This is a genomic window from Streptomyces sp. TRM49041, from assembly GCF_008271805.1.
Classification (GTDB): domain Bacteria; phylum Actinomycetota; class Actinomycetes; order Streptomycetales; family Streptomycetaceae; genus Streptomyces.
In genome coordinates this window covers 1-57,671 of the sequence record NZ_VSRY01000158.1, presented here as the reverse complement: position 1 = coordinate 57,671, position 57,671 = coordinate 1, and the positions used below count along the sequence as shown (strand labels likewise).

The window sequence follows — 57,671 nt, the reverse complement described above, 5'->3', positions numbered from 1 at the left end:
CTCACCGCGCCGTCCGCGCCGCCCAGCGGAGCCGGGACCCGCACAGCAGATCGGATCCGACACCTCGACGCCGCAGAGGCGAATGCGCGGCTTCCGGTCCTCGCCCGCGACGGTTTGCCCCCCATGCGACAGGGCGATACGGGCGCGACGAATCCCCGGCACCCGGATGTCATGCGTGTGCCGACGCACACAGAACCCGCAGCGTCACCCCGGGACGACAGCGGCCCGCACGCGACAGAGACCTCGGCTCCCTTCGGAGAACCGCACGGGTTTTGGCGTGAAGTGTTGACCGCTCACCGTCACGACCCTACGTTGTCCGCTACTTGAGAGCGCTCTCAGGAAGGGTGTGTATGAGATCCCGCAGATATGTGGCCTCGCTGTGCACAGCGGTCCTGGCCGCCACGACGCTGACCGCGACCGTCGGTACCGGTGTCGCCTCCGCCGCCACCATCGAGGTGGGCAAGGGGAGTTACAGCGACGTCCGTCCCCCCGGCAGACAAGGCCCGTCGAACAGCGGCGGCCAGGCGGTCAGGCCGAAGGTCACACCGGCCATGGCGGACAAGCCCGTGCCGACCAACGACTGGTGGTCCTCGCTGGTCTTCCAGCGGTTCGCCGGCAACCCGTGGTCGGAGAACATGTACGGGCACCCGCTCACCTACAAGGCGGTGTCCGGTGGCCTGGAGGTCGGCTACCCGACCTCCCATCAGATCGTGGGCGGCGGACGCCAGTACGAGTTCCCGCACAAGGCCGACCTGACCCTCGGCCTCGCGGGCCTCAACTCCCCCGACGCCAAGGCGGACGGGTGGAGCGACTGGACCGTAACCCCGTACTGGAAGGACGGTGCGCGCACCCTGCGCGCCACCATCGGCCACGGCCTTCCGTACGTGTACGCGGAAGGCACCGGCGGCGCGGCGCGGATCAGCGCGGCGTCCCCGCCGAAGGTCTTCGCCGACCAGGGAAACGTCCTGGGTGTCACCATCTCGGGCCACCATTACGCGCTGTTCGCCCCGAGCAGCAGCGACTGGACCGTATCCGGCAGCGAGATCCGGGCGGACCTGGGCTCCGACGACTACTTCTCCCTGGCGGTCCTTCCCGGCAAGGAAGCGCTCGCCGACTACAAGAAGTACGCCTTCAGCTTCGTGACCGGCTCCACGGTGGAGTGGGACTACCGGGAGGGCGACGGGGAGGTCAAGGCGACCTACTCGCTGACCACCGAGGCGAAGGAGGGCACCGAGACCGGCACCCTCCAGGCGCTCTACCGCCACCAGTGGCTGCACACCTCCGACCCGCTGACCGACTACCGCTACGTCTCGTCGCGCGGTGAGATGAAGGTCCGCGAGGGCCTCTCGTTCACCACCACGCAGAAGGTGAACGGCGTCCTGCCGGGCCTGCCGAGCGCCCCGGGCGTCGACAAGGCCAGGCTCAAGGCGTACATCGACGACGTACTCACGCAGGGTGACCCGTTCAGCGGCGCCATCGACACCTACTGGACCGGCAAGGCCCTGGGCAAGCTCGCCCAGCTCGTCCCGATCGCCGACCAGATCGGCGAGACGGCCGACCGCGACAAGCTCATCCGGCTCATCAAGGACCGGATGGAGGAGTGGTTCACCGCCGGCGGTCCGTCGGAGTTCTCCTACGACAAGGACTGGCGCACCCTCATCGGCTACCCCGCCTCGTACGGCAGCGACCAGGAGCTCAACGACCACCACTTCCACTACTCGTACTACGTGATGGCCGCCGCCGTCGTGGCGCAGTACGACCCGCGGTGGGCAGCCGACTCCGAGTGGGGCGGCATGGTCAAGGAGCTCGTCAAGGACGCCGCCAACCCGGCCAGGGACGACAACAAGTACCCGTTCCTGCGCGGTTTCGACGTCTACGCCGGTCACAGCTGGGCCGCAGGCCACTCCGCGTTCGCCGCGGGCAACAACCAGGAGTCGTCCTCGGAGTCGATCAACCTCAGCGCCGGCCTGATCATGTGGGGCTCGGCCATGGGTGACAAGGCGCTGCGCGACCAGGGCGTCTACATGATGACGACCGAGTCGGAGTCGATCGCGCAGTACTGGTTCGACGCCGACCAGCAGGTCTACCCCGATGACTTCGCCCACGACATCGTGGGCATGGTCTGGAGCAGCGGCGGTGCCTACGCCACCTGGTGGACCGCCAACCCCGAGGAGATCCACGGCATCAACTTCCTGCCCGTCACGGGTGGTTCGCTGCACCTGGCCCGGGAGAAGGACATGCTCCGCCGCAGCGTCGCCGAGATGGAGAAGGAGAACGGCGGCCCGGCCGTCGAGTGGCGGGACATCTTCTGGGAGGTCCAGGCGCTGTACGACCCGGCCGGGGCCATGCGGTTCTGGGATCAGTGGAACGGCGGCTACGTCCCCGAGGCCGGCGAGACCAAGGCCCACACCTACCACTGGGTCGCCACGATGAACTCCATCGGTGCCCCGGACATGACCGTCGCGGCCAACATGCCGACGGCCGTCGCCTTCGACAAGAACGGCACCAGGACGTACGCCGCGCACAACTACGGAACCGAGGAGTGCTCGGTCGTCTTCTCCGACGGCGGCGTGCTGAACGTCCCGGCGAAGTCCACCGCGTCCGGAGCGGGCGACGACGCGCGGCTCGCGACCCTCTGCGGCGCGCCGGGCGGTGGCGGCGGCGAGGAACCGCCGCCGGCCGACGAGAAGCCCGGCGCGCCCGGCACCCCGGTCGCCGGCGACGTCACCGACACCTCCGTCGAGCTGACCTGGGACGCCGCGACCGATGACAAGGGCGTCAAGAACTACGACGTCTTCCGCGGCGGCACCAAGGTCGCGACCGTCATCGGCACCACGCACACCGACACCGGCCTGACGCCCGGCACCGAGTACACCTACAGCGTCAAGGCCCGTGACACCGCCGACCAGGTCGGCCCGGCCGGCGGTACCGTGAGCGTCACCACCACCGGCACCCCGCCCCCGCCGTACGTCGAGGCCGACACCTTCTACCCGCAGCCGGGAGGTGGGCTCGCCACCACGGCGTCCTCGGCCTCCTCGGCCGACACCATCCCCTCCGCCGACGGCGCCAACCACGACGGCACCCCGCACCAGCCGCTGGTCTACGAGGTGAGGAACGTCAAGGGCACCCTGAAGCCGGGCTCCGCCACGGCTTTCACCTTCGCCGTGGACGCCGGGCCGTCCGTCGGACACGGCCAGCAGGCCCGGGTGTCGTACGACCTGACCGGCGACGGTACGTTCGACCGCGTCGAGACGTTCCGCTACTTCGCCACCGACCCGATCCCAGGCTGGGAGGAGTACTCCTCGGCCCGCCAGGGGCCGCACTCCGCCTCGGGCACCCTGGGCGACCTGAACGGCGGCACCGTCCGGGTCGAGGTCTGGAGCGCGATCGGCAACGGCCCGTCCGCCCTCCAGGTCGGCTCCGGCTCCGTCCTGACCGTCCCGTTCGCCTGATCAAGAGCTCGGCACCGGCCCCGGCCACGACGCGCCGCCGGACGGATCGACCGCTCAGCGACCTTCGACAACCGATGACCGGTGACTTCGGGCCCCGGGCCGGGAGGTCCCCTCTCCGGCACCGGGGCCCGCCATGTGGATTCGAGCCCCCACACACCTACCGTCCGGCCCCGAGACGGAGCCGGACGGTCCCTGCCGCCGGTCCGGCTGTCACGATGGGATGGAGAGGAGGCCGCCCCAGTGGACGCCGCACGGACCGAGGTGCGCCATGAACCACACCGCAGCACGGCTGCGCCGCCTGACCGCGGCGGTCGTGACCACTCGCCTCGAACCGGTACTCCTGGTCGTCACGGTGGCGGCCCTGACCGGCGGCGGTATCGCCTGGCTGGCCGGTGCCCGCGGCCTCGCGGACCTGTTCTGGGCTCTGGGCACGGTCTCCGCTGTCGTCCCCGCGGTGGGGTGGGTGCTGGCCGCGCTGCGGCGCGGGCAGGCGGGTGTGGATCTGATCGCCGTACTCGCGCTCGGCGGAACCCTGGCCGTGGGCGAGTACCTGGCCGGCGCCCTGATCGCCCTGATGCTCGCCACCGGCCGCACCCTGGAAGCGGCCGCCCGGCGGCGGGCCTCTCACGACCTTCGTGCCCTGCTGGAACACGCGCCGCGCTCGGCGCGCCTCCGCACGGACGCCGGGGTGGCCACGGTGCCCCTGGGCGAGGTCACCGTGGGCGACCTGCTCGTCGTCGGCTCCGGCGAGGTCGTTCCCGTCGACGGCCGTGTGGAGAGCGCCGCCGCCGTCCTGGACGAGTCGGTACTCACCGGTAAACCCTGCAGGTCGAACGGCCCCGGGGCGAGACGGTACGCAGCGGCGTGGTCAACGCCGGTGGCGCCTTCGAACTGCGCGCCACCGCCACCGAGCAGGACAGCACATACGCCGGGATCGTACGGCTGGCCCAGCAGGCCGGGGGCGAGTCCGCGCCTGTGGTGCGGCTGGCCGACCGGTACGCGGCCTGGTTCCTCCCGCTGTCCCTCCTGGTGGCGGGTCTGGCCTGGCTGATCAGCGGCAGCGCGGTACGCGCGGTCGCCGTCCTGGTCGTCGCCACGCCCTGCCCTCTGCTGCTGGCCGCACCGGTCGCCATCGTCTCCGGCCTGTCCCGGGCCTCCCGCCTCGGCGTGGTCATCCGCGACGGCGGTGCTCTGGAGAACCTCGGTCACGCCCGCACCCTCCTGCTCGACAAGACCGGCACCCTCACCCGCGGCCGCCCCCGTGTCCTCGACGTCACCGCCGCCCCCGACGTCAAACCGTCAGAGGTGCTCCGCCTGGCCGCCTCGTTGGACCAGTACTCGCCGCACGTCCTGGCCCGGGCCATCGTCGACACGGCCCGGGAACGCAACCTGGATCTCTCCGTCCCGACGGACGTCACCGAGGAACCCGGACGGGGCGCCACCGGCACCGTGGACGGGCACCGGGTCTCCATCGGCCGCCTCGGTCCCGACAGCGCACGGCCCGCGTGGGCCAAGGCGGTCGACAACCGAGCGCTCCTCGACGGCGCCGCCGTCGCCTGGCTCACCGTCGACGGACACCTCGCCGGTGCGATCCTGTTGCGCGACCCCCTGCGTCACGACGCCCCGCGCACCCTGCGCCACCTGCGCGCGGCAGGTTTCCGACGGCTGCTGATGCTCACCGGCGACCGCGCCGCACCCGCGCACGAAGTCGCCGCCGTCCTCGGTCTCGACGACGTACGCGCCGAGCTGAGCCCGGCCGACAAGGTCACCGCCGTGCGCGCCGAGCGCGAGCGCGCGGTCACCGTCATGGTCGGCGACGGCGTCAACGACACCCCCGCCCTCGCCGCCGCGGACATCGGCGTCGCCATGGGCGCCCGCGGCTCCACCGCGTCCTCGGAAGCTGCCGACATCGTCCTGACCACCGACCGCGTGGACCGCCTCGCCGACGCCGTCACCATCGCCCAGCGCGCCCGCCGCATCGCCGTACAGAGCGCGCTCGGGGGCATGCTCATGTCCCTGGCCGCCATGGCGGCGGCCGCCGTCGGCCTGCTCCCGCCCGCCGCCGGCGCACTGCTCCAGGAGGGCATCGACGTCGCCGTCATCCTCAACGCCCTTCGCGCCCTGCGCGTCGACCAGGCCGTAAGCCCGGCCCTCACGCCCGCCGCCGAAAGTCTCATCCACCGCTTCGCCGCCGAACACGACGACCTCCAGGACGTCCTCGACTCCGTACGCGACGCCGCCGACCGTCTCTCCGACACCCCCGGCCCGGCGGCCCTGGCCGCCGTGGAAGAAACCCACAGGCTGCTGTCCCGCCCGGCATGTCGCGGCTACCGTCCAGGGCCACGTTCACCCCGAGGCCACCCGTAGGGGCGAGAGCGCCTGAGTCGACCGTGGCCCGTCAGCTCGGGAGCTGCGTCGGCATCTCTCCAGGTCACGGTCAGATGCCCAGGACCCGGCCACGCGACGACAGTGCCGGCGTACGCAACGCCCCTCAGGGGCGCCCGTGCCCGTCGTCAAGCTCCTCACCGATCCGCACCTGGCGAGCGGCGCGTTGCCGGCCGCGACGCGGGTACTGCCCGGCGCCGTCGGCGACGCGCCGGCTCGCGCCGAGGCCGCGTACGCCGAGGCGGGCAGCCGGCTGCCGCCGGAGTACGAGGCGTTCGTACGGCTGGCGCAGAACCTCTCTCCCAGGACCCTGGCGGACGAAGCCTCGGTCGCAGCATGGCTGGACCTGTTCGAGATCGCCGCGCTCAGCGGAACCTCCGCCGCGCACCGCCCGTGCCCGCCTGCCCCGAACCGGCCCGCCGCGTACGCGCGGATCACCACGCACCCGCTGGTAGTGGGCTTCGCCGACGACGTGCCGGCCCCCGCCCACCTGGGCCGCGAGGTGGCTGCGGCGGTCCCCGGCGCCCACTGCACAGGCCGGCGGACACCGGCCACCTCGGTTTGGTCCCGTGTCCACTGAGTCCCTTGCCGAGGCCCCCGCCCCGGTCGAAGTGGTGTACGTCGGCCAGGAGCCGCCCGAGTCCTGGGACGCGTCCGTGTACCCGTGCGGGCCCACGAGCGGGCCGTCCCGCTGGTGGTGTGGCGCTCCGAGCCCTTCCAGAGGTGGTACGCCGCCCGCCGGGCGGCGGGCAGCCGGCTGCTGGACGCGCGCGTGGAGTGGTACGAGCGGGCCGCCGCCCCGGACGGAGTCCCTGCCTGGCTGCTGACCGTCACGGTCGCGCCGGGCGACGGGGCCGGTCCCTCCCTGTGCCGCCTGCTGTCTGCTCAGGGGCAGTGCATGCTCATGTAGAGCGCCTGCTCGCCCTCCGAGGCCGTCCCCTCGTAGAGGGCGGTGTCCAGCCCGCAGAAGGCGAAGCCCATCCGCCGGTACGCGTGGATCGCCGGCGCGTTGACGTTGGTGACCTCAAGCCAGATGTGCCCGGCACCCCGCTCTCGGGCGAACTCCACCGCGAGCCCCATCAGCGCGCGGCCGAGCCCCCGTCCCCGGTGCTCCGGGGCGATCTCGATGTCCTCGATGGTCAGCCGACGGTTCCAGCCGGAGTACGAGACAGCGACGAACCCGGCCAGGTCGCCTGCGATCCCGTGGGCGACGAAGGTACGGGAGTCAGGGTCGTCCCCGTCGTCCCCGTCGTCGCCGTCCGACTCGTCGTCGGGGAACACCTTGGTCAGGGGCGGGTCCACGGAGATCTCCCGCAGCGCGAACCCGTCCTCGCCGGCGGTCACCTGGAAGACGGTGTCGGTGGTGAAGGAACCGTCCAGGGCTTTGACGGCCTCGAAGTCCTCGGGAACGGCGGTGCGGTACCGGTAGGCCGTGTCGTCAACAGTGGTCATGGCACGACGCTACGACCGCTCCGACCACGGCAGGACGGCTTTCGGCCGACCACACCGCGCCCCGACCCCAGGCTCCAGGTCACGGGGCACGTCGGGTCCGCCGACGCCCGCGGGGCCAGTCGTCCTGCCCCAACGGCGTGGCCATTGGAGCGCCTGAGCAGCGACACATCGGGGCTGACACACCATCAGAACGAGCGTCAGGACATCGCCCGTGACACCCGCACCGGACATGATGCACAGGCACAAAACCGCAGGTCAGGAGCCCTTCGCGGCCGGTTCAAGGATGGCGACACACTCCACGTGATGCGTCATCGGGAAGGTGTGGACCTGGAGCGCTCGGGAGAATGTGCAGGTCAGGCCCTATTTCGAACACCCGACGACCGTGATCACGGGCACACGAGCGTTAAACGAGCGCCACGGTCAGGGTCGTGCGTCAGCGCCCCGACGCACGACCCAGCCGTGCTTCGTCAGCTGCGCTGGTCCTGGGTGGTCAGTCCCGGGAACAGCGCAGGTCAGCTCCTCCTCAGGTATTGCTGAGCGTGACCACGTCCCCCGCCGGTCCGCCTGCGCGGACGCCGATCCGGACACCCGTGTCCGGGTCGGTGAAAGTCTGGCCCGGCTCGAACGCCGCGAGGTCGAGCTGCGTGCAGCCGGCGGGCGGGCTCGCGGCCGGGTCGCCGTTCATAATCCGGACCGGGCCCTCGCCGGTCGGGGTCGCGGAGTCGATCCGGTAGATGAGGACACCGCTCGAACAGGCGGAGCCGTCGTTGCGCTCGGGGCGGCGGGACTCGGCGACGTACGCCGTGGTCTCACCGGTGCGCAGTACGGCGATCTTGGTGCCGCCGGGCCGTTCCACGGGAGTCAGGCGTACGGTGCGGTGTCCGGGCCCGGCGAGGCAGGTGACCTGGTGGTCGCGGGTCCAGCCCAGCTTCCACGAGTGCCAGCCGAGGAACTGCGGGGCGGCCCCCGCGATGTTGCCCATGATGTCCCAGCCGCCTGCGTACTGGTGGGTGGGGCCGGTGAAGGAGTAGAGGTCGGGCAGGCCGAAGGTGTGGCCGGTCTCGTGGGCGACGACCTTGTGGCCCCAGCGCCACATGTCCTGACCGAAGGTCACGGCCCACTTGAGGCGGGTGCCGTCGGCGGCCACACCGGGGGCGGCGGGATCGTAGAGGTAGGTCGGGGAGAACGGGATCGCGGCCGCCGTCCGGGTGGGGACGATGTAGACCATGTCGTAGCGGGAGAAGTCCGCGTACGGGTCGGCGGCGGCGACCGCGTCGCGCACGTACTGCTCGTGCGTCTCGAAGGTGAGGCCGCGCGCGAAACCGTACGAGGTCGAGTCCGCGGGCATGCGGACCCACCTGCGCAGGGAGTTGATGGAGAGGCGGAGGCGGCCGTAGCTGGCCGTGCGCATCCAGTCGGCGGCGGGGGCGAGATGGGCGGCGTACGGCTCGGTGGTGTCGGTGGCCGGCGCGTCGGGGAAGTCGACGAACAGGGTGAGGACACGGCGGGTTCCGGTGGCCGGCTGGAACTGGACGCGGTCGGTGTCGTGGCCTTCGTCGGTCCATCCGGTCCGGCCGGGCAGCGCGCAGTCGGCGGCCCGAGCGGCCCGAGTGGACGCATCGGACGGAGCGGACGGGCCGGCCGCGTGCGCCGCGGGGGTGGTGGCCAGGCAGGAGGTGAGTACAAGGGCGGCCGCGAGGGGGCGCAGGCGGGGCAGGGCAGTCATGTCTCTCCTGTCGGAGGCGGAGGGGAGGGGAGGGGGAGCGGGAGCGAGAGGTCACGCACGGCCCGCGGCCAGGTCCATCAGGCGGGCGAGGACGCGGCCGCCGGAAGTGGAGACGCCGTCGTGCTCCCACTCGTTGGTGACCCAGACGCGGGTGGCTCCGACCTCACGTGCCGTGCGCAGCGAGAGGCCGGCGTCGACGTACATGTCGTCGTGGTAGACGATCGCGGCGAGTGGAATCTCGTTGGCGGCGAGGCGGTGAGGGTCGTAGAGGGGCGGCCAGTCGGTGCGGGCGGCCAGAAGGTCCGCGGCGTCGGCGAAGGGGCGAAGGCCCGTGATTTCGCGGAACATCCAGGGGTAGATCATCTCGCCGGTGAGCAGCAGGGGGTCGGCGTCCGCAGCGAACTCGGGGAAGTCGGCGAGGGCTCGGGAGGCCGCCCAGCCGGTCGGGCCTGTGCCCTGCCCGTACAGGGTCTCCTGCAGGACGGCGAAGAGCGGGTTGTCGGTGAAGCCCGTCAGAGTCATGACCTGGTGGAGGAAGGTGTCGGTCGGTGCGTCGTCCGGGCCGAGGGCTTCGTCGAGCAGCCAGTGCAGGCGCTCGAATCCGTCGCCCATGCCGAGCATGAGGCCGAGTGTACGGAGGCGGTGCGGGGTGAGCCGGTCCCCGTTCGGCAGGCGGGCATCGCCGGTCGCGAGGAAGTCGGCGATCTTCCCCAGGCGGGAGGCGTCCTCGGGATAGCGGGCGTAGAAGTCGAGGACCCGGTCGCGGACGCGGGGGTAGGTGCGGGCGTAGACGTCGTCGGCGGTGGCCGCGAGGCCGGGCAGGCCGCCGGTGACGTAGCAGGCCCGCAGGCCCTCGGGGGCCTGCGAAAGGTAGGTGAGGGTGATGAAGCCGCCGTAGCTCTGGCCGAGGGTTTCCCACGGAGTGTCTCCGCAGAGTCGTCGGCGGATCAGTTCCGCGTCGGCGACGATCGCGTCGGCGCGGAAGTGGGACAGGTACGCGGCCAGCTGATCCGGGGAGGGGAATCCGGCGGCGGAGCGGGCGGTGACGGGGGTGGAGCGACCGGTGCCGCGCTGGTCGAGAAGCAGCACGCGGTGGGTCTTCAGTGCCTGGTCCAGCCAGCCGGGCGAACCGGCTGACGGGCGGGGCGACTTGCCGCCGGGGCCGCCCTGGAGATACAGCAGCCAGGGCAGTTTCTCGTTCACGCGGGCGGGGTCGACGACCTCGCGGGCGAAGAGTTCGATTGTGGAGCCGCCGGGGGCCCGGTGGTCCACGGGAACGGTGAAGGTGTGGTCGACGGTCGCGTAGGCGGGGTTCATGGATCCCTTTCACGGCCGACGGAGGCCGGCCAGTGATGTGTGACATTGCATGGCAGTGTGCGCCGCGCCGCCCTGGCACGAGGAGACCTCAGCCGCCCATAACCCCGTGCTATGCCTCAGCCGGTCGCTTGCCCTTGGCCCACAGGGAGCGGACATGGCCCAGGTGTCGGGCCATGCACGCCTCCGCGCCCTCGGCGTCGCCGGCGAGCATGACGTCGAGGAGTTCCAGGTGTTCCTCGGCCGACGGGATGAGTTCGCCTCGCTCGTCAAGGGCCGTGAGGCCGTACAGGCGGGTGCGCTTGCGCAGGTCGCTCACGGTCTCGACGAGCCGTTCGTTGCCCGCGAGGCCGAGGAGCGCGAGGTGAAAGCGCCGGTCGGCCTCCAGGTAGCCGATGAGGTCGTGGTCGCGGGCGGCGCGCACGATCTCCTCGGCGAGCGGCCGCAACGCCTCCAACTCGTCGCGGGTGGCGGTGCGCGTGACGCGGCCGGTGATCGGGATCTCGATGAGGGCGCGGATCTCGGTGTACTGGTCGAGGTCACGCTCGTCGACCTCGGTGACGCGGAACCCCTTGTTGCGGACGGGCTCGACCAGGCCCTCGCGAGCCAGGTCGAGCATCGCCTCGCGGACGGGGGTGGCGGAGATGCCGAAGTCCTCGGCCAGGGTCGGCGCCGAGTACACCGCTCCCGGCCTGAGCTCGCCCGAGATCAGGGCGGCGCGCAGGGCGTGGGCGACCTGGTCGCGCAGCCGCTCCCGGGAGGCGTTGAGGTCGCGGTGGGTCAGGTGCCCCATGGCGGTGGTGATCCTTCCGTCTGGTCCGGACCACCACCGTACAATGTCACGTTGCTCAGGTGGGCGACAGGGTATACGTCCGGCTGGAGGTGTAGAACTCCAGGGCGGCCCGGCCCTGTTCGCGCGGGCCGTGACTGGACGCCTTGGTGCCTCCGAACGGCAGATGGAAGTCGACGCCCGTGGTGGGGGCGTTGATCCGGATCATCCCGGTGTCGAGCCCGTCGAGAGCGCCCAGGGCCGTGCTCAGGTCAGCGGTGTGTACCGAGGTGACCAGGCCGTACGGTACGGAGTTGGCGATTCCCACCGCGTGGGCGAGGTCGTCGGCGGGCAGCAGGGCGGCCAGGGGACCGAAGACCTCCTCGCACAGCAGCCGGTGCCCCGGGGAGACCTTCTCGACCAGGGTGGGTGCCGCGTACCAGCCGGGGCCGGGCGGCACGGTGCCGCCGGCGAGTACGGACAGCCCCTGCCACGCCTCGGCGGCCTGGTCGCGGGCCCGCTCACCGATCAGTGGACCGCAGACGGTCGCCGGGTCGGACGGGTCGCCGACGGGCAGTGCCCGCAGCGCCTCGGCGAGCGCCTCCCGCAGGGGGGTGAGGGCGGCGCCGACGGCGATCACCCGGCTGGTGGCGGTGCATTTCTGCCCCGCGTAACCGGCGATGGCAGCGGCGATGTGGCCTGCCGCCTGCTCGATGTCGGCGTCCGGCAGGACGATCGCCGCGTTCAGGCCGCCCATCTCGGCCTGAACCGGGATGCCCCGGGCCGTCGCGGTTCGCGCGACGGCCTGCCCGACGGGGGTGGAGCCGGTGAAGGAGACCACGTCCGCGGCGGAGACCAGCGCGTTGCCCTCGGTCGCCCCACCGGGCAGGACGGTGAACACGCCTGTGGGGACGGCCTGGTGGACGATCTCAGCGAGGCGCTGGGCGCAGGCGGTGGCCTCGGGGGCGGGCTTGAGGACGACGGTGTTGCCGGCCGCGAGCGCGGGGGCCGCCTTCCAGCTCGGGATGGCGAAGGGGAAGTTCCAGGGCGTGATGAGCCCGGCCACGCCGTGCGGGCGGCGGCGCGTCAGGAGGAGCCCGCTGCCGGCCCCGGGCTCGTGCACGGCGCCGACGGCCTCGTAGGGGGCCTGGGCGTAGTAGCGCCAGATCGCGGCGGCGCGCGCGATCTCGGCTCGGGCTTCGGTGAGCGGCTTGCCGACTTCGCGGACGGCGAGCGCGGCCAGTTCGTCGGCCGCCTCGTCGAGGGCAGCGGCGACCGCGCCCAGGGCGGCCGAGCGGGCGACGGCACCGGCGTGCAGCCAGCCCGGCTGGGCGGCACGGGCCCGCTCGACGGCGTCGGCCGCCGCGAAGGCGCCGGGTGTCAGGATCCGCAGGAGCACGTCGGACGGGTCGGCAGGGTTGCTGGAGGTGAGGGTGGAAGAGGCGGTGGTCACAGGAGGAAGCCTCCAGGGAAGGGGTCGTCCGGGTCGAGGAAGTACTGGGCGGTGCCGGTGATCCAGGCGCGGCCGGTGACGGTCGGGACGACGGCGGGCAGGCCGCCGACTTCGGTCTCGGCGGTGAGCCGGCCGGTGAAGCGGGTGCCGATGAAGGACTCGTTGACGAAGTCGGTGTCGAGCGGCAGCTCACCCCGGGCATGGAGCTGGGCCATCCGGGCCGAGGTGCCGGTGCCGCACGGGGAGCGGTCGAACCAGCCGGGATGGATGGCCATGGCGTGCCGGGAGTGGCGTGCGTCGGAGCCGGGGGCGGCGAGGTAGACGTGCTTGACCCCGGCGATCTCCGGCTTCTCCGGGTGGACAGGCCGCCCGGGTGAGGCGTTGATCGCCTCCATGATCGCCAATCCGGCCGCGAGGAGGTCGTCCTTGCGGCCGCGGTCGAACGGCAGGCCGAGATCGTCGAGGTGGACGAAGGCGTAGAAGTTGCCGCCGAAGGCGAGGTCGTAGGTGACCGTGCCGAATCCGGGGACGGTCACCTTGCGGTCCAGGCCGACGGAGAAGGCCGGCACGTTGGTGAGCGTGACGGACTTCGCCGCACCGTCCTCCACCCGTACGTCGACGGCGACCAGCCCGGCCGGGGTGTCGAGCCGCACGGTGGTGACCGGTTCGGTCACCGGCACCATGCCGGTCTCCACGAGAACGGTGGCCACGCCGATCGTGCCGTGGCCGCACATCGGGAGCAGGCCGGAGACCTCGATGTAGAGCACGCCGTGGTCGGCGTCGGGCCGGGTGGGCGGCTGCAGGATCGCGCCGCTCATCGCGGCGTGCCCCCGCGGCTCGTACATCAGCAGCGTACGGAGGTGGTCCAGGTGCTCCGTGAAGTGCAGTCTGCGCTCGGCCATGGTGGCACCGGGGATCACCCCGACACCCCCGGTGATCACACGGGTGGGCATGCCCTCCGTGTGCGAGTCGACGGCGTGGAAGACATGACGGGTACGCATGGACTTCCTTTCGGGCGTTGGGCGAACAGGTCGGAGGACCGGGCCCAGGTCGGCCGTGGAGGCCGGCGCGGGTCCGCCGGTCGGGCGCGTCAGCGGCCGTCAGCGGTGGCCGTCGGCGACGGCCTTCTCGGTGGCGATCCGCACTCCGGCCTCCGTGGCGCCGGTGAGCGGGAGCCGGGGCGGGCGCGTGGGGCCCCCTCGGCGGCCGGCGATGTCCATGGAGAGCTTGATCGACTGCACGAACTCGGTCTTCGAGTCCCAGCGCAGCAGCGAGTGCAGGGACTTGTAAAGCGGCAGCGCGGTGGCGAGATCACCCGCGACCGCGGCGTGGTACAGCTCGGCGCAGCTCGCGGGGAAGGCGTTGGAGTAGCCGGCGATCCAGCCGACCGCGCCCGCCAGCGCCAGCTCCAGCAGGACGTCATCGGCACCGATCAGGAGGTCGAGTTCCGGGGCGAGCTCGGCGATCTCGTAGGCCCTGCGGACGTCGCCGCTGAACTCCTTCACGGCCACGATGCTGCCGTCGGCGTGCAGACGGGCCAGCAGACCGGGGGTGAGGTCGACCTTGGTGTCGATGGGGTTGTTGTACGCGACGACCGGGATGCCGGCCCCGGCGACCTCCGCGTAGTGCGCGCTTACAGCCTGCTCGTCGGCGCGGTAGGCGTTCGGCGGCAGGAGCAGGACCGAGCCGCAGCCGGCTTCGGCGGCCTGTTCGGCCCAGCGCCGGGACTCGGCGCTGCCGTAGGCGGCGACGCCCGGCATGACCCGCGCGCCGTCGCCCGCCGCCTCGACGGCGGTACGGACGACCTGGGCCCGCTCCTCGTCGGTGAGGGTCTGATACTCGCCGAGCGAGCCGTTGGGGACGACACCGTCGCAGCCGTTGGCGATCAGCCAGGCCACGTGCTCGGCATAGGCGTCGTAGTCGACGGACAAGTCCTCGCGGAAGGGGAGGGTGGTGGCGACCATGATGCCGCGCCAGGGGCGGGCGCTGTTCCAGCCGGTGGTGGTCATGTCAGGACCTTTCGATAGCGTGTGACATTTTACTTAGCCTCACGAGGGACCACTGCGGTCCTCGCCGGACTGTCGGCCCAAAGGGCTTCGGTCTACGGGCTTTCGGTTTACGGCGCTTTGCTCTGCGCGGTCCCCGGTGCCGTGGTCTCGTCGAGCGTGGCGAGCGTCGCCAGCGGAACCGGCACGGCGAACGGGCGGCGCTCGGCGGGGGGTTCGCCCTGGCCGTCGCGGGCTGCCAGGCAGGCGACGGCCGTCCCGCACATCCGCCCCTGGCACCAGCCCATGCCGGCCCGGGTGAGCAGCTTGACCGTCCGTGCGTCCCGCGCCCCGAGGTCTGCGACCGCCTCGCGGATCCGCCCCGCGGTGACCTCCTCGCAACGGCAGACGTCCGTGGTGTCGTCGAGCCATGCGGTCCAGCCGGGGCCGGGAGCGTGAGCGGCGGCCATGACGTCGGCGAAGGCGCGCATACGGTCCCGGCGGCGCCGGAGTTCGGCGATCCGCCGCGCACCGGCACCCCGCCCGCCGCGCAGTCGCGCGGCCACCGCTCGCCCGGCCAACTCTCCTTCGGTGCGGGCGAGTTCGGCTCCGCCCACGCCTCCGGTCTCCCCCGCCGCCCACAGGCCGCGGACGGAAGTCTCCTGGAGGTCGTCCAGAGCGAGGCCCAGCGTGCGGTCCGGCAGAACGCGGGTGGCGCAGCCGAGCGAGGTGGCCAGCTCGATCTGGGGAACGAGCCCGTGCCCGACGGCGAGCGCGTCGCAGACGATCCGGCGGCCCGTCCCCCGCGCGGGCCGCCAGTCTCGGTCGAGGCGCGTGACGGTGACGGCTTCGACACGCTCGGTGCCGTGCACCTCGGTGACGGCGCTGCGCAGCCGTACGCGTACCCGGTGGCGGAGCAGGGCGGCGCTGTGGACCAGGGCCTCGGCGGCCTTCTGCGGGTTGGTCAGGAGTACCCGGGGGTGGCGGGCGTACCGCGCGTATCCGGACGCCTCCACCACAGCCGGCACCCGCGCGCCGGCCGCTGCCAGCGACGAGGCGACGGCGAGCAGAAGGGGGCCGCTGCCCGCCACGACGACGCGTCGGCCGGGGAGCACGAGGCCGGACTTGAGCATGGCCTGGGCACCTCCGGCGCCCACGACGCCGGGCAGCGTCCAGCCGGGGAAGGGCAGCTGACGCTCGTACGCGCCGGTGGCGAGCAACAGCGCCCGGGCTCGTACCCGGACGGGTCGTTCCGCGGCGCCGTCGGCGCCGGTGACGGCGTGCACGGACCAGGAGCCGTCGGCCTCCCGCGCGACGGACCACACATGATGGCCGGCGAGGTGGGCGATGTCGCTCGCCGCCAGGCGGCGTCGCAGGTCGGAGAAGGCGGACCAGTCGTGGTGCAGCGCCTCGGGCCGCACCGCACCCAGGGCGGGTGCGGGATGCCGGTAGAACTGACCGCCGGGCTGAGGAGAGGAGTCCAGCAAGGCGACGGAGAGGCCGAGTTCACAAGCGGCGACAGCGCCGGCGAGTCCGGCGGGACCCGCTCCGATGACCGCGAGGTCGTAAGAGCCGGACGCTTCAGGCACCAAGTCGGTCATGGCCGTGCCCTTCCTGTGTCGTGATCACATCGCCGGGCCGCGCGGGGACCAGGCAGGCCCGGCGGCCCGGCACACCATTGACCGTGGCGAGGCAGTCGTAGCACTGCCCGATGCCGCAGAACGCGCCGCGCGGCCGGCCGCCGCCGCGGGTGGTGCGCCAGGCCAGGATGCCGGCGCCCCACAGGGCGGCGGCGACGGTCTGACCGGGCAGGACAACGACGGGGCGTCCGTCGAAGGTGATCTCGAACGGCGGATCGGACTGTGCCCCGACCAGGTCGGCGGGGGTGCGGGCCACGGGGCCTCCTCTCGGGTTGTACGTGCGACTCGTGACGTGAGACGGGCTCACGGCGCGGGCGGATCGAATCGCTCCGGTCTGAACGGCCTTATGTCGACGGGCGGTTCCCCGCCGGCCAGGCAGGCCGCGATGATCAGCCCGGTCGCCGGCGCCAGTCCGATCCCCGCCCCTTCGTGCCCACAGGCGTGCAGGAGTCCGGGGACCCGCGGGTCGGGTCCGATCGCCGGCAGATGATCCGGCAGGTACGGCCGGAAGCCTGCGTAGGTCCGCATCGCCCGTACGGTGGCCAGGACCGGGAACAGCGCGGTGGCCCCGGCGGCGAGGCGACGCACGACCTCGGTGGAGAGCGTCCGGTCGAAGCCGACCCGCTCCCGGCTCGCTCCGATCAGGACCGGACCCGCCGGGGTGCCCTCGACCACCGCCGAGGTCTGCAGCGCCGCCGACCCGCTGGCCACGTCCGCGACATAGTCGGCCGCGTACACCTTGTGACGCACCACACGCGGCAGCGGCTCGGTGACCAGGACGAAGCCCCGCCGGGGCAGCACGGGCAGCTCCACCCCCGCGAACCGCGCGAGTTGGCCGCCCCAGGTCCCGGCCGCGTTCACGACGTGCGGCGCGTGGATCTCCCCGGCCGTCGTACGCACCCCGGACACCTCCCCGGCAGAGCCGCTGAGCAGGCCGACGACCTCTTCACCGAGCCGGACGCGTACCCGCTCTCCAGCCGCGCGCAGCAGGTGGGCGGCGGCGAGCGCGGGCATGACCTGGGCGTCCTGGGGATAGAGGAAACCACCGGGCAGGCCGTGGGCCAGGCGGGGCTCCAGTTCACGGATACGGTCCGCCGACACCTCCTGGGCGGTGACGCCCGCCTCCTCCTGTCCGGCCGCGAAGTCGTGCAGGGCGCGCATCCCGGCCTCGCCGGAGGCGACGACGAGGCCGCCCTTGGGCTCGTACTCGATCTCCTCCGGCAGGAGTCCGGCGAGATCCCGCCACAACCTGGTGGAGAGCAGGGCGAGTTCGAGCTCGGGACCCGGCCCCTTGTCGGAGACCAGAAGATTGCCCTCCCCCGCACCGGTCGTACCGCCCGCGACGGAGCCGCGGTCGACGACGGTGACAGCGAGGCCGGCTCGGGCAGCATAGAAGGCGCAGGCCGCACCGATCACGCCGGCACCGATGACGATGACGTCCGAGGTGTTTCTCGTGAGCACGGCAGTAATATTTCACATTGCATAGCGCTTGCCAAGAGCTCCGGCCGGGACCACGCGGCCGGAGCTCTCACCGAGGCGCCACACGGACACGGATAGGTAACGGCGAACTCGGCACCTTGTGCAGTGCAATTTCACATTACTATGTTACAGGTCACATTCCAGCCACTCGGGTGGCTGTCCGACTGCTCTCGGAGTGACCCACTGATGGACAAGCGCACGTACACCACCCTCGCCACCGCCCTGGCAGCCACCCTCGCCCTCGGCGCCACCGCGTGCTCCGGCGGCGACAAGGCAAGCGGCGACCGGGCCGGCAAGAGCCCCGTGACCGCCAACAACGGCACGATGGTCGGCGGGACTCCGCAGAAGGGCGGCACGCTGACCGTGCTGTCCAACCAGGACTTCACCCATCTCGACCCGGCTCGCAACTGGGTCATGGGTGGCATGGACTTCGGCACCCGGCTGCTCTACCGGACCCTCGTCACCTACAAGGCCGAACCGGGCCCGAAGGGCGGCGAGCTGGTGCCCGACCTCGCCGAGGACCTCGGCACCGCCTCCAACGGGGCGAAGACCTGGACCTTCCGACTGAAGAAGGGTCTGAAGTACGAGGACGGCACGCCCATCACCGCCCAGGACGTCAAGTACAACGTCGAGCGGTCCTTCTCGCCCGACCTGCCCGGCGGCCCCGACTACGCCGCCCGCTACCTCGCCGGCGCCGAGGGCTACCAGGGTCCGGCCCAGGGCAAGCACCTGGACTCCATCAAGACCCCCGACGACCACACGATCGTCTTCGAGCTGCGCAAGCCCTTCGCCGAGTTCCCCTACGCCACGGTCCTGCCCACCTTCGCCCCGGTGCCCAAGGCCCAGGACAAGGGCCCGCAGTACGACAACCGCCCGTTCTCCTCGGGCCCGTACAAGATCGAGTCGTACGCCCGCGACAAGCAGCTCGTACTGGTGCGCAACACCCACTGGGACCCGGCGACGGACCAGGTCCGCAAGGCGTACCCGGACCGGATCGTCGTGACCATGGGGCTGAAGGCCAACCAGATCGACGACCGGCTCATCGCCAGTTCCGGCGCGGACGCGTCGGCCGTGTCCTGGGGCAAGCTGCGTCCCGAGTCCACCCCGAAGGTGCTCACCAAGCCCGACGTCAAGGCGCGGCTGCTCGCCGAGTCCAGCAACTGCACCGAGATGGTGCAGATGCACACGGGCCGCGCGCCTTTCGACAACGTCAAGGTCCGCCAGGCCGTGCAGTACGCGCTCGACCGGGAGGCGATCCTGACCGCCTCCGGCGGCCCGGCCCTCAACGACCCGGCCTCCGCCCTGATGCCCGGCTCCCTCTTCGACGGCGGCCAGCAGCCCGACACCCTCAAGATCCCGCTGACCGGTGACGTCGACAAGGCCGAGCAGCTCCTGAAGGAGGCCGGCAAGCCCGGCGGCTTCGCCACCAGCATCACCGTGTCCAACGGCGACAAGGGGGTCGCCGAGGCGATCCAGCAGTCGCTGGGCCGCGCCGGGATCAAGGTGACCATCGAGACGGTCGACCCCTCCGCCTTCTACGACACGATCGGCGACACCAAGAACCGCACCGACCTCGTCTACACGGGCTGGTGCCCCGACTACCCCTCCGGCTCCACCTTCCTGCCGTTCGTCTTCGACGGCCGCTACATCAAGGAGAAGGGCAACTCCGGCAACCACTCGCTCTTCCGCGACGATCCCACCATGAAGCGCATGGACGAGATCGCCGCCATGGCCGACGCGAAGGAGGCCGACAAGGCATGGCAGGAACTCGACGGCCAGATCCTCGCCAAGGCCCCGACCGCGCCCGCGGTGGTCGAGCGCATGCCGCTGCTGATCGGCACCAACATCGCCGGGGCCTTCGGCCACACCTCCTTCGGCGGGCAGATCGACTACGCGACGGTCGGACTCAAGAACCCTGCCGCGAGCGCGAACTGAGGGCCGGCCAGTCATGCCCACTGTTTCCCCGCCCCCGCGCGCGGGCAGCGGTCCCTGGCAGCTCGCCCGCGCGGAGCTTCACCGCCGACCCTCCGTGAAGATGTCCCTCGCCGTGATCACGCTCTTCGTGGTCATGGCCGTGGCCGCCCCGCTGCTCAGCGCGCTGGGCGGCTGGGGCCCCGACGAGTTCGACAAGACGGCCGTCGACCCCTACCTCGGCGGCCTCCCGATCGGCCCGCTCGGCGGGGTCAGCTCCGAGCACTGGCTCGGCGTCGAACCCGTCACCGGCCGCGACCTGTTCGCCCGGGTCGTGCACGGCGCCCAGGTGTCCCTGTTCATCGCCTTCGCCGCCACCGCGATCGCCGTGGTCGCCGGCGTGGCGGCCGGGATCGCGGCCGGCTACTTCGGCGGCCGCACCGACACCGTGCTCTCCCGCCTGATGGACCTGACCATGTCCTTCCCGTCCCTCATCTTCATGATCGCCATGATGTCGGTGGCCCGGGACGTCAACCGGATCGTGCTCATGACCCTGGTCATCGGCCTGTTCGGCTGGCCCGGCATCGCCCGCGTCGTCCGTGGCCAGACCCTGTCGCTCAAGCACCGCGAGTACGTCGACGCGGCCCGCGTCGGCGGATCGGGCGCTTGGCGCATCCTCACCCGGGACATCCTCCCGGGCGTCGCCGGGCCGGTCATCGCCTACACGACCCTGATCATCCCGGGGATGATCACCACCGAGGCCGCCCTCAGCTACCTCGGCGTCGGCGTCCGTCCCCCCACGCCGTCGTGGGGGCAGATGATCGCCGAGAGCGTCGCCTTCTACGACACGGACCCCATGTACTTCATCGTCCCGAGCCTCTGCCTCTTCCTCACCGTGCTCGCCTTCACCCTGCTCGGCGACGCGCTGCGCGACATCCTCGACCCGAGGGGAAGCCGCAAGTGATCCTCTACCTCGGCCGCCGGCTGCTCGGCGTCGTCGGCGTCCTCGTCGCCATCGCCGCGGTCACCTTCACCATCTTCTACGTCTTGCCCTCCGACCCGGCCGCCGCTGCCTGCGGCAAGTCGTGCAGCGCGGAGCGCCTGGAGGCGATCCGGACCCACATGGGCCTGGACCAGCCGCTGTGGCGGCAATTCGCCGACTTCGCCACCGGTATCTTCACCGGCCGCACCATGGGCAGCGGCCAGTACGCCCTGCACTGCGGCTTCCCCTGCCTCGGCTACTCGTACGAGAACAGCCAGGGCGTGTGGGACCTCCTCGTCGACCGGCTCCCGGTCTCCGCCTCGCTCGCCCTCGGCGCCGCCGCGATCTGGCTGCTCCTCGGACTCTCCGCGGGCGTCGCGGCGGCGCTGCGCAAGGACACCCTGACCGACCGCGTCCTCATGGTCGGGGCGGTCGCCGCCGCCTCCCTGCCGGTCTACTTCACCTCGGTCATGCTGATCAACGGCCTGATCCGGGTGGCCGGGCTGCTGCCCTATCCGCAGTACACGCCCTTCGGCTCCGACCCGCTCGGCTGGGCGTCGAACCTGCTGCTGCCCTGGCTGGCGCTGGCGATCCTGTACGCGGCCATGTACGCGCGGCAGAGCCGCAGTTCGATGATCGAGACCATGGCGGAGCCGTACATCCGCACCGCCCGCGCCAAGGGCCTGCCACGCCGCACCGTGGTCGTCAAGCACGGTCTGCGGGCCGGGATGACGCCGATCCTCACCATCTTCGGCATGGACCTCGGCGGCCTGCTCGCGGGCGCCGTCATCACCGAGTCCATCTTCGGACTGCCCGGCATCGGGCGGCTCTTCTACGGCGCGCTGTCCACCGGCGACCAGCCGGTCATCCTCGGCGTCACCCTGCTCGCCGCCACCTTCATCGTCGTCGCCAACCTGGCCGTCGACCTCCTGTACGCCGTCGTCGACCCGCGAGTGAGGTACTGATGACCGACACCCCACCGCTGCTCTCGGTGCGGGACCTCACCGTCACTTTCCCGACACCGCGCGGCCCCGTCCGGGCCGTGGACGCCCTCTCCTTCGACGTCTGGCACGGCCGGACCCTCGGCATCGTCGGCGAGTCCGGCTCCGGCAAGTCCGTCACCTCACTCGCCGTGCTCGGTCTGCACACCGGCGCCGAGGTCACCGGCTCCATCACCCTGGCCGGCCAGGAACTCGTCGGCCTGCCCGAGCGCGAGCTGAACCGGCTACGAGGCCGGAAGATGGCGATGATCTTCCAGGACCCGCTCTCCAGCCTGCACCCGTACTACACCGTCGGGGAGCAGATCGCCGAGCACCACCGGGTGCACTTCGGCAGCGGCCGCATGGCCGCACGGGAACGGGCCGTCGAGGCACTCGCCGAGGTCGGCATCCCCGAGCCGCGGCGCCGGGCCTGCGAATACCCGCACCAGTTCTCCGGCGGCATGCGCCAGCGCGTGATGATCGCGATGGCGCTCGCCTGCGAACCGGAACTCCTCATCGCCGACGAGCCGACCACGGCCCTCGACGTCACCGTCCAGGCCCAGATCCTGGAATTGATCGCCCGGATCCAGGAGGAGCGCGGGCTCGCCGTCGTGATGATCACGCACGATCTCGGGGTCATCGCCCGGGTGGCCCACGACGTCCTGGTGATGTACGGCGGCAGGGCCGCCGAACAGGCCCCGGTGGACGCCCTGTTCGCCACACCGGCCCACCCGTACACCCGAGGACTGCTCGACTCCCTGCCGCGCCTCGACGACCACGACGACGCCCCGCTGCGGGCGATCCCCGGCAGCCCGCCGTCCCTGCTCGCCCCCGCTCCCGGGTGCGCGTTCGCCCCTCGCTGTCCACGGGCCGCGGGGGCCCGGGACGACGAGCGCTCCCACTGCGATACCGAGCGCCCCGCGCTCGGCGGACCTGCCGGGCACCCGGTCGCCTGCCACTTCCCCGCGTACGAAGGCGTCGCCCCATGAAGCCCACGAAGGCCGAACCCCTCCTCTCCGTACGAGAGCTGACGACCACCTATCCCGGGCGACGGCGCGCCGCCCCGATCCGGGCCGTCGACGGCGTCAGCTTCGACATCGCGGCCGGCGAGACGCTGGGCCTGGTGGGCGAGTCGGGCTGCGGCAAGTCCACCAGCGGGCGCACGATCGTCCGCCTCCTGGAGCCGTCCGCAGGGTCCGTCCTCTACGACGGCCGTGACATCGGGCATCTGTCGCAGCGCGAGCTGAAGCCGCTCCGGAAGGACCTCCAGATGCTCTTCCAGGACCCGCACTCCTCCCTCAACCCGCGGCAGACGGTGGCCCGGATCATCTCCGATCCGCTGCTGGTGCAGGGCAGTTCGGCGGCCGACGCGCGCAAGCGAGCGGAGGAGCTGATGGAACTGGTCGGGCTCATCCCGGAACACATCGACCGCTACCCGCACGAGTTCTCCGGCGGTCAGGCCCAGCGCATCGGCATCGCCCGCGCCCTGGCCACCAGCCCCCGGCTCGTCGTCGCCGACGAACCGGTCTCCGCCCTCGACGTCTCCGTCCAGGCCCAGATCGTCAACCTGATGGAGCGCCTCCAGCGCGAACTCGGCCTCGCCTACCTCTTCATCGCCCACGACCTCTCCGTCGTGAAGCGGGTCTGCGACCGGGTCGCCGTGATGTATCTGGGCCGGATCGTCGAGATCGGGGACAAGGAACGGGTGTACGCGGCCCCCGCGCACCCCTACACGCGGGCCCTGCTCTCCGCCGTGCCCCTGCCCGACCCGGTCGCCGAGCGGACCCGGGAACGGATCACCCTGCTCGGCGACCCGCCGAGCCCGGCCGCTCCCCCGCCCGGCTGCACCTTCCACCCGCGCTGCCCGAAGGCGCAGGCGATCTGCCGTACCGAAGCCCCGCTTCTGCGGATCGACGCCCCGGGCGAGGCCCGCCGGGTCGCCTGCCACTTCCCCGAGAGCTCCTGACGGCGGAGGGCCGGCGTACGGGTGTGCCCCGGGACCGATCGGTCCCGGGGCACACCCGTCACTGCCGGGCTACCACTTGGTGACGCGAACGGTCTCCCCGTACCCGTCGGCGCCGAGCACCTCGATACGGACGCCGGCGGTCGCGTCGGTGAACGACTCCCCCGTCCAGAAGGGGGCGTCGTCCAGGGGACGGCAGCCGGTCGCCGGAGTGGCGTTCGGCTTCGCGTCGATGACCCGGACCGGACCCTGACCGGTCGGGACGGAGGTGTCCACCCTGTAGACCAGCGCGCCGGTCGAGCAGGCGCCGCTGTCCGCCTGGATCGCCCGTCTCGACTCCACGACGTACGCGGTACCGGGGCCGGTGCGGATCACCGCCATCTTCGTGCCGCTGCCATACTCGACCGCGGTGAGGGACACGGTGTCACTGCCCGCCGAGGCGCGGCAGACGACCTGACTGTCCGCGGTCCAGCCGAGCTTCCAGGAGTGCCAGGCCAAGAACTGCGACCCGGGTCCGCCGATGAGCCCCATCACGTCCCAGCCGGCTACGAAGCGATGGGCGTCGGTGCCGGTGAAGCCGTACAGGTCGGGCAGTCCGAAGGCATGGCCGGTCTCGTGGGCCACCAGCTTGGGCCCCCAGTGCCACATGTCCTGGCCGAAGGTCACGGCCCACTTGAGCAGGGTGCCGTCGGCGCGGACGCCCGCCGTCCCGGGATCGTAGACGTAGGTGGGCGTGAAGGAGATCGCCGAGGCGTTCCGCGTCGCGACGACGTACACCATCTCGTATCGCGAGAAGTCGACGTACGGGTCGGCCGCCGCGACCGCGTCCTTGATGTACGCCTCGTGGGTCTCGTGGGTCAGTCCGCGCGCGAAGCCGTAGTCGGTGGAGTTGCGCGGCATCCGCGCCCACTGCCGGTGCTGGCTGATGGCGAGCCATGCCTTGCCGTACGAGGCGTTCCAGAGCCAGTCGGCGCCCGGCGTGAGCCGCGCGGCGTCGTCTGCGGGGGCTTCGGTGGCGGGCGCGTCGGGGAAGTCGACGAAGATCATGCCGACCGGGACAGTTCCCGCGGGGCGCTTGAACACGGACCAGTCCGTGTCGTGCCCCTCGTCCATCCAGCCGGTGGTGCCCTTCAGGGCGCAGGCGGAGACGGGGTCCGTGGCCGCGCGGGCCGCCGGGGAGGTGCCGGGCAGGAGCAGCAGCAGAGCCGCGAGCAGGGGCGCCCAGAGCACGGCGCGCAGGGAACGGAGGGAAAGGCGCGCTCTCACGCGATCACTACCTCTCGATGGGTGACGTGTGACATTTCACATAGCTTGAGGTTGCGCGGGGGTGTCCGAAAGCTGTCGTCGGCCCATAACATCCGCGCCATGGACCTGGAGGTACGCCATCTACGCGTGGTGTGCGCGATCGCCGAGGCAGGCAGCCTCACCCGCGCCGCCACCTTGCTCGGGATGACCCAGCCCGGGCTCAGCGCCCAACTGCGCCGTATCGAGTCCATGCTGGGCGGAGTCCTGTTCCACCGACGGCAGGAGGGAGCCGTCGCCACCCCCTTCGGGGAGCTGGTGCTCGACCGGGCCCGCTCGGTCCTACCCGGCATCGACGGCCTGATCGCCGACGCCGCGCGGACGGCCCGCCGCATGTCGGCCTGTCACCGTGTCCGCATCGGCTCGGTCGGTGCGCCGCTTCTCGGCCAACTCGTCCTGGCCGTCAAGGCCGTGCTGCCGAACGCCCAGGTGACGACGCGCTGCCAGCACTCCCCCGTCACCCTGCTCGACGAGCTGGTGGCGGACCGGCTGGAGGCGGCGGTGCTCGGCGACCACCCCGACCAGCGGCTGCCGCACCGCGACGGCGTGGTGCTCCACCCCCTCGCCACCGAACCGGTCTTCGCCCTACTGCCCGCCGCTCACCCGCTGGCGGAGCGGGAAGAGGTCCCGCTGGCCGCACTCCTGGACGAGGACTGGGCCGTGCCCCGACCCGACGGCGACCGGACCCGCGAGTACTGGTCGTCCGTCTGCGCGGCAGGCGAGCGCCACCCGTTCTCCCCGTACGAGGCGGAGGGGCGCCCACTGATCGAGCTGGTCCGCGCGGGTCTGGCGGTCAGCCTCTGCCAGGCCACCTTCATCGAGGTCCCGGGCACCGCCGTACGCCCTCTGACAGGGAACCCGCTCTGGTACCGGCACGTGCTGGCCTGGCACGCAGACGGCCCGCTCGCGCCCCACAGCGACGACATCCTCCGCCGGGCCTCCACCGGCCACCAGGACACCTGCGCCGCCGCCCCCGCGTACGCGCGCTGGCGCGCACGACATCCGCAAGCGACAGGGCCGGCGGCGACCTGAGCCCGCCGCCGGCCGCAGCGAGGACCAACGAGAGGACCTGGGCACAGACGCAACGGGGATAACATTTCGGGATGAGCGACAACACGTGCGATGACACCCCCAGCCGATCAACTGCCTCCCGGTCCGGGAGACCTCTGTCGCTGAGGGCGCTCAGGCGTGCGACCCGGTGGGAGACGTTCGCCCTTCTCGCCGTGCTGCTCATCTGCGTCTTCGTATTCGCCTAGCCGGCAGCCCGGCGCGCGATCGTGGACGTGGTGTGGCCGGGAATCCGGTTCTCGCTCGAGGCGAGGAAGGTCGTTGTCCGCCTCGACGAGACAGTCGGCCGCCCACCGCAGTCCGATGGAGAAGAGGACCGCTGGCCTCCGGGCCCGGCATGACGGGCGGCCGGTCTACACGGTGATGACCTTCCGCCGGACGGGACGGCCCTTGTGGCACGCGCACGCGCACCTGATCGAGACAGCGGGAGGGCCGACCACCGGCCGCCCGCGCGGCACCACGTACACCTCCAGCGGAGTGCAGTAGCCGCACTCACCGAGCGCGCACGCCCCGGACTTCCCGGTCCGGTCCATCTCCGCCCACGTGTCCGTGACCGTGCGCGGCGCGCTCACAGGGTCCCGTCCTCGTTGCCGGGCCAACCGGGCCGGCGCTCGGGGTGAGCGCAGTAGTACCGGGCGCACGTCGGGCAGCAGTAGACGTTGAACCCCGGACCGCTCGCAGAGTGGATCTCCGCCACGATGATGGGCGTGTCCGTGATGTGCTGGCAGCGCACGCACATACGGACCGGCTTCCGCACCGCCCGCCCGTCGGGGGCCGCCCACGTCTGCCGGAACGCGCTCCGGTGCTCACCCTCGTGCCCGCCCGGCAGGACGCACGGCAGGCGGTGACGACCGGGCCCCTGACGCTCCCACCCCGGGCGCCGCACCCCGCACGGGACCGTGTCCAGCGGCTCGACCCTCTTCAGGTTCGCGCTCACCGGGCCACCTCCGCCCCGTGCAGGACCCGCGTGTCAAGGTCGATGCCGAGGTCCGCCGCGAGCACGAGCGTGAGGCACCGCCGCCGCTGACGCAGACGCTCCTGCCGCCGCTCGTGAGCGATCAGGTACGGGCGGACCATGGCGATCGTGGCGCCGTCCAACTACTTGGGCAGCCCGTACGGGGACCGGTGCGCCGGAAGCGGTCGCGCGCCGGTCCGGGGGGTGGTCTGGGGCTGCGCGGCGGGGCCCGCCACGGTGGGATGGGTGTCGGCCCGGCGCTTGCCGGAACCGGGCGCGAGCACGCCCAGCACAAAGCGAAGGAAGGCATGGATAATGCCCACTGTCATCAGCTCCTTGAAAGCTGTTGGCCACGCCCCGGGGCCCTGCCAGGCCGCCGGGGTCTTTCGTGCAGAGAGTAGACCTAGCTAGCTAGGGTCGCTAGGTGATACAGGCGAACTCGTCTCGCTCATCCTGATAGCGCCGCTTAGCGTCCTGGGCATGGAATGGGAGCCGGACGTACCGCGTTGGAAGCAGGTCTACGCAGTCATTGAGGGGCGGATCACGGACGGGACCTATCCCCCCGGCTCACAGTTGCCGGGCGTTCTGGCGATTCAGGGTGAGTTCGGCATCGCACAGATGACCGCACGACGTGTGTTGACGGAGCTACGGACTGCGGGTCTCGCGCAGATGCACCCGGGGGTGGGGACCTTCGTCCGCGAGCTACCCAAGCCGTCCGAGTAGCAGGAGGGCGGGGAACGGCCCTGCCGTCCGCAGCCGCACCCGAGAGTGGCGAGTCCGCCGAGAACGCGCAACGCTCGCCCCGTGCTGCCCCAGTAGCTCTCTGTTTGCTCATCGTCACCCATCCAACGCTTCTGCGTTGCATGATCGGAGGAGCCGGGCAGGGGTCCAGCAAGGGGCCAGGGCAGCCGCAGGAGGGGGCCAGCAGTGGACAATGAGCGCAGGCGATCCTTCGGGGTCCACCTCGTACGCCTACGCCGCGCCGCGAACAAGAGTCAGCCGCAGTTGGCGGCCGACCTGTGCGCGCTCTCCGGGGTCCAGTCGGTCACCCGCAACGAGGTGTCCCGCTGGGAACGCGGCGGACGAGTCCCTGACTCGTGGCTGCCGTTCCTCGCCCGTGCCCTGGACTCCGATCTTGTCGAGCTGGAGCGCGCCGCCGCCTACGCCCGGGGCGAGACCGATACCCCGCCACCGGGGCCGACCGCCACCCTTGCGGCGCTCCTCCCCGACGGCGACCCGCTCACCCCAGCCCCGGGCCGAACCGGGCGCCGTCTCGGCGCCGACGCCGTAACCGCCTTGGCCGGTCGCGTCCACGGGTTACGGCTCGCAGACGACGTACTGACCGGCGGAGATCTCATCGGGCCCGCGTTCCGCGAACTGCGGGCCGCCGTACGCCTCTACCGCGAGCACACCCACGCCGACGACGTGAGGCGCGCGCTGCACGTACGGATCGGGGAACTCGCCCAGATCGCAGGATGGATCGCCAGCGACGCCGGACGCCACGACGACGCCGAACACGCCTACCGACTCGGCATCTCCGCCGCCCGCCAAGCCGGCGACCGCCCCTTGACCGCGAATCTTGCCGGATCGCTCGCTTACCAGTGGTCCAACACCGGCCGCGAACGCGACGCCGTCACCCTGGCACAAGCCGCCCTGGACGAAGCCGGGGCGGACGCTCCCGCGAAGACCCGCGCTCTGTTCCACGACCGCACCGCATGGGCCCACACCCGCGCGGGCGAGCCGCAACCGGCCATGCGCGCCCTGGGGCAGGCGCACGACGCGCTCACCGACGACCACGGCCCCGAGGCACCCCAGTGGGCCTACTGGGTGTGCGGCGAAGAACTCGACGTGATGGACGCCCGCGTCTACACCCAACTGCGCCGACCGCTGCGCGCCGTGCCGCTCCTCACTGACGTGCTCGCCCGGTACGACGCCACCCACGCGCGAGAACTCGCCCTCTATCGGTCGTGGCTCGCCGTCGCCCTGGCCGATGCCAACGAACCCGAGCAGGCCGCCGACACGGCACAGCAGGTGATCACCGCGTCCGTCGACATGACCAGCGACCGCACCGCCGAACGCTCCCGCACCGTACTCCGGCGACTGCTCGACTACACAGACGTGCCGGAAGTCGGCGCGCTACTGCGGGAACACGGCCACCTCGTGACCGAACGCGAGACACTAGGCCGCTGACCTGCGTGGATGTTCCCCGACCCAAAGGGTGGGCCTACGCGCATTCGACACCGGGAAGGTGTGACCGGTCAGGCCGACTCGGTCGACAGACCGGGGGGTGTCCCGTCCTCGATGCCCTCGCGCACTCGCGGACGGCGGTGGGGTGTCGCGGTCAGCAGAGCCGTCGCCCGGTCATCAATGGATCAATTCCTGGGCGATTCCGCGTCACCGATTTCGCCGGGGAGGCCGCGGCGGCCGAAGCCGTGGCCGGTGCCGGTGCCGGTGGTCGCTGCCCGGCGTCATTTCTCGCCGATCTCGGCCAGCAGCTGGGACCGGATCTCCTGCGGCAGGTTCCGCCAGTCGATGTCGAGGAGTCCGGCTTCCATGGCCCACAGCATGTTCCGGCTCAGCCCCGGGGTCCCGGCGTCCTGAAGCCGACGGTATGCCTCAGCGGCGCCCAGGGCCTCCAGGTCGGCGGCCGTGTGGCTGCCGACGACCGCGAGCATACGGGCACTGGCCGGTCCGAGGTTCCGCAGCTCTGCGATGCGCATGTCAGCCGATCAGATCGGGGCAGGACTTCTGCGGGCCGGTCCACACCAGTTCGGGTGCCAGCCATCGCGGATCGGTAGGGTAGACCTCCGCCAGCGCTTCAGCAAGGTCGAGCTGGGCGGCCGCCCTGGCGATGGCGCCGGCGTCGACCGGCGCGGTGCCGCCGCCGAACGCCCCAGGCCGGGCAGGTCGACCGCGATGGGCCGCAGGCCGCCTTCGGCGATGCTGGCCGGGCCCGTGTACGCGGGAGTCATCAGTGGGCGCGGAATGCGGTGCGGTATGCCTGCGGTGAGGCTCCTGCCAGCCGTGCGAAGTGGTGGCGGAGCGTTGCCGGCGCTCCGAAGCCGGTCTGGTCTGCGATGCGCTCGATGGACAGGTCCGTGGTCTCCAGTAGCTGCTGGGCGCGGTGGATGCGGGCGCGTAGCAGCCATTGCAGCGGGGTGGTGCCGGTCTGCGCGCGGAAGTGGCGGTTGAGGCTGCGGATGCTCATGGCGGCGTGCTCGGCGATGGCCTCCAGGACGAGCGGCCGGTGGAGATTGGTCTCCATCCATTGCAGTGTCGGCTGAAGCGTGGTGCCGTTGTCGGCGGGCTGGGGGTGTTCGATGAACTGGGCCTGCCCGCCGTCGCGTTGCAGGGGCAAGACGATGCGGCGGGCAGTGGCCGCGGCGTGGGCCGCACCCAGGTCGGTACGGACCAGGTGCAGGCAGAGGTCGAGTCCGGCGGCCACGCCGGCCGAGGTGATCAGATTGCCGTTGTCGATGAACAGCACGGTGCCATCGACCTCGATGTGCGGGTGGCGCCGGGCGAGTTCGGCGGCGTACTGCCAGTGCGTAGTGGCCCGGTGGCCGTCGAGGAGGCCGGTGGCGGCGAGCGTGAAGGCACCGATGCACATCGAGGTGAGGCGCGCCCCGCACCCGGCGGCCTTGCGCAACGCTTCCAGTACGTCGAGGGGTGGCTCGTCGAGGAAACCGGAGTGGCCGGGGACGACGACGGTGTCGGCCGTTGCGAGGGCGTCCAGGCCCCAGGGGGTGCACAGTTGGAAGGCGCCGTGGTCCGCGGAGGTGGTGACGGACCCTGCCGGGGCGCAGACACGCACGTCGTAGTGCGGGGTGCCGGCGGCCTGGTTGGCGGTGCCGAAGACCTGGCCGGGCACGGACAGCTCGAAGGGCACGACACCGTCGAGCGCGAGGACCGCTATCACCGTCATGGCCAGAACTTAGCGCAGATCGGCATTCTGGCCTCTGGTCGGGCAGGCGGGAGCGGCCGCAGGATCGGAGCATCCCCCGATCTTGTGAGGAGTCACCGAGCGTGAACGCTTCCTTGTCCGCCGCCTTTGCCGCATGCACCTGGCCAGGTACCGAGCTGGCCACGCGTGCCCTGCGGTTCGCCGAGGAACGCGAGCCGGACTTCATCTTCCGGCACGGTGTGCGCAGTTACCTGTTCGCCAAGGCGCTCGCCGATCAGCGCGGCCTGAAGCCGGGCACCGATTACGACGACGAGCTGGTGTTCCTGGGCTGCGTCCTGCACGACCTGGGGCTGGCCGAGGAGGGCAATGGCGATCAGCGGTTCGAGGTCGACGGGGCCGACCTGGCCGCGCGCTTCCTGCGCGACCACGGAGTCGCGGAGGCGGACATCGCGGTGGTGTGGGACATCGTGGCCCTGCACACCTCGGACGGCATCGCCTCGCGCAAGGGCCCGGACGTCGCGCTGGCCCAGGCGGGCATTGCCGCGGACGTTTTCGGTCGCGACAAGGAGCAGCTTCCGGCCGGCTTCGCCGAGCGTGTCCACGCCACCTTTCCGCGCGCCGACCTGGCCCATGCGATGACCGACCTGATCGTGGAACAAGCCCTGGCCAACCCTCTCAAGGCCGGACCGCTCAGCTTTCCCGGTCAGTTGCTGCGCCGCCATCTGCCCTCCGGTTCCCTGCCGGACTGGTACGACATCATCGGCGAGAACGGATGGGGCGACCGGCCGGCCACGGCCCGTACGGACGTGTCTGCTGCCAGAACACCCCAGGAGCTGGCGGGGCTGTTCACCCGCTACCTCGCCGCCGGCGACCTGGACGCTCTGGTCTCCCTCTACGAGCCGGGCGCGGTATTCGCCGACGAGCCGGAGGCCCAGGCGGTGGGCACCGAGGCCATCAAGGATCGTCTGCGCACGTACATCACCCGCGGAGCGCAGGTCACCTTCCAGCCCCGCAACAGCCACACGGCGGGCGATCTCGCCGTGCTCTCCAGCGTCGCGACGGTCACCGGCCTGGCACCGGACGGCGCACCGGTGACGACCACGACCACCGAGGTGGTGCGGCGCCAGCCGGACGGCCGCTGGCTCTACGCGATCAACGCCCCTTTCTTCGCGGCGTGAGGCGCGTGGCGCAGCAGATGTGCGACTGGCTCAGTTCCTGCACGGAAGGTGCCGAGCACGGCACACAGCGGAAGCGTGGACAGGCAAGCGCCTGACGCGTCAAAGGTGACAGAAAGGGATCACATGTTCGTGGTACTGCTTCGGTTCTCCAACAACCAGAGCGCAGTCGGCCACCATATGGACGGCCACCAGGAGTGGATCAAGCGCGGCATCGACGACGGCGTTTTCCTCCTGGTCGGCAGCATCCAGCCGGGCCTGGGCGGCGCGGTCTTCGCGCACAGCACGACTCTGGAAGAGCTGCAGAGCCGGGTGAACGCCGACCCCTTCGTCAGAGAGGACGTCGTCAGCGCGGAGATCCTCGAGATCTCCCCGGGGATGGCCGACGATCGACTGAGTTTTCTGCTGGCCTGAGTTCCGGCCATTCACGACGTGAGCCGTTCGCGGTGGCCGTTGCGCCAGGTCACAGGTACTACAGCCGGAGATCTTGTGACGGAGCCTGTGTGGCGTCGTTGACCGGGCATGATGCTGGGTGTGACGGCTGAGCAGATAGCCGGGTGGGATGCTGAATTGTCCGCGTTGACTGGTTCGTTGGGGTACTTGTTCAACCGGCCGGAGCCTCGGGTGGTGTTCGCGCAGTTCATCGAGGGGCTGCTGGCGGAGCTGCCGAAGAAGAACGGCTGGACACTGTCGGAGCGTGCCGGGCATGTGACCGCGGACCGGATGCAGTGGCTGCTCAACGGGTCGGTGTGGGACGCCGACCGGCTGCGTGACGCGGTCCGCGATTACGTCATCATGCACCTGGGCGACCTAGGCCGTGTATCGAAAGTGGATCTTGAGCTGTGGATGATCTCGGTTCATGGGGCGGGGAGATCTCACGGATGAGCAGTGGGCTGTGCTGGAGCCGTTGTTGCCGAAGAGGACGAAGGTGGGGCGGCCGCCGGTCTGGTCCCGGCGGCAGCTGATCGACGGCATACGGTTCCGGGTCCGCACCGGGGTGCCATGGCGGGACGTGCCCGTCGAGTACGGGCCGTGGGGCCGGATCTACGACCTGTTTCGCCGGTGGCAGCGAGACGGCACCTGGCACCAGGTTCTCACCCGGCTCCATGCCCTGGCCGATGCGAAGGGCGCGATCGTGTGGGACCTGAGCGTCGACTCCACTGTGTGCCGTGCCCATCAGCATGCGGCCGGAGCCCGCAAGCAGAGTGACCTGCAGAAAGAACCACCGGGCGGTGTCTTCGACGAGCCCGATGATCACGGGCTGGGGCGTTCGCGCGGCGGGTTCACGACCAAGCTGCACTTGGCTGTCGAGCAGGGGCAGAAGCCCATGTCGATCGTGGTGACGGCAGGGCAGCGGGGGGACTCGCCGCAGTTCGAACCGGTGTTGGAGAAAGTCCGTGTGCCCCGCATAGGGCCGGGTCGGCCGCGCGTCCGCCCCGACCGCGTGCGGGCTGACAAGGCGTACGCCTCCCGGAAAAACCGCACCTACCTGCGCTGCCGGGGAATCCGCTGCACTATCCCGGACAAAGCCGACCAGGCGCGCAACCGCAGGAAGCACGGTTCCCGTGGCGGCCGGCCACCGAAGTTCGACCCAGAGGACTACAAGGCCCGGCACGCGGTCGAGTGCGGCATCAATCGCCTCAAGAGACATCGAGCCGTGGCCACCCGGTACGACAAATCGCGGTCCGCTACGAGGCTACCGTCCTCGTTGCCGCCATCAACGAGTGGTTGTGACGTACTGGTCCGACGACAACTCGAACACCCTTACTCGCCGACCGCCGGTGGGATTGACGGTCTCACGGACCGGATGCATCCCCAGTTTGGTCATGATCCGTTCGGAGGCGTCGTTGCCCACTTGAGTGATGCTGACGATCCGCTCCAGCCCTCGCTCTTCGAACCCGAACCGTACAGCGGCCGCGGCGGCCTCGGTGGCCAAGCCCTGCCCCCAGTGGGAACGTCCGAGCCGCCAGCCGACCTCAACCGCCGGCAGTACCTCCGGCAAGAAGTCGGGCACCGAAAGCCCGGTGAACCCGGCCAGCTCGCCAGTGGACCGGATCTCCACGGCGAACAGGCCGAAGTTCTGTGACTCCCACTCGCTCTCCCATGCCTGGACCCCGCCGCGAGTCTGCTGTTCGTCACGGACGCTGCCGTCGCGGATCCACCGCATGACCTCGGGGTCGGCATTGATGGCAGCCATGGGCGCAACGTCTTCCTCGCGCCAGCGACGCAGGATCAAACGGGGAGTCTCAAGCGTGACCATCCAATCATCCTGGATCACAAATGGGCTCTCCACCAGGCACTTTCGATACACGCCCTAGCGACTCCCCGGTGGGCAGGGTAATGCGGCCACGTATAGTCGGGCCCAGACGTATTCGCCACGCCGGCCGGAGGTTTCACGTGACCGCCTCGCCCCACTCGGACCAGGTGCACGCCGGCCAGGCCATGTACCGGCCGTACACGCTTCCCCTGTACGACCTGGTGGCCTTCAAGTTCAACTGCCGGTTCCTCTTCCGCGTCCCGGTGCCGGAAGTGGTGGCCATGTTCGACCGCAATGTGTCACCGGACCATCTGGACGTCGGCGTGGGCACCGGCTACTTCCTGGACAACTGCCGCACCGCCCCGCAGCAGGCCATCACCCTGGCGGACCTGAACGAGCACTCGCTGCGCCACGCGGCCCGACGCCTGGCCCGCTTCGACGTCAGGACGGTGCGGGCAAACGCGCTGGAGCCGCTGCCGCTCCCCGAGGGGGCGTACGGCTCGGCGTCGATGAACTTCCTGCTGCACTGCGTACCCGGCACGATCCGCGAGAAGGCCAAGGTGCTGGACCACGTCGCGGCGTGCGTCCGGCCGGGTGGGCGCGTCTTCGGCGCCACGGTGCTCACCCGGGGCGTACCGGTGGGGGCGGCGGCCCGCGCCACGCTCGCGATGTGGAACCGGCGCGGCGTGATGCACAACTCCGAGGACAGCCTCGACGACCTGCGCACGGAGCTGGCCGCGCGCTTCCTCTCCCACACGCTGACCGTCCACGGCTGCACCGCCCTCTTCGAGGCCGACGTCCCCTGACCGGACACGGCCCGGCCCGGCGCCCCGCGTGAGCGGGGGCCGGGCCGGGCCGTCCGGTTGTGCCCCGCCGTCAGGAACGGCGCGGCACCGGGATCACATAGCGACTGAAGAGCAGGTCGCGCAGGACGTCGTCACCGCCCTCCACGAGGGAGACGTAGCGCATGTCGCGCATCAGCTTGCCGATGGGCAGGTCGTGGGTGTAGCCGAGCCCGCCGAACATCTCGGAGCCCACGCTCGCCACGTCCCAGCCGGCCTGGCCGCAGAACATCTTGGCGGTCAGCGCCGACTTGAGGGTGCCCTGCCGGTGGAAGAGGGCCGCGGCGCCGGGGTCCGCCATGATCGCGTCGTACTCGCGGGCGGCGCGCAGGCAGTGGCTCCTCATGACGTCGATCTGCATCTCCATCTGCCCGAGCCGCTGTGCGAACACGGGGCTCTCCATGAGTACGCCGTCACGGAAGGACTTGCCCTTGGCGTACGTCATGCAGTGGTCGCGCACGCGGCGGGCGATCCCGATCGCGGTCGCGGCGATCAGGATGCGGCTGGCGTTCAGGCCGATCTCCAGCAGCCGCAGGCCCGAGCCGTCGAGGCGGTTCGCCACGGGGACGCGGCAGCCCTTCAGGCTGACCTGGTACGTGTACGAGGCGCGCAGGCCGATGACGTCCCAGCGCTTCACGATCTCGACGCCGGGAGTGTCGCGCGGGATCAGCACGGCGTGGTACGCCTCGGGGTCCTCGGCCGAGCGGGCCACGACGACGAGGAAGTCGGCGAAGTCGGTGTTGGTGGAGAAGAACTTCTCACCGGTGACGACGAGTTCGTCCCCGTCGGTCGCGACCACGGTCTCGATCTTGCCGAGTTCGCTGCCCGCGGCCCGTTCGCTGCCCAGCGTCGCGCAGAACGAGCCCTTGGCGGCCATGGGCGCGAGGTACCGGGCCTTGAGCTCATCGGAGCCGTACAGCTGCACGATGCTGGTGCCGAGTACGGAGATGAAGAGCGTGAAGGCCACGCCGGCGTCGCCGTAGGAGATCTCGTTGACGACCTCGACGCTGTCCTCCAGGCCCATCCCGCGGCCGCCGAGGTCTTCCGGCAGCCACCAGTTGGCCAGTCCGGTCTCGCGGAACTTCTCGTAGACGTCCGAAGGCTTGTCCTCGAATGCGTCCATCTCCGCGTGAGTGCCGCCGAGGCACTCCTTGACGAACGTGCGGACGGCCTTCAGCTCTTCCGGCTTCATCTCTCCACCACTTCCAGGTCGGGCACACGGGGGGCGCGGAGTCCTCATTCGGAGATCGCCCGCTGTACGAGTGCCTCGATGTCGAGTTCATCGATTTCGTCGAGTTCGTCGAGCTCGGCGTCCGGCAGGCCGACGGCCTCGTCCTCCGCCTGCTCCGGCTCGGGGAACAGCAGTTCCCTCACCCGCTCCGCCAGCGCGGCGGGCGTCGGGTAGTTGTAGATCACCGTTGCCGGGACATGGACTCCGGTGTCCTTCTTGACCTGGTTGCGGAACTCGACGCCGCTGAGTGAGTCGAAACCGATCTCCTGGAAGGTCATGTCGGCGTCGATGTCTTCGGCGGACGGGTAGCCCAGCACCACGGCGGCGGTCTCCAGCAGCAGGGCCACCAGTACCTCGCGCTGCTCCTCCGGCGGGAGCGCGGCCAGCCTGCGCGCCATGGCGGACTCGCCGCTCTCCTCCGCGGCGGCGGGCCCGGAGAACGCGGGCGCTGAGGGCGCGGGCGTGGAGGCGGGCCGGACCAGGGTGCGCAGCAGCGCCGGCACGGTGTCCTGCCGCAGGGCGCCCCGGTCGACCTGTACGGGGAGCTGGAGCCGCTCGTCCGCGGCCAGGGCGGCGTCGAACAGGGCGGCGCCCTTCTCCGCCGCCAGCGGGGCCATGCCGTGACGCCGGAAGCGCGCCAGGTCGGCTTCGCCGAGCGTGCTCGCCATGCCGATCTCCCACGGGCCCCAGGCCAGGGCGTGCGCGGGCAGCCCCGCTTCGGCGCGGTGTTCGGCCAGGGCGTTGAGGAATGCGTTGGCGGCCGCGTAGTTCGCCTGGCCGGCGTTGCCCACGACGCCCACGACGGAGGAGAACAGGACGAACGCCGACAGCTCCATGTCCTTGGTGAGCTCGTGCAGATGCCACGCGGCGTCGGCCTTGGGCGCGAACACCCGGTCGATCCGCTCCGGCGTGAGCAGCTCCACGGTGGTGTCGTCGAGTACGCCCGCCATGTGCATGACCGCGGTGAGCGGTGCTTCCCGCGGGATCCGCGCGAGCTGCTCCGCCAGTGCCCGGGCGTCGGATACGTCGCAGGCGGCCTGGGTGACGTGGGCGCCGAGCCCGGTCAGTTCCTCGGCGAGCCGGGCGGCGCCGGAGCGGCTGAGGAGCAGCAGGTTGCGCACACCGTGCTCGACGACCAGGTGCCGGGCGAGCAGGGCGCCGAGGCCACCGGTCGCGCCGGTGAGCAGAACCGTTCCGTCCGGATTCCAGGCGGGCCGCTCGGCGGCCGGGGCGGGCACCGGGACCAGCCGCGGTGCGTAGGCCGTGCCCTGGCGGACGGCGAGCTGCGGCACGCTCACGTCCAGGGTCTCCAGCGCGCGCAGCGACTGCTCGCTGCCGTCCGTGTCCACGAGGACGAACTGGTCGGCGTGTTCGGCCTGCGCGGAGCACACCAGGCCCCACACCGGTGCGAGGGCGGGATCGGGCGTCTCGCCGGGGAGGGCCGCCACGGCGTTCCTCGTCACGATGACCAGCGGGCGGTCGTGGTGCTCGCCCAGTCGCCGCTGCACCAGTTCGAGCGCCTTGTGGGCACCGGCCCGGGCGGACGCGGGAGCGTCGCCCCGCCCGTCCGCCTCGACGTGCACGATGTCGGCCGGCCGGGCCGGCTGCTGCGGGTCCGACTGTGCCGGCGACCAGCGCACGGCGAACAGCGAGTCGGCCAGGGAGGCCCTCGCCACCTGGTCCGCCGAGGCGGGCATCAGGGCGAGGGAGCCGACGGTCAGCACGGGCGTGCCGTCGGAGGCGGTGACCGACAGCGACACCTCGGTGTCGCTGATGCGGGCCGCGCGGACCCGCAGCCGGCCCGCGCCGCGTGCGTGGCAGGTGACGTGGGACCAGGAGTAGGGCAGCACCGCCCTTGCCGGGTCGTCCGACGCCATCAGGGACAGGACGGGGTGCAGAGCGGCGTCGAAGAGGGCCGGGTGCACGGCGAACCCGTCCCCGGCGTGCGGTACATCGTCGGGCAGCTGGACCTCGCCGTGGACCTCGTCGCCGAGCCGCCACAGCGAGCGCAGCCCCCGGAAGGCGGGGCCGTAGCCGTAGCCCCGGCCGGTGAGGTCCGGGTAGAAGCCGGACAGGTCCACCGGCTCGGCGTCCTGCGGCGGCCACACGTCCACGCCGGCAGCCTCAGCGGGGGCGTGGGCATGGGCGTGGGCGTGGGCGTGCGGAACGACGTGTCCTGCGGCGTGCAGGGTCCAGGTGCCGGACCCGCCGCCGGAGGCGGGCCGGGAGTGGACGCCGACGGGGCGCCTGCCCGACGGCTCCGCCTCGCCGACGACCACCTGCACCTGCGCGGCACTGCCGGTGAAGGTCAGCGGCGCGTGGAGGGTCAGCTCCTCGACGGCGGCGCAGCCGGTGTCCTCGGCGGCGCGCAGCGCCATCTCCACCACGGCCGCGCCGGGGAAGACGGTGGTGCCGAAGATGGTGTGGTCCTCCAGCCAGGGCCGGCCGGCGAGGTCGATCCTCCCGCTGAACACCACCTGGTCGCCGACGGCGAGTTCGGTGGCGGCGGCCAGGAAGGGGTGCCCGACCGGTTCCAGTCCGGCGCTCGTGACGTCACCGTGCGGCTCGGCCGGCGGCGCCCAGTAGCGCTGGCGGTCGAAGGCGTAGGTGGGCAGGTCGACGGGCCGGCCGGCGACGCCGACGGCGTCGAGGTAGGCACTCCAGTCGACCGGGACGCCGGCGACGTGCAGACGGGCCAGCGCCTCGGCCGCCGAGCGCCGCTCGGAACGGCCCTTGCGGGCGAGGGGGACCGCCGTCAGGTCCGTAACGGTGTCGGTGTCGGTGAGGATGTCGGAGGTCATGGCGGACAGGACGCCGTCCGGCCCGACCTCGACCAGCACCTCGGCCCCGGCCTTGACGGCGGCGGCTGCCCCGTCGGCGAAGCGCACGGCGTCGCGCACATGGCGCACCCAGTACCCGGGCTGCTCCAGCTCGCCCGGTCCGGCGACGGCGCCGGTCACGTTGGACACGACCGCGATGCGCGCGGGCGCGTAGGCGACCGACTCGGCGACGCGCCGGAAGTCGTCGAGCATGGGGTCCATCAGCGGCGAGTGGAAGGCGTGCGAGACGCGCAGCCGCGTCGTCTTCCGTCCTTGGGCGGCCAGGGCGGCGGCGACCTCGGTGACGACGTCCTCCACGCCGGAGATGACGACGGCGGCGGGGCCGTTGACGGCGGCGACGGAGACGCTCCGCTCGTGGCCGGCCAGGGCGGCCCTGACATCGTCCTCGCTCGCCTGTACGGCCACCATGGCCCCGCCGCGCGGCAGCGCCCCCATGAGGCGTCCGCGCGCGGCGACCAGACGGGCCGCGTCGGCAAGGGAGAACACCCCGGCGACGTGCGCGGCGGCCAGTTCGCCGATGGAGTGCCCGACGAGCACCGCGGGCTCGACGCCGAGGGACACGAGGAGCCGGTAGGCGGCCACTTCGAAGGCGAACAGCGCGGGCTGCGTCATCGCGGTCCCGTCGAGCAGCCCGGCCGCCTCGGAGCCGGGTTCGGCCGAGACGACGTCGTCGATGCGGTGTTCCAGCAGCGGGTCGAGTGCGTCGCAGACCTCGCGCCATGCGTCGGCGAACGCCGGGAAGGCCTCGATCAGTTCCCGGCTCATGCCCAGGCGCTGGCTGCCCTGCCCGGAGAACAGGACGCCGACGCCGGGCGGCGCCGAGGCGTGGCCCGTGACGACACCGGAGTCGCGCCGCCCCTGGGCCAGGGCGTCCAGTCCGGCGAGCAGTTCCTCCCGGTCCGACCCGATGATCACGGCGCGGTGGTCGAAGGACGCGCGCCGGGTGGCCAGGGACACGGCGACATCGGCCGGGTGCGCGGCGGTGCCGGCGGCGAGTGCGGCGCCGAGCTTGCGCGCCTGGCCGGCCAGTGCCCTGGCGCTGTGCGCCGACACAGTCCAGACCGTCTCGCCGCGGGGCGGCTCGGCCGCCGGTACGGCCGACGGGCCGCTCGGCGGTGCGGCTGACTCGACGCGGTCGCCCTGCTCGATGATCACGTGGGCGTTGGTGCCGCTGATGCCGAACGAGGAGACGCCGGCGCGCCGGGGTCGGTCCGCCTCCTCCCAGTCGCGCTGCTCGGCCAGCAGCCGCACTGCGCCCGATGACCAGTCGACGCGGCTCGACGGCTGCTCCGCGTGCAGGGTCCGGGGCAGCACCCCCTCGCGCATCGCCATGATCATCTTGATGACGCCGGCGACGCCCGCGGCGGCCTGGGTGTGTCCGATGTTGGACTTCAGCGACCCCAGCCACAGCGGTTCCTCGCGGTCCCGGCCGTAGACGGACAGCAGCGACTGCGCCTCGATCGGGTCGCCCAGGCTGGTGCCGGTGCCGTGCGCCTCCACCGCGTCGACCTCGGCCGGGGACAGGCCGGCCGAAGCGAGGGCCTGGCGGATCACCCGTTCCTGGGAGGGTCCGTTGGGCGCGGTGAGGCCGTTGCTGGCGCCGTCCTGGTTGACCGCACTGCCGCGCAGGACGGCCAGGACGCGGTGGCCGTTGCGGCGCGCGTCGGACAGCCGCTCCAGCACCAGCACGCCGACGCCCTCGGACCAGCCGGTGCCGTCGGCGGCCTCGGAGAACGCCTTGCAGCGGCCGTCGGCGGCCAGCCCGCCCTGCCGGGCGAACTCGACGAACATGCCCGGCGTGGACATCACGGTGACGCCGCCCGCCAGGGCGAGGGAGCAGTCACCGGACCGCAGCGACTGGGCTGCCAGGTGTACGGCGACCAGGGAGGAGGAGCAGGCGGTGTCGACGGTGACGGCCGGTCCCTCCAGCCCGAGGGAGTAGGCGATCCGGCCGGACACCACGCTTCCGGAGCCGCCCGTCAGGGCGTGGCCCGCGAGGTTGCCGGAGACGTCCTGCAGGCGCGGCAGGTAGTCCTGGGCCATGGCTCCCATGAACACCGCGGTGTCGCTGCGGCGCAGCCGGGCCGAGTCCTGGCCGGCGTTCTCCAGCGCCTCCCAGACGGCCTCCAGGGCGAGGCGCTGCTGCGGGTCCATGGCGAGGGCCTCGCGCGGGCTGATCCGGAAGAAGCCCGCGTCGAAGTCCGCCGCGCCGTCCAGGAAGCCTCCGGCGGGGACGAAGTCCGCGTCGGCGTCGACCTGCCAGCCGCGGTCCCCGGGGAAGCCGGTGATCGCGTCGGCTCCGTCGGCGACGAGCCGCCACAGGTCCTCGGGGGTGGTGACGCCGCCGGGCAGCCGGCAGCTCATGCCGACGATCGCGATCGGCTCGTCGCCGGTGGCGGGGACGCCGACGACGTCCGCACCGGTGTGCTCCCCGTCCGGTCCCCCGGTGAACCGCTCGCGCAGGTGGCGCACCACGGCGGCGGGGGTCGGGTGGTCGTAGACGAGCGAGGCGGGCGTCTCCAGACCGGTCGCGGCGTTGAGCCGGTCGCGCAGTTGCACCGCGGTCACGGAGTCGAAGCCGAGCTCCTTGAAGGTGTCGTCCGCCCCGATCCTCGTGGTGTCGGCGTGCCCGAGCAGCACCGCCGCCTCTCCGCGCACCAGCGTCCACAGGTCCTGCTCGGACATCCCGCCGGAGGCGGGTGCGGCGTCGGGTGCGGCGTCGGGTGACGCGGCGGCGACGCCGGCGGTGGACGCCGGCCGCGCGACGGGCGCGGCGGCGGTGGTCCCGTCGATCCAGTAGGTCTCGCGCTGGAAGGCGTAGGTCGGCAGCGGTACGCGCCGGGCGCCGGTGAAGCAGCTCCCCCAGTCCAGGTCGACGCCCCGGCTGTGGAGTTCGGCCATGGACAGCAGCAGGCGGTGCGTCTCGTCCTCGTTGCGCCGCAGTGTGGGCTGCACGACGGCGGAGCCGACCGTGCCCGCGATGTGCATCGTCAGCACCGGGTGCGGGCTGACCTCGACGAACACGCCGTAGCCGTCGGCGGCCAGCGCCTCCACGGTGGCGGCGAAGCGCACCGGCTCGCGCAGGTTCCGGTACCAGTACTCGGCGTCCAGGGCGGAGGGGTCGACCCGCCCGGCGACGACGGTGGAGTAGAACGCGACCCCGGTGTCGGTGGTCGCGGCGTCCGCCACACCGGCGAGCACCTCGTCCCGGATGGACTCCACGTGGTCGCAGTGGGAGGCGTAGTCGACGGGGACGATCCGGGCGCGGATGTCCCTGTCCTGGCAGTCGGCGACGGCCGCACGGACGGCGTCGGGGTCGCCGGAGATCACCACGGTCCCGGGCGAGTTGACCGCCCCGATCGAGACGCGGGACTGGTCGACCTGGTCGGCGGGCAGGTCCAGGACGGCCATCAGGCCGCGCCCGGAGAGCTTTTCGGTGATGACCCGGGCGCGGGCGACGATCAGCCGCACACCGTCGGCCAGGGAGAGGATGCCCGCAGCGGTCGCGGCGGCGATCTCGCCCTGGGAGTGGCCGATGACCGCGTCCGGCTCCAGGCCCGTCGAGCGCCACACCTCGGCCAGGGAGACCATGACCGCGAACAGCGCGGGCTGTACGACGTCCATGCGTGTGAGGGCGGCCTCGTCGCCGAGCACCTCCCGCAGCGACCAGCCCGCGTACTCCTGGAGCAGGGTCTGGCACTCGTCCATGCGGGCGGCGAACACCTCGTTCGTCTCCCACAGACCCTGGGCCATGCCGACCCAGTGCGCGCCCTGACCGGAGAAGACCCAGACGACGCGGCCGCCCTCGGCGGCGGTGCCGGTGACGGCCCGCGCGGACGGCCTGCCCTCGGCCAGCGCGGTCAGGCCGTCGAGCAGTTCGTCGCGGTCGGCGGCGAGCACAACGCCCCGGTTCTTCAGCGGGGACCTGGTGGTCGCGGTGGACCAGCCGACGTCCGCGGGGCGCAGCGTGGCGTCGTCGCGCACCCAGTCGTGCAGCCGCCGGGCCTGGGCTCGCAGCGCCTGGGGGGTGCGGGCGGAGACCATCACCGGGACGGACGCGCGGCGGGCGGCCGCCCCGGCACCGGGCTGCCGCGGTCCGGGCTGCGTTTCCTCGGGGAGTTCGGAGGAGGGACCGGGTTCCGGGGCGGGCCGCGGCTCGGGGGCGGGCCGCGGCTCGGGGGTGCCGACGACGAGGTGGCAGTTGGTGCCGCCGATGCCGAAGGAGCTGACGCCGGCCAGCCGGGGGCCGTCGGGCCACGGCGCGGCGGTGGCGTTGACCCGCAGCTTCCACTGCTCCAGCGGGATGTCCGGGTTCGGGGTCTCGTAGTGGAGGCTCGCCGGCAGCACCCCGTGGCGTACCGACAGGGCGGCCTTGATCAGTCCGAGGACGCCCGCGGCCGCGTCGAGATGGCCGATGTTGGTCTTCACGGATCCGACGAGCAGCGGCTGCGCGGCGTCACGGCCTTCGCCGAAGACCTCGGCCAGGGCGCTCGCCTCGACCGGGTCGCCCGCCCGGGTACCGGTGCCGTGCAGCTCGACGTACCGCACTTGTGCGGGGGCCACCCCGGCGTCGCGGCACGCCGCCCGCAGCAGCGCGCTCTGCGCCTCGGCGCTGGGTACGGTCAGCGCGCCGGGGCCGTCGTGGTTGACGGCGCCGCCGAGCAGCACGCAGTACACGTCGTCGCCGTCGGCGACCGCGTCGGCCAGGCGCTTGAGCACCACCACGCCGGCGCCCTCGCCGCGGACGAAGCCGTTGGCGCGGGCGTCGAAGGTGTGGCTGCGGCAGTCGGGCGACAGGGCCCCGGCGCGGGCGAAGGCGATCGTGCTCTCCGGCACCAGGTTCAGGTGGACGCCGCCGGCCAGTGCCAGGCGTGCGGCTCCCGAGCGCAGGCTCTCGCAGGCCATGTGGACCGCGACGAGGGAGGAGGACTGCGCGGTGTCCACGGTCAGGCTCGGCCCGTGCAGGCCCAGTTGGTGCGAGACCCGGTTGGCGATCAGGCCCCTGCTCAGCCCGGCGACGGAGTGGTGGGACAGCGCGTCCGCGCCGTGCCGGTGCACCAGGGAGGCGTAGTCGTCGCCGGTGGCGCCCAGGAACACGGCGGTGGCGCTGCCGCGCAGGCTCTCCGGTGCGAGGGAGGCGTCCTCCACTGCCTGCCAGCTCAGTTCGAGCACCATGCGCTGACGCGGGTCCATCACCGCGGCCTCGCGCGGGGAGATGCCGAAGAAACCCGCGTCGAAGTCGCGGACGTGGTCGACGAAGCCGCCCCTGGGGTGGCGCGCCAGCTCGGGGATGTCCGTGGGCCACCGGTCGGCGGGTGCGTCCGAGATCGCGTCCCCGCTCTCCCTCAGCAGCCTCCAGAAGGCACGCACGTCCTCGGCGCCCGGGACCCGGCACGACATTCCGATGACAGCGACGGCATTCTGACCCACCCCGGTGAACCCTTGCCCGCACTCATTGACGCCCATAGAGCTCCAGCCCTTTCTACCCCTTTGGCTGCACGATCCGTGAACGGCCCCCGCAGATACACTTCGGCGCCGCCGAATCCGGTGGAATCAGGGCCGGCGCACACCCGTCACCCGACGTACCACCGCCGCCGGCGGCTCATCCGTCACGCCGACCGGGAACGCCCGCAGCCCGCGCGGGGGTCGCGCGGGCTGCGGGGGGCGCGGCGTTCAGCCGCTGGGGCGGCGCTCCGGGAGCGCCGGGCGCCGGAGGGCGGACCGTGGCGCGTCGGGGCCGCACCGGCCGGTCTCCGGCCGGGATCAGCCGGCCGACGTCAGCCGACCGGGATCAGCCGGCCGGGATCAGCCGGCCGGCCGCTTCCGCCAGGAGCGGCCGATCGCCTTGACCAGGGACGGCGTCACGAAAACGCGCCGGAAAGGAAGGATGAAGGGCATGTACACCTTGCCCAGCGTGCCCTTCTTCTTGACCAGTACGGCCATCTGGGCGTGGTACCTGCCGTTCCCGTCGTCCACCCAGCCGATGTGCATCGCCGCGTGGACGGTCTTGTTGACGACCTCGGTGACCCATTCCTCGGAACTCTGGTAGACCGACGTCAGCGGCACCACCTTCAGGTCCGGGCCGCGCGGGCCGTCGCGCAGGTCGTCCGGCAGCCGGTCCCGCAGCGACGGGTTGCGCGGGCCGAGGCCGTGCTTCTTCTCGTCCCACTTGAGGAGGGCTCCGAGCCGCCAGCGGATCGCGAACAGCAGCTTGTACATCGGCGACGGCTTGAAGTCGGCCCCGTCGCTGTCGAACTGCCGGACCAGGCGCGCCAGATCGTCGGGGCCCCCCGGGGTGTCCAGGTCCCAGACGTCCTCGATCTCGAAGTCCTTGATGAACTCGTGGACCCGCCAGGGCCGCTCGGTGAACGCGGTGTTCGGGAGCCTCATGCAAACCTCCATTTTCCGTGGAACGGACGCGCGGAACACGCGCGTCGGAAGTGCCCGCCAGTACATGCGTCGCGATCGGACGTACGTCCCACCAGGGCACCCCGGTTCCCGGCCGGGTGAACCGGCCACGCGCGGCGGAACCAACCTACCCGGGGGCCCTCCGCCGCCAGGACGGTGCCCTGGTTCCCCGCGGCCGGCGCCCGGGCGCCGCGGACGTGCCTCATCCCGCGGCCGGTCCGGTCTTCACCTTGCGCGGACGGAACACCATGCGGGCCCCGTTCTTGGGGATGTTGACGACAGTGCGGCTGTGCGCGTACTCCGGCTTCGCGTCGGCGCGCTCGACGTCGCAGGTGGTCAGGATCTCGGTCAGCGTCGCCTTTATCTCCACGAACGCGACGCGGTCGCCGAGGCACCGGGTGTGGCCGCCGCCGAAGGGGATCCAGGTGTGCGAGGCGGGCTTGATGCCGAGGAAGCGCTCGGGGCGGAACTCGTCGGGCCGCGGGTAGTTGTGCTCGTCCCGGTTGAGCAGGTAGGCGCTCGCCCACAGGCGGTCGCCGGGCTCGTACCGCACACCGCCGATCTCGACCTGCTTGACCACCTCGCGGGGGACGATCTGCTGGATCGGCGGGCCGAGCCGCAGCACCTCGTGCACCACCGCCGTCAGGTACTCGTCGCCCGCCCCTTCCTCGATCTCCGCGCGCAGGCGCCGGACGACCTCGGGGTGCTGGGTGAGGAACTCCAGCGCCCAGCAGATGGCCGCGGCGGTGGTCTCGGTGCCCGCCAGGAACTGCGTCATGATCTCGTCGCGCATCTCGATACGGCTGGGCTTGGAGCCGTCCTCGTCGGTGATGCCCAGCATCACGCCCAGCAGGTCGTCACCGGCCGCGCCGGAGCGCACGCGCTCCTCGATGGCCGCGTCCACCATCCGGTAGACCCGCTCACGGCGGGTGAGGAACTCGTTGACGCCGTTGGGCCGGAGCAGGCGCAGCAGCTTCACCCTCCAGGCCGGCATCCGGTGGAACATCGTCATCGACGCGGGGCGGGAGTTGAAGTCGAGCATCTTCATCACCTCCTCGAACATCGCGTCCTCGCACGACGGGCGGTGCTCACCGAAGAGCACCTCCATGATCACCTTGGTGGTGTAGCGGTGCGCGAAGGGGTGGACCGACACGACCTGGTCGCGCGGCCAGGACGCGACGGTCTCCTTGGCCAGCTGGGCGACCGCCTGCTCGATGCGCTTCAGCGCGCCGCCCCGGAAGCTCGGCATGACGCTGCGCCGCCGCGCGGTGTGCGCGTCCTCGTCCAGCCAGGCCAGGCCGTTCTGGCCGGTCCACTTCTCGATGGGGCCGTTGCTGGAACCGGTGTGCAGGACGTCCCGGGGCGCGAGGAACATGCTCTTCACGTCCTCCGGTGCCGAGATCACGTGGATACGGATACCGGGGATGATCTGCACGCGGAACCGGCTGCCGTACTTGGCGCGGCAGCTCTTGAGGAAGGGCTCCGGGCGGGCCCAGATGCTCAGCACCTGCCGCAGCCGCGCCATTTCCACCATGGGCAGCGAGGAGGACGGCACGACCGTCCGGGCGGCGGGGGCGGAGTGGTCGACCGGGCACGTGCCGCCGGACGCGGCGGCCGCCTCATGAGCGTTGCTGGAGTGGTCCATGTTTCTTGCTTCCTTATCTCGTTGCCGCTTGGGTCATGCGCTCTTGCTTGTCGTCCCCGCCCGAACCGGCAGGTGCGGGCCGTCTCACCGGGCCTACCGCGAACAGGGCGAGGCCGCTGACGAGGCTGCCGCCGGCCATGACCAGGAACGCGGCGCGGAAGGAGGACAGGTCGGGGGTGCCGGCGAGGACGGCCGCGACCACGGCGACGCCGATGGCCATGCCGATCTGGCGGGACATGGACGCCATGCCGGTGCCGGTGGCGACACGCTCCGGCGGCAGGGACAGCGTCGACGCAGCGGCCAGGGCGGGCAGGATGAGGCCGAAGCCGATGCCGCCGATGATCGAGCCGGGCAGGAAGCGGCCGGTGAAGTCCGGGGTGCCGTCCAGCACGCAGGCCCACCAGATGCCGCCCGCCGCGAAAGCGGTGGCACCGGCCAGGCCGACCAGGTGCACCCCGTAGCGCACGGCGAGGATGCCGCTGGGCACGGCGAACACGGTGGCCGCCACCGGGCCCGGCGCGATCTCCAGGGCGCCGCGCAAGGTGGAGTGGCCCCAGACCTGGGTCAGGAACAGGATCGTCGACATGGCCATCGCGCCGACGCCCATGAAGAAGAAGCCGGTGGCGACGTTCCCCAGGGCCACGTTCCTGACCGCGAGGATGGCGGGTTCGATCACCGGCGCGGGGTGCCGCAGGGCACGGCGCACGGTGTGGACGAGGCCGACCGCGCCGGCCGCCGACAGGGCGATGACCTGGGCACTGCCCCACCCCCAGGTCTGCCCCTGGGCGATCGTCGCGACGACCGCGGCGACGGACGCGGCGAGCACCGCGCTGCCGAGCAGGTCCGGGACCGGACCGTCCTCGGTGGCGGACCTGCGCAGCGACCAGGCGCCGATCAGCAGCGCCACTGCCCCGAGAGGCAGGTTGACGACGAAGACCCAGCGCCAGTCGATCTCCGCCAGCAGTCCGCCCAGTGGTAGTGCCGCGGCCGAGCCGACCCCGCCGACCGCGGTCCACAGCCCGATGGCGATCCCGCGCCGCTCCGGGGCGAACAGCCCGAGCAGCAGTCCCAGGGAGCTGGGTGCCATAAGGGCGGCGCCGACGCCTTGGAGGGCGCGGAAGGCCACGAGCACCTCCAGGGACGGCGCCGCCGCGCATACGGCCGACACTGCGGTGAACAGGCCGAGGCCCAGCAGGAAGACCCGCTTGCGCCCGGACCGGTCCGCCCAGCGGCCGCTGGGCAGCAGCAGCGCGGCGAAGGTGATCGCGTAGGCGCTCATCACCCAGGACAGGTCGGTGAGGCCGGCCGTGGGGAAGGACTCCCGCATGCTCGGGAAGGCGATGTTGACGATCAGCATGTCCACCGCGGAGATGAACACCCCGATGAGGATGACCGTGATGGACAGTCCCCGTCGAAGCCCGTCGCTGCTCATGCCTCGATCCACCCTTCGATCGCGTCCGCGGTGGCCGCGGACGCGGCCTCGATCAGGGCGAAGTGGTCGGCGGCGACCTCGACGTGGTCGTCGGTCGCCTCCCACCGCGGGCCGTTCGGCAGCGCTGTGCCGCCGAGCGGCTCGGCCGCCCGGATCATGAGAGTCCTGGTGGAGATCGGCTCCGGCCGCAGGCCGGCGAACAGGCGCAGGTACGCACCCATGGAGAGCCAGCTCGCGTCGTCGACCGAGACCGGCCGCCGCTCGTGCGTGAGGATCCCCGCCAGCATGGCGGCGAAAGCACGGCCCGCCGCGTCGCCTTCCCCTTCGCCGTCACCGTCGCCGTCACCGTCGCCGTCGCCGTCGCCGTCGCCGTCGAGTGCCAGCGTGTCGATCATGACGAGTCCGGCGAGCGGGGCTCCGGAGGACTCGAGGCGCTCGGCCAGCGACCGCGCCACGACACCACCCATGGAGTAGCCGGCGAGGACGAACGGGGCGTCCCCGACGGCCGTACGGATCGCGCCCTCCAGGGCCTCCACCGCGACCTCGGCGGACTGCGGGGAGAGCTCGGTCCCGAATCCCGGCAGCGAGCACACGAGGACGTCCCGCACCCCCTCGAAGTGGTCGGCCAGGCGCATGAACTGCTCCTGACCGGAGCCGACCACGTATACGTAGGACGGCACGCAGACGATCTTCACCCGGCCCGGTCCGGAGGCCAGCCGCGCCAGGCGCCCGGCGCCGTCGGGCAGTTCGGCGGCCGACGAGAAGACCGGCCTGGCGCCTGCGGAGTCCACGAGCTGCCGCAGCGCCTCCGGCATGGCGCCGCTCCCGGCGGCATGCCGGAGCCGCGCGCCGATCGTGTCCGGGGCATGCTCGGGCGCGGCGGTGTCCGGCGCCCCCGAACCGGCCCTCTTGAGCAGCTGCCGGGCGATCTCCGCCGGGGTGGGGTGCTCGAAGACGAACGAGACGGGCAGGCGCAGGCCGGTGACCTGCGAGAGCCGGTTGCGCAGCCCGACCGCGCTCATCGAGTCCATGCCCAGTTCCTTGAGCTTGCGGTCCACATCGATCAGCTCGTCGGCGGTGTGGCCGAGTACGGCCGCGACATGCGTCGTGACCAGGTCCAGTACGACCCGCTCGCGGTCCGCGTCCGGGACGCCCGTCAGCCGCTGCGCCAGCGACCCGCCGCCCGGCTCCCGCGCGGCGGGCAGGCGGACCAGGCCGCGCAGCAGCGCCGGCAGGGTCCGCTCGCGGGCCTGCGACCGCAGCTCCACCAGGTCCAGCTGCACCGGCGCCAGCAGCGCGGTGTCCACGGCGAGGGCCTGGTCGAACAGCTCCAGTCCGCGCTCGACGGGCAGTTCGGCGGTCCCGGGAGCGGCGACGGCGCCCGTCCACGGGCCCCACGCCAGCGTGGTCCCCGCGAGTCCGGCGGCGCGGCGCCGCCGCACCAGCGCGTCGACGGCCGCGTCGGCCGCCGGGTCCTGCGCCCCGCCGCCCCCGAGAGAGGCGAAGGAGGAGAACACCACGAAGGCGCTCAGGCCGGCCCGTTCGGTCCGAGCGTGCAGCCCCCAGGCCAGCTCCAGCCCCGCGGGGCCGCCCGCGGCGTGGACCACCGCGGTCAGCGGCCGCTCAAGGGACTCGATCACGGCGTCCAGCCGGTCGGGGGCGGGCGCCTCGACGCGCGTACGGGCGCCGAGTTCCGTCAGCTCCGCGACCAGCGCGTCCGCGGCGGCGCCGGGCTCGTCGAGCAGCAGCAGGTCCCGTACGCCGTGGTGGGCGGCCAGGTGCTTGGCCAGCGACGCGCCGGCGGGGGTCGTGCCACCGGTGATCAGCACGGTGCCGTCGCAGACCGCCGGCGCCGGCCGATCGGCGGAGCCGACCGGGACCAGGGCCAGCCGCGGTGCCAGGAACCGCCCGGCGCGCACCGCGAGTTGCGGCTCGTCGGCAGCGATCAGCGCGCCCCACTCCGGGCTCGCGGCCGCGTCCATGTCCATGTCCATGTCCACGTCCACGACGAGGAACCGGCCGGGGTGTGCGGACTGCGCGGCCCGCAGTACGCCCCACACCGCGGCCCGCGCCGGGTCGGGGACCTCCTCGTCCCGGACCGCGACCGCGTGGCGGGTCGCCACGATCAGTACGGCGTCACCGGACGGCGCGTGGTCCAGCCAGCGCCGCACCAGGTCCGAGGCGTCGCCGGCGGCGTCGCGCACGGCGTCGGGTCCGTCCCCCGCGGGGGTGCCGATCACCGTGAGCACGGCCTGCGGGGCCGCCGCGCCCCCGTCGACGGCCGCGGCGAGCGCGGCCAGGTCGGCGTACCGGTCCGCCGCTCCCGCGGGAGCGTCACCCAGCGCGGCGAGCCGCACCGGCGTGGCGGGACCGACCTCGACGGGCGTCCAGTCCACGCGGTACAGCGAGCTCTGGCCGCGGCGCAGTTCCTCCAGGTGGCCGGGATCGACGTCGTGGAAAGCTATGCGGTCCACGCCGAGCACGAGCGAGCCGTCCTCGCCGTAGACGGCCAGCCGCAGGGTGTCGCCGTCGGAGGTGACGTGGGCGCGGCCCCGGGCGGCGCCGGTCGCGGCCAGCCGCACCCCGGACCAGGAGACCGGCAGCTTCGGTGTGCCCTGGTCGGCGAAGCCCAACTGCCCGATGTGCAGGGCGGACTCGAACAAGGCGGGGTGGATGCCGAAGTCCGCGGCGCCGATGTCCTCGGGCAGCGCGAGCTCGGCGTACAGCTCACCGTTGGAGCGCCATGCCGCCCGTACGCCGTGCAGGGCGGGGCCGCAGTCGAGGCCGAGGCCGGCCAGCGCGGCGTACAGCCCGTCCACCGCCACCGGTTCGGCGCCGGCGGGCGGCCATGCGCCCGCCCGGCCGACGGCGGGCTCGGTGTCCGGTGCGAGCCAGCCCGTGCAGTGGCGGGTCGACTCGGCGTGCTGGTCGCCGTCGGGGCGGGAGTGGACCGTCACCGGGCGGCGGCCGTCCTCCCCGGGCGCGCCCACGATCGCCTGGATCTGCAGCGCCGCGCCGTCGGCCGGCAGCAGCGGCGCCTCGAACATCATCTCGTCGAGCAGCGGCGTCCCGACACTGCGGCCCGCGGCCAGCGCCAGCTCGACCAGCGTCGTGCTGGGCGCGACGGGCAGGCCGAAGGCGGCGTGGTCGCGGAGCCAGGGCTGGGTCTCGTGGGACAGACGGCCGGTGAGGACCCACTCGTCGCGGTCGGCGAGCCGCATGCCCGCCGTCAGGACCGGGTGCTCGACGCGGCCGAGGCCGGAGGCGGCCGGGTCTCCGCCGGTGGCCGGGCTCGCGCTCGGCCAGTACCGCCTGCGCTGGAAGGCGTAGGTGGGCAGCGGGACCTGCCGGGCGCCGGAGTCGGCGAAGCAGGCGGCCCAGTCGACCTTCACCCCGGCGGTGTGCGCCTCGGCGAGGGAGAGCAGGAACCGCTTCATGCCGCCCTGCCGGCGGCGCAGTGAGCCGACCACGCCGACCCGGGTGGCGCCGGTCGTGGCGACGGTCTCCTCCGTCGCCACGCCCAGCACCGGGTGCGGGGACATCTCCAGGAAGCAGCCCGCGCCGTCATCGACGAGCGCGCGGACGGCGGGCTCGAAGCCGACGGGGTTGCGCAGGTTGGCGTACCAGTACTCGGCGTCCATGGCCGCGGTGTCGATGAACGCGCCGAGCGCCGTGGAGTACAGCGGGACGTTGCCGCTGCGCGGCTCGACCGGGGCGAACGCCTCCAGCATCTCGGTGCGGGCCACCTCGACGTGCGGCGAGTGCGAGGCGAAGGTGGCCGGGATCCGCTTGGCCCGGATCTCCTCGCGGTCGCAGTGCTCCACGAGTGCGTCGACCGAGTCCAGGTCACCGGCGACGATCACGGCCGCCGGGCCGTTCACGGCCGCGACGGAGACACGGTCACCGTACGGGGCGATCAACTTCTCGACCTGGTCGACCGGCAGGGCGAGCGAGGCCAGGCAGCTGGCGCCCATGAGCCGGTCGCGGGCGATCCGGCTGCGCACGGCGATGATGCGGGCCGCGTCGCGCAGCGACAATCCGCCCGCCACGTAGGCGGCGGCGACCTCGCCCTGCGAGTGGCCGACCACGGCGGACGGCTCGACGCCGTAGGAGCGCCACAGCGCCGCCAGGCCGGCCATCACCGCGAACAGCGCGGGCTGCACCACGTCGACGCGCTGAAGCGACGGCGCGTCGGGGGCGCCGCGCAGGACGTCCTCCAGGCGCCAGTCCACGAACTCGGCGAGTGCCGCGCCGCACGTGGCGATCTCGGCGGCGAACACCGGGGAGGTGTCGAGCAGTTCCACCGCCATGCCCTCCCACTGCGCTCCCTGTCCGGGGAACACGAACACCGGCTTGGCGGTGGTGGAGGGGCGGCCGGAGGCCGTCTGCTCGGTCACGTCGCCGACCGCGAAGGCGGACAGCTCGCCGACCAGTTCGGCACGGTCGGCGGCCACGAGCACCGCGTGGTGCTCCAGCCGTGCCCGCGTGGTCAGCTGGGAGTACCCGACGTCGAGCACGGACAGACCGGGGTTCTCCAGCAGGTGCCGCCGCAGGCGCTCGGCCTGACCGCGTACGGCCGCTTCGGTGCGCGCGGAGAGCAGCACGGGGGTCGCGGGAACCGGCGCCACGGCCTCGGAGCCGGCGGCCGGGGTGTCGGCACTCGTGTCTACGGTCGGGGTGTCGGCTCCCGTGCCGACGGCCGGGGTGCCGACGGCCGGGGTGTCTGCGGCCGGGGTGTCTGCGGCCCGGGTGTCTGCGGGTGCCTCCTCGACGATGATGTGCGCGTTGGTGCCGCTCACGCCGAACGACGACACGCCCGCGCGGCGGGGACGTCCGGGGGTGGTCCACTCCCGGGCCTCGGTCAGCAGCTCGACCTCACCGGCCTGCCAGTCGATGTGCGGGGACGGCTCGTCGACGTGCAGGGTCTTCGGCAGCGTCCCGTGCCGCATCGCCATCACCATCTTGATCACACCGGCGACGCCGGCGGCGCCGGAGGTGTGGCCGATGTTCGACTTGACGGATCCCAGCCACAGCGGGGCGTCCTCGCGCTCGCGGCCGTACGTCGCCAGCAGCGCCTGCGCCTCGATCGGGTCGCCGAGAACGGTGCCCGTGCCGTGGCCCTCGACCGCGTCCACCTCGGCCGGGGACAGCCCGGCGTCGGCCAGCGCCTGCCGGATGACCCGCTCCTGCGCGGGGCCGCTCGGCGCGGTCAGACCGTTGCTCGCGCCGTCCTGGTTGATCGCGGTACCGCGGACCAGGCCCAGGATGTGCCGCCCGTTGCGCCGGGCGTCGGACAGCCGCTCCAGCACCACCAGGCCCAGGCCGTCGGAGAATCCCGTGCCGTCGGCGGACGCCGCGTAGGCGCGGCAGCGGCCGTCCGGGGAGTTCGCGCCCTGGCGGCTGAACTCGGTCATCGTGATGGGCGTCGTCATGAACGTCACGCCGCCCGCCAGCGCGAGCGAGCACTCGCCGTTGCGCAGCGCCTGCGCCGCCATGTGCAGCGCGACCCCGGAGGAGGAGCAGGCCGTCTCCACCGAGACGGCGGGGCCTTCCAGGCCGAGGGTGTAGGCGATGCGGCCGGAGGCGACACTGGACATGGTGCCGGTGACGCGGTAGCCCTCGTACTCGCTGGGCACGAGGATGCCGTAGTCGGAGCCGGTGATGCCGACGAAGACACCGGTGTCCGTGCCGCGCAGGGAGGTCGGGTCGATCCCGGCGTGCTCCAGGGTCTCCCAGGACGTTTCCAGCAGCAGGCGCTGCTGGGGGTCCATGGCCATGGCCTCGCGCGGGCTGATGCCGAAGAACTCGGCGTCGAAGTCGCCCATGCCGGTGAGGAAACCGCCGCCGCGCGCGTAGGTGGTGCCCGTCCGCTCGCGGTCCGGGCTGTAGAGCCGTTCGAGGTCCCAGCCGCGGTCGGTGGGCATGGGGCCGATCACGTCGCGGCCCTGGGCAACGAGCTGCCACAGGTCTTCCGCGGAGGTGACGCCCCCGGGGTAGCGGCAGCCGATGCCGACGATCGCCAGCGGCTCGTCCACCGTGCCCCGCCGCTTCCGCGCGGCCGGGAGGGCGGCGTCCGCCGTGCCGTCGGCCTGCGACAGCAGCAGCCGCGCGACGGCCACCGGCGTGGGGTGGTCGAACACGAGGGTGGCGGGCAGCGGCACACCGGTGCTCTGTGAGAGCCGGTTGCGCAGTTCGACCGCGCTGACGGAGTCGAAGCCGAGCTCCTTGAAGGCGCGTTCGCCGTCCACCTCGTCGGCGGAGGAGTGGCCGAGCACGGACGCGGCCTGCGCCCGCACCAGTTCGAGCACCACGCCCTCGCGCTCGGCTTCCGGCACGTCGGCCAGGCGCCGTGCCAGGGTGCCGCCGGACGCTGCGCGCCGGGTGGGCACCCGTACGAGTCCGCGCAGCACGGCGGGCAGCAGTCCGGCCCGGGCCTGCTCCCGCAGGACGGCCGGGTCCAGCTCGACCGGGGCCAGCAGCGGCTCGTCCGCGGCGAGGCCGCGGTCGAACAGGTCGAGTCCGAGGTCGGTCGGCAGCGGAAGGATGCCGGCCTGTGCGACGAGGGCCAGGTCGGCCTCGCCGAGCCCGGCGGCGGCCCGGCCGTCGGCCCAGAAGCCCCAGGCGAGCGCGGTACCGCGCAGACCGGCCGCGCGGCGGGTGTGCGCGAGGGCCGCCAGGGCCGCGTCCGCCGCGGAGGTGGCCGCCTGGCCCGGGATGCCGGCCAGGCCCTCGAAGGCGGAACACAGGACGAACGCGGAGAGGTCCGCGTCCGCGGTCAGCTCGTGCAGGTGCCACGCCGCGTCGACCGAGTCCCGCAGCACCGTCTCCAGCCGCTCGTCGGAGAGGCTCTCGATCAGCCCCGCGTCGGCCAGGCCGGTGCCGGGCACGCCCGCGGCGTGCACCACCGCGGTCAGCGGGTGCTCCAGGGAGCCCAGCAGCGCGGCGAGTTGGTCCCGATTCGCGACGTCGCACGGCGCGACGCGCACCTGGGCCCCGAGGGACTCCAGGAGGGCGGTGTCGGCGTACGACCTCAGCTCGTCGGCCTCGTCCGCGGGTACGGCCAGCACCAGGTGCCGGGCGCCGTGGCGCGTGACGAGGCGCTCGGCGAACCGGGCTCCGAAGCCGCCGGTGACCAGCACGGTGCCGTCGGGGTCCCCGAGCGCGGGCCCGTCGGCCGGCCCGCCGGCCGCCCGGACCAGCCGGGGCGCGAGGGCCTTGCCGCCGCGGACGGCGAGCTGCGGCTCGTCCAGGCCGAGCAGCGCACCCCACTGCTGCTCCCCGTCGGCGTCCACGAGCAGGAAGCGCCCGGGGTGCTCGGACTGCGCGGCGCGTACGACGCCCCACACCGCGGCCTGCGCGGCGTCGGGGGATTCGTCCCCGGCCGTCACCGCCCCGCGTGTGACCACGACCAGCGTGGTCCCGCCCAGCGGCCCGCCGGACGGCCACTGCCGTACGAGTGCGAGGGCCCGCGCGGCGGCGTCCCGCACCGCCGACGGCGTCTGCCCGCCGGGGGTGTCGATCCGGGCCAGGACCGCCCGCGGTACGGGCGCGCCCTCGGCGACGGCGCGTTCGAGCGCGGCCATGTCGGGGTGGCGGTCGGCCACATCGGCGACCTCGCCCAGCGCGGCCAGCCGCACGGGCCCGGACGCCCCGGCCGTGACGGGTGTCCAGTCCAGGCGGTACAGCGCGTTCTGCCCGCGGCGCAGCCCGCCCGGCCGGGCCACGTCGGCGGCCCGTACGGCGATCCGGTCGACGTGCGCCACGGGGGCGCCCTCGGCGTCGAAGACGTCGAGCCGCAGGACGCCTTCGGCGACCGCGGCGATACGGGTCCGCGCCTGGGACACCTTGTCGCCCGTGAGCCGCACGCCCGACCAGGCCGCCGCGGACGGCGCCCCATCCGCGGCGGGCCGGTGGGCGGTGTGCAGCGCCGACTCCAGCAGGGCCGGATGGATCGCGTAGCCGCCGGGCTCGGTGCCGTCGGGCAGGGCCAGCTCGGCATACACCTCACCGCCGAGGGTCCACGCCGACTGCGCGCACTGCAGCAGCGGGCCGCAGTCGAGGCCGCGTTCGGCGAGGGCGGCGTACACCGCGTCGACCGACACCGGTTCGGCACCGGCGGGCGGCCACTCGCCCAGTCGGGCGGACAGGCGCTCGGCGCCGGGGGCGATCCGGCCGTGCGCGTGGCGCACGGCCTCGGTGGACTGCTCATCGCCCGTGTCCGGGCGCGAGAAGACCGACACCTCGCGGCGGCCGTCGGCGTCGGCCGCGCCGAGCGTGACCTGGACCCGTACGGTCGTGTCGTCGCCCAGGACCAGCGGGGCGTCGAGGTTCAGCTCCTCGACGAGGTCGCAGCCCACGTGGCCGGCCGCGGACAGGACCAGTTCCGCCAGCGCCGCGCCGGGGAGGACGGCCGTGCCGAACAGCGCGTGGTCGCGGGTCCAGGGCTGCCCCTGGTGGGAGACCCGGCCGGTGAAGACCCATTCGTCGCGGTCGCCGACCTGGACGGCGGCGGCCAGGACGGGGTGCTCGACACGGCCGAGGCCGACCGCGGAGGCATCGGCGAGACCGGTGGCGTCCAGCCAGTAGCGCTTGTGCTGGAAGGCGTAGGTGGGCAGGGCGACCTGCCGGGCGCCGGAGTCGGCGAAGCAGGCGGCCCAGTCGACCTTCACCCCGGCGGTGTGCGCCTCGCCGAGGGAGAGCAGGAAGCGGGGAAGTCCGCCCTCGTCGCGGCGCAGGGAGCCGACCACACCGATCCGGTTGCCCGTGCCGTGGGCGGCGACGGTCTCCTCCACGGCCATGGCGAGCACAGGGTGGGGAGACATCTCCAGGAAGCACCCGGTGCCGTTGTCGACGAGCGCGCGGATGGCGGGTTCGAACCCGACCTGTCCGCGCAGGTTGCGGTACCAGTATCCGGCGTCCATCGTCGCGGTGTCGATGAACCCGCCGGTCACCGTGGAGTAGAACGGCACCCGGCCGCCCGACGGCCGCACCGGAGCCAGAACCTCCAGCAGATCCCCCCGGATGGCCTCGACGTGCGCCGAGTGCGACGCGTAGTCCACATTGACCCGCCGCGCCCGCACCCCGTCCCGTTCGCACACGGCCAGAATCTCGTCCAGCGCGC

Annotated in this window: 40 protein-coding genes and 1 pseudogene; 17 read left to right on the top strand and 24 right to left on the bottom strand. The window is 72.5% G+C overall.

The window, feature by feature from the left end:
- Window positions 1-350 precede the first annotated feature (350 nt).
- From FVS66_RS26000 to FVS66_RS25985, 4 genes and pseudogenes are all read left to right on the top strand, one after another.
- The gene (locus FVS66_RS26000) at window positions 351-3,452 is read left to right on the top strand and encodes a glycosyl hydrolase (RefSeq protein ID WP_149183656.1); all 3,102 of its coding nucleotides are present in this window, start codon (window positions 351-353) and stop codon (window positions 3,450-3,452) included.
- Between the two features lie 268 nt (window positions 3,453-3,720).
- Window positions 3,721-5,762: pseudogene (locus FVS66_RS25995) on the top strand (heavy metal translocating P-type ATPase); the annotation flags it as partial.
- Window positions 5,763-5,955: 193 nt separating this feature from the next.
- Window positions 5,956-6,417, top strand: coding sequence for a hypothetical protein (locus FVS66_RS25990; RefSeq protein ID WP_149183655.1), 462 nt, complete (start codon window positions 5,956-5,958; stop codon window positions 6,415-6,417).
- An 84-nt stretch (window positions 6,418-6,501) separates the two neighbouring features.
- Window positions 6,502-6,747, top strand: a complete 246-nt coding sequence (locus FVS66_RS25985; protein WP_262387214.1) for a hypothetical protein — start codon at window positions 6,502-6,504, stop codon at window positions 6,745-6,747.
- Here the strand turns inward: FVS66_RS25985 and FVS66_RS25980 are convergent.
- The 10 genes from FVS66_RS25980 to FVS66_RS25935 form a co-directional block, all read right to left on the bottom strand.
- A complete protein-coding gene (locus tag FVS66_RS25980; RefSeq protein ID WP_149183654.1) occupies window positions 6,723-7,289 on the bottom strand; it encodes a GNAT family N-acetyltransferase in 567 nt (188 codons plus the stop codon). The two genes, FVS66_RS25985 and FVS66_RS25980, sit on opposite strands and share 25 nt — an antisense overlap.
- Window positions 7,290-7,812: 523 nt before the next feature.
- Window positions 7,813-9,015 (bottom strand): M6 family metalloprotease domain-containing protein, encoded by a 1,203-nt coding sequence (locus FVS66_RS25975; protein WP_149183653.1) that lies wholly within the window; start codon window positions 9,013-9,015, stop codon window positions 7,813-7,815.
- A gap of 51 nt (window positions 9,016-9,066) precedes the next feature.
- Complete coding sequence (locus FVS66_RS25970; protein WP_149183652.1) at window positions 9,067-10,332, bottom strand: alpha/beta fold hydrolase; 1,266 nt, start codon at window positions 10,330-10,332, stop codon at window positions 9,067-9,069.
- A gap of 109 nt (window positions 10,333-10,441) precedes the next feature.
- Window positions 10,442-11,122: a GntR family transcriptional regulator gene (locus FVS66_RS25965; protein ID WP_149183651.1), complete on the bottom strand. Its 681-nt coding sequence runs from the start codon at window positions 11,120-11,122 to the stop codon at window positions 10,442-10,444.
- A 55-nt stretch (window positions 11,123-11,177) separates the two neighbouring features.
- The gene (locus FVS66_RS25960) at window positions 11,178-12,551 is read right to left on the bottom strand and encodes an aldehyde dehydrogenase family protein (RefSeq protein WP_149183650.1); all 1,374 of its coding nucleotides are present in this window, start codon (window positions 12,549-12,551) and stop codon (window positions 11,178-11,180) included.
- On the bottom strand, window positions 12,548-13,552 hold the full coding sequence (locus FVS66_RS25955) for a proline racemase family protein (RefSeq protein ID WP_149183649.1): 1,005 nt from the start codon (window positions 13,550-13,552) through the stop codon (window positions 12,548-12,550). The genes FVS66_RS25960 and FVS66_RS25955 overlap by 4 nt, the downstream gene beginning before the upstream one ends.
- Before the next feature lie 99 nt (window positions 13,553-13,651).
- Window positions 13,652-14,560, bottom strand: coding sequence for a dihydrodipicolinate synthase family protein (locus FVS66_RS25950; RefSeq protein ID WP_149183648.1), 909 nt, complete (start codon window positions 14,558-14,560; stop codon window positions 13,652-13,654).
- A 107-nt stretch (window positions 14,561-14,667) separates the two neighbouring features.
- Window positions 14,668-16,137 (bottom strand): NAD(P)/FAD-dependent oxidoreductase, encoded by a 1,470-nt coding sequence (locus tag FVS66_RS25945; RefSeq protein WP_149183647.1) that lies wholly within the window; start codon window positions 16,135-16,137, stop codon window positions 14,668-14,670.
- Window positions 16,118-16,432 (bottom strand): (2Fe-2S)-binding protein, encoded by a 315-nt coding sequence (locus tag FVS66_RS25940; RefSeq protein WP_149183646.1) that lies wholly within the window; start codon window positions 16,430-16,432, stop codon window positions 16,118-16,120. The genes FVS66_RS25945 and FVS66_RS25940 overlap by 20 nt, the downstream gene beginning before the upstream one ends.
- A 47-nt stretch (window positions 16,433-16,479) precedes the next feature.
- Window positions 16,480-17,637, bottom strand: a complete 1,158-nt coding sequence (locus FVS66_RS25935; protein ID WP_149183645.1) for an FAD-binding oxidoreductase — start codon at window positions 17,635-17,637, stop codon at window positions 16,480-16,482.
- Between the two features lie 204 nt (window positions 17,638-17,841).
- Here FVS66_RS25935 and FVS66_RS25930 point away from each other — a divergent pair, with 204 nt between their 5' ends.
- From FVS66_RS25930 to FVS66_RS25910, 5 genes are read left to right on the top strand one after another with little or no spacing between them, the layout of a single operon-like run.
- Window positions 17,842-19,590: an ABC transporter substrate-binding protein gene (locus tag FVS66_RS25930; protein ID WP_149183644.1), complete on the top strand. Its 1,749-nt coding sequence runs from the start codon at window positions 17,842-17,844 to the stop codon at window positions 19,588-19,590.
- 13 nt (window positions 19,591-19,603) lie between these two features.
- A complete protein-coding gene (locus FVS66_RS25925) occupies window positions 19,604-20,530 on the top strand; it encodes an ABC transporter permease (protein ID WP_149183643.1) in 927 nt (308 codons plus the stop codon).
- A complete protein-coding gene (locus FVS66_RS25920) occupies window positions 20,527-21,513 on the top strand; it encodes an ABC transporter permease (protein ID WP_149183642.1) in 987 nt (328 codons plus the stop codon). Before FVS66_RS25925 ends, FVS66_RS25920 begins: the two co-directional genes overlap by 4 nt.
- Complete coding sequence (locus FVS66_RS25915) at window positions 21,513-22,517, top strand: ABC transporter ATP-binding protein (RefSeq protein ID WP_149183641.1); 1,005 nt, start codon at window positions 21,513-21,515, stop codon at window positions 22,515-22,517. The genes FVS66_RS25920 and FVS66_RS25915 overlap by 1 nt, the downstream gene beginning before the upstream one ends.
- Window positions 22,514-23,494: an ABC transporter ATP-binding protein gene (locus tag FVS66_RS25910; protein ID WP_149183640.1), complete on the top strand. Its 981-nt coding sequence runs from the start codon at window positions 22,514-22,516 to the stop codon at window positions 23,492-23,494. Before FVS66_RS25915 ends, FVS66_RS25910 begins: the two co-directional genes overlap by 4 nt.
- Window positions 23,495-23,563: 69 nt before the next feature.
- Here FVS66_RS25910 and FVS66_RS25905 read toward each other — a convergent pair whose 3' ends face one another.
- On the bottom strand, window positions 23,564-24,757 hold the full coding sequence (locus FVS66_RS25905) for a peptidase M6 (RefSeq protein WP_149183639.1): 1,194 nt from the start codon (window positions 24,755-24,757) through the stop codon (window positions 23,564-23,566).
- Between the two features lie 99 nt (window positions 24,758-24,856).
- Here FVS66_RS25905 and FVS66_RS25900 point away from each other — a divergent pair, with 99 nt between their 5' ends.
- A complete protein-coding gene (locus FVS66_RS25900) occupies window positions 24,857-25,825 on the top strand; it encodes a LysR family transcriptional regulator (protein ID WP_149183638.1) in 969 nt (322 codons plus the stop codon).
- A 389-nt stretch (window positions 25,826-26,214) separates the two neighbouring features.
- On the opposite strand, the gene FVS66_RS25895 is transcribed toward FVS66_RS25900, so the two are convergent.
- The 4 genes from FVS66_RS25895 to FVS66_RS36625 are packed head-to-tail and all read right to left on the bottom strand — an operon-like array spanning window position 26,215 to window position 27,145.
- Complete coding sequence (locus FVS66_RS25895) at window positions 26,215-26,433, bottom strand: hypothetical protein (RefSeq protein ID WP_149183637.1); 219 nt, start codon at window positions 26,431-26,433, stop codon at window positions 26,215-26,217.
- Entirely contained in the window at window positions 26,430-26,798 is a 369-nt protein-coding gene (locus tag FVS66_RS25890) for a hypothetical protein (RefSeq protein ID WP_149183636.1), read from the bottom strand. The genes FVS66_RS25895 and FVS66_RS25890 overlap by 4 nt, the downstream gene beginning before the upstream one ends.
- A complete protein-coding gene (locus FVS66_RS36630) occupies window positions 26,795-26,959 on the bottom strand; it encodes a hypothetical protein (RefSeq protein WP_316248219.1) in 165 nt (54 codons plus the stop codon). Before FVS66_RS36630 ends, FVS66_RS25890 begins: the two co-directional genes overlap by 4 nt.
- The gene (locus tag FVS66_RS36625; protein ID WP_316248218.1) at window positions 26,960-27,145 is read right to left on the bottom strand and encodes a hypothetical protein; all 186 of its coding nucleotides are present in this window, start codon (window positions 27,143-27,145) and stop codon (window positions 26,960-26,962) included.
- Window positions 27,146-27,296: 151 nt separating this feature from the next.
- Here FVS66_RS36625 and FVS66_RS25880 point away from each other — a divergent pair, with 151 nt between their 5' ends.
- Complete coding sequence (locus FVS66_RS25880) at window positions 27,297-27,539, top strand: winged helix-turn-helix domain-containing protein (RefSeq protein ID WP_149183635.1); 243 nt, start codon at window positions 27,297-27,299, stop codon at window positions 27,537-27,539.
- A 204-nt stretch (window positions 27,540-27,743) separates the two neighbouring features.
- A complete protein-coding gene (locus FVS66_RS25875) occupies window positions 27,744-29,006 on the top strand; it encodes a helix-turn-helix domain-containing protein (RefSeq protein WP_149183634.1) in 1,263 nt (420 codons plus the stop codon).
- 278 nt (window positions 29,007-29,284) lie between these two features.
- Here FVS66_RS25875 and FVS66_RS25870 read toward each other — a convergent pair whose 3' ends face one another.
- Entirely contained in the window at window positions 29,285-29,536 is a 252-nt protein-coding gene (locus tag FVS66_RS25870) for a TfoX/Sxy family protein (protein WP_149183633.1), read from the bottom strand.
- A 251-nt stretch (window positions 29,537-29,787) separates the two neighbouring features.
- A complete protein-coding gene (locus FVS66_RS25865; RefSeq protein WP_149183632.1) occupies window positions 29,788-30,741 on the bottom strand; it encodes a GlxA family transcriptional regulator in 954 nt (317 codons plus the stop codon).
- 101 nt (window positions 30,742-30,842) lie between these two features.
- Here FVS66_RS25865 and FVS66_RS25860 point away from each other — a divergent pair, with 101 nt between their 5' ends.
- From FVS66_RS25860 to FVS66_RS25845, 4 genes are all read left to right on the top strand, one after another.
- Window positions 30,843-31,898 carry a nuclear transport factor 2 family protein gene (locus FVS66_RS25860; RefSeq protein WP_149183631.1) on the top strand — a complete coding sequence of 352 codons (1,056 nt, stop codon included), beginning with the start codon at window positions 30,843-30,845 and terminating at the stop codon, window positions 31,896-31,898.
- Window positions 31,899-32,021: 123 nt separating this feature from the next.
- Window positions 32,022-32,309: a hypothetical protein gene (locus FVS66_RS25855; protein ID WP_149183630.1), complete on the top strand. Its 288-nt coding sequence runs from the start codon at window positions 32,022-32,024 to the stop codon at window positions 32,307-32,309.
- Between the two features lie 120 nt (window positions 32,310-32,429).
- Entirely contained in the window at window positions 32,430-32,780 is a 351-nt protein-coding gene (locus tag FVS66_RS25850) for a transposase (RefSeq protein ID WP_149183629.1), read from the top strand.
- Window positions 32,755-33,629, top strand: a protein-coding gene (locus tag FVS66_RS25845) for an IS5 family transposase (protein ID WP_187645694.1) whose coding sequence is annotated in 2 segments (ribosomal slippage) — window positions 32,755-33,574 and window positions 33,574-33,629 — 876 coding nt in all. Because the reading frame shifts where the segments join, the coding sequence is not laid out codon by codon here. Before FVS66_RS25850 ends, FVS66_RS25845 begins: the two co-directional genes overlap by 26 nt.
- Here the strand turns inward: FVS66_RS25845 and FVS66_RS25840 are convergent.
- Window positions 33,613-34,155: a GNAT family N-acetyltransferase gene (locus tag FVS66_RS25840; protein ID WP_149183628.1), complete on the bottom strand. Its 543-nt coding sequence runs from the start codon at window positions 34,153-34,155 to the stop codon at window positions 33,613-33,615. The genes FVS66_RS25845 and FVS66_RS25840 overlap by 17 nt on opposite strands.
- Window positions 34,156-34,292: 137 nt before the next feature.
- On the opposite strand from FVS66_RS25840, the gene FVS66_RS25835 reads away from it, so the two are divergent.
- Window positions 34,293-34,958: a class I SAM-dependent methyltransferase gene (locus FVS66_RS25835; RefSeq protein ID WP_187645693.1), complete on the top strand. Its 666-nt coding sequence runs from the start codon at window positions 34,293-34,295 to the stop codon at window positions 34,956-34,958.
- 70 nt (window positions 34,959-35,028) lie between these two features.
- Here the strand turns inward: FVS66_RS25835 and FVS66_RS25830 are convergent, their stop codons facing one another.
- The 6 genes from FVS66_RS25830 to FVS66_RS25805 all read right to left on the bottom strand — a co-directional run bounded on the left by FVS66_RS25830 (window position 35,029) and on the right by FVS66_RS25805 (window position 57,666).
- Window positions 35,029-36,186: an acyl-CoA dehydrogenase family protein gene (locus FVS66_RS25830; RefSeq protein WP_149183626.1), complete on the bottom strand. Its 1,158-nt coding sequence runs from the start codon at window positions 36,184-36,186 to the stop codon at window positions 35,029-35,031.
- A 44-nt stretch (window positions 36,187-36,230) separates the two neighbouring features.
- On the bottom strand, window positions 36,231-44,495 hold the full coding sequence (locus FVS66_RS25825; protein WP_262387213.1) for a type I polyketide synthase: 8,265 nt from the start codon (window positions 44,493-44,495) through the stop codon (window positions 36,231-36,233).
- Window positions 44,496-44,870: 375 nt separating this feature from the next.
- Window positions 44,871-45,455 carry a DUF2867 domain-containing protein gene (locus FVS66_RS25820; RefSeq protein ID WP_149183624.1) on the bottom strand — a complete coding sequence of 195 codons (585 nt, stop codon included), beginning with the start codon at window positions 45,453-45,455 and terminating at the stop codon, window positions 44,871-44,873.
- 220 nt (window positions 45,456-45,675) lie between these two features.
- Entirely contained in the window at window positions 45,676-47,118 is a 1,443-nt protein-coding gene (locus FVS66_RS25815) for a cytochrome P450 (RefSeq protein ID WP_149183623.1), read from the bottom strand.
- A gap of 13 nt (window positions 47,119-47,131) precedes the next feature.
- Window positions 47,132-48,550: an MFS transporter gene (locus tag FVS66_RS25810; protein WP_149183622.1), complete on the bottom strand. Its 1,419-nt coding sequence runs from the start codon at window positions 48,548-48,550 to the stop codon at window positions 47,132-47,134.
- A complete protein-coding gene (locus tag FVS66_RS25805) occupies window positions 48,547-57,666 on the bottom strand; it encodes an acyltransferase domain-containing protein (protein ID WP_399226360.1) in 9,120 nt (3,039 codons plus the stop codon). Before FVS66_RS25805 ends, FVS66_RS25810 begins: the two co-directional genes overlap by 4 nt.
- Between the last annotated feature and the right edge of the window lie 5 nt (window positions 57,667-57,671).

Bases quoted from the DNA above. Each gene is read 5' to 3' on its own strand.
- FVS66_RS25810 (WP_149183622.1), bottom strand. From the start codon at position 48,550: ATGAGCAGCGACGGGCTTCGACGGGGACTGTCCATCACGGTCATCCTC.
- FVS66_RS25880 (WP_149183635.1), top strand. From the start codon at position 27,297: ATGGAATGGGAGCCGGACGTACCGCGTTGGAAGCAGGTCTACGCAGTC.
- FVS66_RS25915 (WP_149183641.1), top strand. From the start codon at position 21,513: ATGACCGACACCCCACCGCTGCTCTCGGTGCGGGACCTCACCGTCACT.
- FVS66_RS25955 (WP_149183649.1), bottom strand. From the start codon at position 13,552: ATGCGTACCCGTCATGTCTTCCACGCCGTCGACTCGCACACGGAGGGC.
- FVS66_RS25820 (WP_149183624.1), bottom strand. From the start codon at position 45,455: ATGAGGCTCCCGAACACCGCGTTCACCGAGCGGCCCTGGCGGGTCCAC.
- FVS66_RS25855 (WP_149183630.1), top strand. From the start codon at position 32,022: ATGTTCGTGGTACTGCTTCGGTTCTCCAACAACCAGAGCGCAGTCGGC.
- FVS66_RS25925 (WP_149183643.1), top strand. From the start codon at position 19,604: ATGCCCACTGTTTCCCCGCCCCCGCGCGCGGGCAGCGGTCCCTGGCAG.
- FVS66_RS36625 (WP_316248218.1), bottom strand. From the start codon at position 27,145: ATGACAGTGGGCATTATCCATGCCTTCCTTCGCTTTGTGCTGGGCGTG.
- FVS66_RS25950 (WP_149183648.1), bottom strand. From the start codon at position 14,560: ATGACCACCACCGGCTGGAACAGCGCCCGCCCCTGGCGCGGCATCATG.
- FVS66_RS25815 (WP_149183623.1), bottom strand. From the start codon at position 47,118: ATGGACCACTCCAGCAACGCTCATGAGGCGGCCGCCGCGTCCGGCGGC.
- FVS66_RS25870 (WP_149183633.1), bottom strand. From the start codon at position 29,536: ATGCGCATCGCAGAGCTGCGGAACCTCGGACCGGCCAGTGCCCGTATG.
- FVS66_RS25930 (WP_149183644.1), top strand. From the start codon at position 17,842: ATGGACAAGCGCACGTACACCACCCTCGCCACCGCCCTGGCAGCCACC.
- FVS66_RS25910 (WP_149183640.1), top strand. From the start codon at position 22,514: ATGAAGCCCACGAAGGCCGAACCCCTCCTCTCCGTACGAGAGCTGACG.
- FVS66_RS25830 (WP_149183626.1), bottom strand. From the start codon at position 36,186: ATGAAGCCGGAAGAGCTGAAGGCCGTCCGCACGTTCGTCAAGGAGTGC.
- FVS66_RS25865 (WP_149183632.1), bottom strand. From the start codon at position 30,741: ATGACGGTGATAGCGGTCCTCGCGCTCGACGGTGTCGTGCCCTTCGAG.
- FVS66_RS25980 (WP_149183654.1), bottom strand. From the start codon at position 7,289: ATGACCACTGTTGACGACACGGCCTACCGGTACCGCACCGCCGTTCCC.
- FVS66_RS25900 (WP_149183638.1), top strand. From the start codon at position 24,857: ATGGACCTGGAGGTACGCCATCTACGCGTGGTGTGCGCGATCGCCGAG.
- FVS66_RS25840 (WP_149183628.1), bottom strand. From the start codon at position 34,155: ATGGTCACGCTTGAGACTCCCCGTTTGATCCTGCGTCGCTGGCGCGAG.
- FVS66_RS25945 (WP_149183647.1), bottom strand. From the start codon at position 16,137: ATGACCGACTTGGTGCCTGAAGCGTCCGGCTCTTACGACCTCGCGGTC.
- FVS66_RS25970 (WP_149183652.1), bottom strand. From the start codon at position 10,332: ATGAACCCCGCCTACGCGACCGTCGACCACACCTTCACCGTTCCCGTG.
- FVS66_RS26000 (WP_149183656.1), top strand. From the start codon at position 351: ATGAGATCCCGCAGATATGTGGCCTCGCTGTGCACAGCGGTCCTGGCC.
- FVS66_RS25965 (WP_149183651.1), bottom strand. From the start codon at position 11,122: ATGGGGCACCTGACCCACCGCGACCTCAACGCCTCCCGGGAGCGGCTG.
- FVS66_RS25975 (WP_149183653.1), bottom strand. From the start codon at position 9,015: ATGACTGCCCTGCCCCGCCTGCGCCCCCTCGCGGCCGCCCTTGTACTC.